We start from the raw sequence: 56,487 nt of genomic DNA, 5'->3' as shown, positions 1-56,487 counted from the left end.
CCTGCTGGCCAGGGACATGATGGTTCCGCGCAAGCGCGGCGGCGAGGCGAGGGGACTGCGGGCGTAGGGAGCCGTCGACATAATCTTCAATTTGTCTGGCAGCCTTTGCCGACATCCTCATCAGAGTGGTGGTCCGGCAAGGTTACGCAGCGCGTTAGCGATGGCATGTGCTAAGTACTTGAGGTCTCTGGTACGCCCAAGGGGAATCGAACCCCTGTTACCGCCGTGAAAGGGCGGTGTCCTGACCGCTAGACGATGGGCGCGCTCAGATGTGAGCGCTTATAGTTGCGTCGCGACAAACCGGCAACCCGTCTGCTGCCGGCTGCGACAACTTTTTTCCTTTGGCTCCAAACCGCGTCTTTCCGACAGCCAAGCTGGTTTTTGCGGCATGATGCAACGCCGCCGAAGGGCCTTCAGTGGCGGAAGAACCTCGCCCTAGCCGCGCCTGCGGCAGCGCCAGTTCCAGTCGCGCTCCGGTCCGACATCGACGTGGACGGATTCGGTGTGGCAGTAGGTGCCGACGCCGCCGCGGCCCGGCATGGTGCGGATATAGCTCGCCAGTTCCCATTTTGAGACGCCGGGAACCTGGATGTCGGCGGCGGCGCAGTACATGTGCAGCGAGTTCTTGGCACCGTTGGCGCGACGGTTGCGGGCCGGATCGCGATAGCCGGAGGTAACCGTCATCTTGCGGCCGTAGTGGCCTTCGATCGTCTTCAGCACGCGAACCAGCGACGGCTTCAAGCAGGCGACATCGACGCTTTCGTTCTGTTTCAGGAGACCGTTGGGTGCCAGCCGGGCGAGGCCGGCGGCGGAGGCGACCTGGTAGGCGCCACCCGAACCTTCGTCTTCGTTGAGGTCGACATCACTCTCGTCGTCGAGGCCGGATTTGCGCTTGATCTCGAACAGTGCCGTCTGGCGCACGCCGGGCAGCGCATCGGCCGTGAAGTGGCTGGTATCGCCGGCCGATGCCAACTGCACCGGCTTTTCAGCCGGGTTGGCCGAGGCCAGGGTGACGGTGGGCTTTGCCGCGGGCGTCGCCTTGGCCTGCAAGACCGCTGGCTGCCCGCCCGATCTGCTGTTGGCCGGCGATGCCGCCGAAGCAGGCGTAGCGCTGAACAGCGAGGCCAGGAAGTTTTTCTTCGGTGCATAGGCCTGTGGCTGCGGCATCTCGCCGGCGGTCACATAGACCGGGTTGTTCATCGCCGGCGCGGCGGCCTTGGCATCGGGCTTCGATGCGCCGGCATCGGCGGCGGCACTGTTCTGCGCAACAGCGTTGGCCTGTTCAGCCGCCTCGGCGTTTGGTTGCAGCGGTTGCGGCGAATGTCCCGCGATCGTCTCGGCCGCCGTGGGAACGGCGATCGGGAAGCCGGCATCGGACTTGGCCCCTGGCTTGGCCATTGGCACATAGGCGACCTGCTCGGGAAGGTTGGCGTCGCCCTCTGCATTCATCGTCATTTGTGCGGTTGTCATCTGCGACGATGAGGCGGCCGTGCTGGCCTGGGGCGCACCGGCGGCCGTGCTGATTTCGGTGGCCGAGGCATTATAGCCTGGCATGCCGACCGACATGGTCGGGTCGCCGGCAGAGGTGCAGGACGCCAGAAGCACCGAGAAAAGCGCCGCCACAATGGCGCGGCTTTCTCCCTTCGCGAGGCGCGATCCTGCTGATCTCAAAACAAAATTCCCCCTCGATATCCGACCGGTTCGTCATTGGCGCGGCGTCGAAACGTCTCGTCGAAATGACCCTTGTTCCCCGAACCGGAAACGAGACCTGTGTCAAATCTGCAAGCCTCAAAGTAATTTGGCGGCTAGAGGATGAATCAAGGCTGCTCAGGGTTGACGACACCATTTCGCCCGCTTTTGGCGGCGCGTCAACTCACCACACATTACAGATGGTTACACACGCACCTTGACATAGGTGCCGGGGGCTTCGCCTAGAACTTGCATATGCTCGCCCGGTTTGCGGGCCGGTACGCGGGTATTGTCCCTGGCTTCGATCCAGCGCTGCCAGTGCGGCCACCAGGAGCCGGGATGGTCAGTGGCCCCGGCGAACCACTGGTCGAAGTCCCCAGCCGGCTTGCCGCCGGTCCAGTAGTGGTATTTCTGCGCCGCCGGCGGATTGACGACGCCGGCGATGTGGCCGGAGCCGGCCACGACGTAGTCGACCTCGCCGCCGAAATATTTCGAGCCGAGGAACACCGACAGCGCCGGCGCGATGTGATCCTCCTTCGAGGCGAGGTTGTAGACAGGGATGGTGACATCCTTCAGCGAAACCGTGCGGCCCGCCAACTCCATCATGCCTTGCGAAAGCCTGTTCTCGAGATAGCAATTGCGCAGGTAGAAGGAATGGTTGGCAGCGCCCATGCGGGTCGAATCGGCGTTCCAGTAGAGCAGGTCGAAGGGCAGGGGATCCTTGCCGCGCATGTAATTGTTGACGACATAGGGCCAGATCAGGTCGCCCGAGCGCAGCATGTTGAAAGCAGTCGCCATCTTGGTGCCGTCGAGATAGCCTTTTTCGCTCATTGCCTTTTCAACGGCCGCGACTTGCTCCTCGTCGACGAACACTTTCAAGTCGCCGGCATAGGTGAAATCGACCTGCGTGGTGAAGAAGGTCGCCGATTTGATGCGGTGGTCGCCTTCCTGCGCCATCAAGGCCAGCGCTGCCGCCAACAGCGTGCCGCCGACGCAATATCCGATGGCGTTGACTTGCCTTTCGCCGGTGGCCTTTTCAATCGTGTCGAGGCCGTATTGCAGGCCCTCCCTGATATAGGCCTCCCAGCTCTTGGCGCCGTGCCGCTCGTCCGGATTGATCCAGGAGATGACGAAGACCGTGTGGCCTTGCTCGACCGCCCAGCGGATGAAGGATTTTTGCGGGTTGAGGTCGAGGATGTAGTATTTATTGATCCATGGCGGGCAGATCAGCAGCGGCCGCTTGAGCACGGTCTCGGTCGCCGGCTCGTATTGCAGGATTTCGGCGACGTCGCTGCGGCCGACCACCTTGCCGGGCGTGGTGGCGAGATTCTTGCCGATCTCGAAGGGTGAATAATCCGCCTGCCGCAGCTTCAGGTCACCCTTGCCTGCGGCAATGTCCTCGGCCAGCATTTTCATGCCGCGCACCAGGTTTTCGCCGTTCGAGGCGACGGTCTCGCGAAACAATTCCGGATTGGTCAGGATGAAATTCGACGGCGAGATGGCGTTGGACACCTGCCTGACATAAAAGCTGGCCTTGTGGCGGGTGTGCTCGTCCAGACCGTCGGCGTGCTCGACCAGTTCGGCCGCCCAGCGCGAGGTGACGAGATACGCCTGTTTGAGGAAATCGAAAAAGGCGTTGCGGCCCCATTCCGGGTCCTGGAAACGCTTGTCGCCGCGCTCGGGCTTGACCGCATCCTCGGTCTCCTCGGCACCGGCGCCGATGCGCTGAACGGCATTGGCCCAGACGGCCATATAGCCGGAAAACAATCGTGTCTGTGCCTCCAGCGCGCGCTGCGGGTCGGAGAGCCAGTATTCGGTGAGTTTGGAGAACGTCTTCACCATGTCGACGACCGGCTCGGCGACATGATCGCGCACCTCGCCCTTTTCCCGCGGCTCGGCCCATGCCGAGGCGGCCTTGCCGGCCTGCTCGATCATGCGGGCCATGTTCAGAGCAAAGCGTTCCGGGTCCTTAACCAGATATTGCTCGACGGTCGAAGGTTGGTCATCTTCCGCTTTGCCCGAATCGGGTGTTTTGGACATGGTTCGCGGGGTTCCTCCCGAAGCGTTTTGTTGACATATTACCATGGGATATCTGACAGGGTCCAACGTGCTCTAACCCGGCCGCCAGGAAAACAATATGACGATTAATATTGGCAAGAACGTTTTTTCCGGCACTGGTCGTTTTTGCCGCATGGCGCTCGTCCTGCTGGCGATGGCCGGTTGCACGAGCAGCAACATAGAAGGTGCAGCGCCCGCCACCGGCCTTGTCGGGGCGAAGGACACCGGTTCCTACCCGAACCTGAACATCCCGCCGCAGGTGGCGGCCGAGCAATTCACCGACGAGGAAAAGAACGCCAAGCTCGCCCAGCTGAAGGCCGAGGAGCAGGGCCAGGCCGCGAAGGGCGGCGGCGTCAAGGTCGCGGACCAGGCTGCGCTGGACCAGCTGGCAAAAAAACACGGCGCCGAGGCGCTGAAGCAGATCGAAGGCAAATGCGACCCCGCTCTCGACCCTAATTGCAAATAAGCTTATACGCGCGACCGCAACCTCACTGTCTGGAACTGCCATGGAAGAATTTCACAAGGTCCGCCGGCTTCCGCCCTATGTCTTCGAACAGGTCAACCGGCTGAAGGCCAGTGCCCGCTCGCGTGGCGCCGACATCATCGACCTTGGCATGGGCAATCCGGACCTGCCGACGCCCAAGGCCATCGTCGACAAACTCTGCGAGGTCGTGCGTGATCCGCGCACGCACCGCTATTCGTCGTCGCGCGGCATTCCGGGCCTGCGCCGTGCCCAGGCCAATTATTATGCCCGCCGTTTCGGCGTGAAGCTCGACCCGGACAGCCAGGTGGTGGCGACGCTCGGCTCGAAGGAGGGCTTTGCCAATATGGCGCAGGCGATCACCGCCCCCGGCGATGTGATCCTGTGCCCCAATCCGACCTATCCGATCCACGCCTTCGGCTTCATCATGTCGGGCGGCGTCATCCGCTCGCTGCAGGCCGAACCGGACGACGGTTTCATCCCGGCGCTGGAGCGCGGCATCCGCCATTCGATCCCGAAGCCGCTGGCGCTGATTCTCAATTATCCGTCCAACCCGACGGCACTGGTCGCCTCGCTCGATTTCTACAAGGAGGTGGTGGCTTTCGCCCGGAAGAACGACATCATCATCCTGTCGGACCTTGCCTATTCCGAGATCTATTTCGACGGCAATCCGCCGCCTTCGGTGCTGCAGGTGCCGGGCGCCATCGACGTCGCAGTCGAGTTCACCTCGATGTCGAAGACCTTTTCGATGCCGGGCTGGCGCATGGGTTTTGCCGTCGGCAATGAAAGGCTGATCTCGGCGCTGACGCGGGTGAAATCCTATCTCGACTACGGCGCCTTCACGCCGATCCAGGTGGCGGCCGCGCATGCACTCAACGGCGACGGAGCCGATATCGCCGAAGTGCGCGACGTCTACCGCAAACGCCGCGACGTCATGGTCGACGCCTTCAGCCGTGCCGGCTGGACCATTCCCGCACCGGCGGCATCGATGTTCGCCTGGGCGCCGATCCCCGAGCCGTTCAAGCACCTCGGCTCGCTTGAATTCTCCAAGCTCCTGATCGAGCACGCCGACGTCGCGGTGGCGCCGGGCGTCGGCTTCGGCGAGCATGGCGACGATCACGTGCGCATCGCGCTGGTCGAAAACGAGCACCGGATCCGTCAGGCAGCGCGCAACATCAAGCGCTTCCTCGCATCCAGCGCCAAGCAGCCGAATAACGTCGTACCGCTCGCCGCGCATCGCTGAGTTTTCTACACATCAATCGACCGAATGGGGCGTCGCCGGACATGGCTGAAGCGTTGCGTGTTGGAATTGCCGGCCTCGGCACCGTCGGTGCGTCGGTGGCTCGCGTGCTGCGCGACAAGGCGGCGGAACTGACGCGGCAGTGCGGCCGCGACATCGTCGTGTCAGCCGTCTCGGCCCGCGATCCCAAACGCGACCGCGGCGTTGATTTTGGCACAGCACAGTGGTTCGACGACGCCGTCAAGATGGCCCAGACCGCCGAGATCGATGTATTCGTCGAACTGATCGGCGGCGACGAGGGCGCGGCACGATCCTCGGTGAAGGCGGCGCTCGAGGCCGGCCGCCATGTCGTCACCGCCAACAAGGCACTGCTTGCCAAGCACGGCGTGTCACTGGCCGAGATCGCGGAAAAGAGGGGCGTGCTGCTCAACTACGAAGCGGCGGTGGCCGGCGGCATTCCGGTCATCAAGACGATGCGCGAGGCGATGGCCGGCAATTCGGTGACCCGCGTCTTCGGCATCCTCAACGGCACCTGCAATTATATTTTGACGCGCATGGAAGCCGAGGGCCTATCCTTTGATGCCTGCCTGAAGGACGCCCAGCGGCTGGGCTATGCCGAAGCCGACCCGACCTTCGACATCGAGGGCCACGACACCGCGCACAAGCTGTCGATCCTGACCAGCCTTGCCTTCGGCACGAGGATTGCGGCCAATGACATCTACATGGAGGGCATCTCCAACATCAGCCAGGCCGATATCCGCGCGGCCGGCGATCTCGGCTACCGGATCAAGCTGCTTGGCGTCGCCCAACGCACCGAAAGCGGTATCGAGCAGCGCGTTCACCCGACCATGGTGCCGACGGCCTCGGTCATCGCGCAGGTGCACGGTGTCACCAATGCGGTCGCGATCGAAACCGACATCCTCGGCGAATTGCTGCTTTCCGGCCCCGGTGCCGGCGGCAACGCCACCGCTTCGGCGGTGATCGGCGACATTGCCGACATTGCCAAGAGCCGGCCTGGCTTCCAGCATGGCCCGGTCTTCGGCCGGCCGGCGAAGGAATTGAAGCCCTACAAAAAGGCGCAGATGCGCAGCCATGCCGGCGGTTATTTCATCCGGCTGACCGTGCACGACCGCCTCGGCGTTTTCGCCGCGATCGCCAAACGCATGGCCGACAACGACATTTCGCTGGAATCGATCGTGCAACATGCCGCAGGGCCGGAAACCGAGGCACAGAAGACAGTCATCCTGGTCACCCACGAGACGACCGAGGCGGCGGTGCGCAAGGCCGTCGACGGCATCACCAGGGACAGCCTTCTGACCGACAAGCCGCAAGTCATCCGCATCGAGCGGGCCGGATAGCAGTCTCAAGTTTTGCCTTTAATCGATTGATATTGCTGCGCTTTCAAAAAGGTCCAGCGCAGGTCTTGCTGTTGTCACGAGGCTTTGACACAAGAAGCGCGTCTCTGGCGGGAGGCTAATGCATGTCGCCCAAAAGTGTGCGGCGGTTTTGGGACAACGACATGCATAGAAACAAAGTGCCAACGAGGATTATCCATCGATGAATGTGGCCCAGAACATTGTCGCCGGCCTCGACCGGATACTGACCATGGAATTGGTGCGCGTCACCGAACGCGCCGCGGTCGCGGCCGCCAGATTGCGCGGACGCGGCGACGAGAAAGCCGCCGATCAGGTCGCGGTCGACGCCATGCGCCAGGAGCTTAATCGTCTCGCCATCAACGGCACGGTGGTGATCGGCGAGGGCGAGCGCGACGAGGCGCCGATGCTCTATATCGGCGAGGAGGTCGGTACAGGCAAAGGCCCGGCTGTCGACATCGCGCTCGATCCGCTCGAAGGCACGACGATCTGCGCCAAGAACCTGCCCAATGCGTTGGCCGTCATCGCCATTGCCGAAAAAGGCAGCCTTCTGTTCGCGCCGGACGTCTATATGGACAAGATCGCCATCGGCCCGGGCTATGCCGATGGCATCATCGACATCGATGCCTCGCCGGCCGAAAATATTGCCAGCCTGGCCAGGGCCAAGGGCGTTCCGGTGGCAGAGATCACCGCCTGTATCCTCGACCGGCCGCGCCATGGCGCCTTGATCGAAGCCGTGCGGGCGACAGGCGCCGCGATCCGGCTGATCGGCGACGGTGATGTCGCCGGCGTCATCCACACCACCGACCCGGACGAAACCGGCATCGACATCTATCTCGGCACCGGCGGTGCGCCGGAGGGCGTGCTGGCGGCGGCGGCCTTGCGCTGCACCGGCGGCCAGATGCAGGGCAGGCTGATCCTTGACACGCCGGAAAAGCTGGCGCGCGCGGCGAAGATGGGGATCTCCAACCCGAAACGGATCTACCACACGCAAGACATGGCACGCGGCGACGTGCTGTTTGCCGCGACCGGCGTCACCGACGGCAATATGCTGGCCGGCGTCAAGTTCGGCCGCAATTTCATCACCACGCACACGATCGTGCTGCGCTCGTCGTCGCGAACCGTGCGCGAAATCAAGGCCAGGCACCAGGATCTGGAAAAGTTTTGATTTCGACTCAGTTAGCCGTTGCATATTGTGCGCAATGACAAATTGCAGACGGCGCGTCACGTGACGGGGGAAAGACGCTTTTTCCTAGATGTCAGGCAGTCGGCCACCGGCGTTTCCTGGGAACACCGGCTGACCGAGCGTCAGGACATGGCTGCGCTCGCCATCGCGCAAGGTTATGGCGTGCCCGACATCGTGGCACGCGTGCTGGCCGGGCGCGGCGTCACCGCCGAGCAGACCGAGCGGTTCCTGGATCCGACCATCCGCAACCTGCTGCCCGACCCGGCATCGCTGACCGACATGGACAAGGCGGCCTCTCGCATCGCCCAGGCGGTGATGGCCAGGGAAAAGGTGGCGATCTTTGGCGACTACGATGTCGACGGCGCCGCCTCATCGGCGCTGCTCAAGCGCTTTCTCGCACATTTCTCGGTGCCGTCGGAGATCTACATACCGGACCGCATCTTCGAGGGTTACGGCCCCAATCCGGAAGCGATGCGCGAACTCGTCTCGCGCGGCGCGACGCTGATCGTCACCGTCGATTGCGGCACCAACAGTGCTGCTTCCATCGACGCGGCGAAGGCCGCCGGCGCCGACGTCGTGGTGCTCGATCACCATCAGGTCGGCGGGCCGTTGCCGGCGGCGGCTGCGGTCGTCAATCCTAATCGCGAGGACGATCTTTCCGGACAAGGCCATCTTTGCGCCGCCGGCGTCGTCTTCCTGTGCCTGGTACAGACGGCGAAGATCCTGCGCAGCCGGCTGCCGGACGCCGCAGCGCCGGATCTGCTTGGCCTGCTCGATCTGGTGGCGCTGGGCACCGTCTGCGACGTGGTGCCGCTCACCGGCATCAACCGGGCCTTCGTGGTCAAGGGGCTACAGGTGGCGCGGCAGCAGAGGAACGAAGGGCTGGCGGCACTGGCGCGGGTCTCGCGTATCGGCGAGCCGATCAGCACTTTCCATCTGGCCTTTCTGATCGGTCCGCGCATCAACGCCGGCGGGCGCATCGGCGACGCAGCACTTGGCAGCCGCCTGCTTGCAACCGACGACCCGGTCGAGGCCCGCACCATCGCCGAGACGCTCGACCGGCTCAACCAGGAGCGGCAGTCGATGGAGCAGGAGATGCTGGCCGCGGCGCGCTCAGAGGCCGACGCCGAGCTTGCCGGCGGCAATGGTCCGGCCATCGTGGTCACAGCCAGCAGCAACTGGCATCCGGGCATTGTCGGCCTGCTTGCCTCGCGGCTCAAGGACCATGCAAGACGGCCGGCTTTTGCCATCGCCTTCAACGCCAATGGCGTCGGTACGGGGTCAGGCCGTTCGGTGTCGGGCTTCGACCTCGGCCGGCTGGTGCGCGAGGCTGCCGATGCCGGGCTGATCGTCAAGGGCGGCGGCCACGGAATGGCGGCGGGCATCACCGTCGAGCGGGCGAAGCTCGGCGCGCTCCGGGCTTTTTTCGAAGAGCGCGCTGCGGTGGATGTGTTCCGGCTGCAAGGCGAGGAGAGCCTGGCGATCGACGGCGCGCTTGCCGCCGAGGGCGCGACGCTTGCGCTGCTCGATGCGCTTGAGCGGGCAGGGCCGTTCGGCGCCGGGCATGTCGCGCCGGTGTTCGCGCTGCCGCGTCACCGGCTGGTTGATGCGCGGGCGGTCGGCACCAACCATATCCGCGCCGACCTGCAGTCGGAAAGCGGCGGCCGCATCCAGGCGATCGCCTTTCGCGCCGTCGATACTGCGCTTGGCGAATTCCTGTTCAAGAACAGGGGCAAACCGGTGCACGTCGCCGGCTCATTGTCGGGCAATCACTGGAACGGCAACCGCACGGTGCAGTTTCGTATCGTCGACGCGGCGCTTGCCTGAGAGTTCGCTGACCGCTCGGCCTAAGCGAGGACGGTCTGCAGCCGGGTCAGTTCGCCGATTTGCGCCATCGTTGCCTGGTAGCCGATACGGATCGCTTCGTCGGCGCGGTGGAATTCGGTCAGGCCGATATGGCTGAGCTTCGGCTGCAGCGACATGTCCGGCGGGTCGCCGGCCAGCCTGGCGCGCGAAATGCGGTCCTGGATGATGTTGAAGGCTTCGACCATGACGCCGGTGATGCCGAGCCGCGTCTCGCGCGACTGACGTTCGGGATCGGCGTGGCCACCCCTTGGCGCGTCTCTCTCGACGATCAGCTCGCCTGCGCTGTGCTTGATCACTGCGGCGCGGCCGAACAGATCGTAGTGAAGGTTCACTGCAACCACGAGCGGCTGCTCGTAGGCACGGCAGACCGAGACCGGCACCGGATTGACCAGTGCGCCGTCGACCAGCACGCGCCCGTTGCAGGCGACCGGCTCGAACACGCCGGGCAGCGCGTAGGAGGCGCGCATGGCGGTACTCAACGAGCCGCTCGACAGCCAGATTTCATGGCCGGTGCGGATTTCGGCAGCGACGCAGACGAACGGTTTTGGCAGGTCCTCGAAGCGGATGCCGGCTATGTGCTCGCGCAGCCGTGCATCGAGCTTCATGCCACCGAACAGGCCGCTGCCGCGTAGATTGAGGTCGAGAAGGCCAAAAATGCGCCGCCTGGTCAGGCTGCGCGCGAATTCTTCCAGCTCGTCAAGTTTGCCGGCAACATAGCAGCCGCCGACCAGCGCGCCGATCGAGGTGCCGGCGATCATCGACACTTCGATGCCGGCTTCGTCAAGCGCGCGCAGCACGCCGATATGCGCCCAGCCGCGCGCACAGCCGCCGCCCAATGCCAGCGAGATCCCTGTTTTACCTGGAGATTTGGTTTCGGATGCGCCTGCGGCCGAGGAGAGGCCATTGGCCTCCCGAACGTCAGGTCTGTTGCGCAATGACGCCCAGTCGAGCATCACAATCTCCCTTGTCCCACGGTCATCCTACAGGCGGGCCGTATCGAAATCATGAATATACGTGGCTGAAGTGCTGCGAATGGTTCATACTGATGGTGTTTTGGGCTTTCGATACGTTTTTTCCGCATCGAACAGCGGCTTGCTGCCGTCGTTGGCAAGCGTCCCTTTGCCATCGCTCAGCCCCACCGTCCGATAAAAGCATGAACGTCGGCCGGTGTGACAAGTTGCTTCGTGACCCAGCACTTTGACGCGCAACCATATCGCGTCCTGGTCACAATCTGTGAGCATCTCGACGACCTGCTGGACATTGCCCGAGGTTTCGCCCTTCTTCCACAGCGCGTTGCGCGAACGCGACCAGTAGTGCGCGATGCCGGTCTCGAGTGTCAGCGCCAGCGCCTCGGCATTCATATGCGCGACCATCAGCAGCATGCCGTTTTCGGCATCGGTGACGACGACAGTGACGAGGCCGCCGGCATCGAAGCGCGGTGAAAGGACGGTGCCTTCCTCGAGTGCCTTCTTGTCAGATGGAGCTTTCGGGAATTCCAATGCCGACATTCGCCGGTCCCTATTTAGCGAGGGCGGCGCGGGTCTGATCAGTTCCGCCGCCGCGCACCATGGTGACGAAGCGGACCTGCTCTTCAGGTGTATCCTCGAAGACGCCGGTGAAGGTCGAGGTCAGCGTGGTGGAGCCCTGTTTGCGGATGCCGCGCATGGCCATGCACATATGCTCGGCCTCGAGCATGACGGCGACGCCGCGCGGATTGAGCACGTCCTGGATGACGCCGGCAATCTGCGCGGTCATCGCTTCCTGGGTCTGCAGGCGGTGGGCAAAGATGTCGACGACGCGGGCGATCTTGGACAGGCCGACAACCTTGCCGTCAGGCAGATAGCCGACATGCGCCTTGCCGATGATCGGCACCATGTGATGCTCGCAATGCGAGTGGAACGTGATGTCCTTGACTATGACGAGGTCGTCATAGCCGGCGACTTCCTCGAACGTGCGGCCAAGCTCCTCGGCCGGGCACATATCGTAGCCGTTGAACATTTCGCGGAACGCCTTGGTGACGCGCTTCGGCGTGTCGATCAGGCCCTCGCGCTCAGGATTGTCGCCGGTCCAGCGCAACAAGGTGCGCACCGCGGCTTCGACTTCGGCCTCACTCGGCCGGTCGGTGACCGGCTTTTCCATATAGGCCGACTGCGGCATGAGTTTCTTGATAACGGCGTCCATAAAGGCGTCTCCCGTAGTTCCTCTCTCAGGAGGAACGAGTTGAACGGACCACGACCTTTCGGGTGTTAGAAACTCGCCCGGTTTCCAGCCCGTAAGTGGCGTGAACAGATTTGGGCAGGACGAGACTTGCGGTCGCCTTGTCGATACCCGACTACGACCATTATATATGTTCGTGCCGAGCGAAAGGAAGACGCCAGAGCGGCAATCGCTGTTCGCTGGGCGGCGACGGATTGGAAAAATATGATCGACGATGTCTACAATGCGAAAATTCTGGGTTTTGCCGGAAATATCGCACGGATCGGTCGGCTCGACCGGCCCGACGCAACCGCACGAGCACATTCCAAGCTGTGCGGCTCGACAGTGACCGTCGATCTGAAGATGGATGACGGCGTCGTCAGCGATTTCGCGCATGACGTGAAGGCCTGTGCGCTTGGCCAGGCGTCGTCTTCGATCATGGCGCAGCATGTCGTCGGCGCCAGCGCGGAAGAACTGCGCAGCGTGCGCGAGACGATGCTAAAAATGCTGAAGGAAAATGGCCCGCCGCCCGAAGGCCGCTTCGCCGACCTGAAATACCTGGAACCGGTGCGCGATTACAAGGCGCGCCACGCCTCGACCATGCTGACCTTCGACGCAGTGGTCGACGCGATCGGCCAAATCGAGAAGAAGCGGGCGGAACAGGCGGCCTAAACCTCGGCAAGAAAACGCCGGCTTTCGGCGAATTCCGCCCGGACCCAGTCGGCAAAAGCCCTGGCCGGCTCGGAAAGGTCGTTTAGTCTTCTGGCCACCAGCCAATAGGCGCCGGACGCAACGTCGATGTCGAAAGGCTTGACCAGCGCGCCGGACGCAAGTTCTTCGCCGATCTGCAAAAGATCGCCCAGTGCGACACCATGTCCAAGCAAGGCTGCCTGCTTCGAGAGCGAGGCATCCGCCAGCATCGGTCCACGGGCAGGCACGGCTTCAGGGGTCACGCCGGCCGCTTCGAACCAGCGCGTCCAAGCCTGACGGTTTTCTTCGTGCAGCAATGTATAGCGACCAAGGTCGATCGGTTTTTCCAGAGCTGGCCCGGACGCAAGAAGCGCCGGCGACAGAACCGGTGAATCGACGACCGAGGCAAGCTGTTCGGCTTCGCTGCGTGGCCATGAAGTGGCGTGCGCACTGAAGCGTAGAGCAAGTTCAGGCTGATCGCTGCGGAACTCTATCAACCTCGGGTCGACCTCAAGGGAAACGTCGATATCGGGTCGCAACTGGCGAAATCGGTTGAGCCGCGGCACCAGCCATACGGATGCAAGCGACGGCTCGACGCTGACACGGACCACGGACTGCGTCGGGGCCGCCGTCAATTCCGAAAGCAGCCTGTCGATGCCCCCGAAACTTCTGACCAACTGGTCGAGCAGCCGCCGGCCGGTGTCGGTCAATTCGACGCGGCGATGATGGCGGAAGAACAAAGGTTGGCGCAGGAATGTTTCGAGCTCGCGGATCTGGCGGCTGATCGCCGCCTGCGAAACATAAAGCTCCTCGGCCGCACGGCTGAAGCTCAGGTGACGACCGGCTGCTTCGAAGCTTCTAAGAGCCGTCAGGGGGAGGCGTCCGCGCTTCATTCGCATAACTCAGAGTTATCTGACGTCGACGTTATACTCGTTTGAAGAGCAAGGCCAGCGGCGCTCTAATCGGTGCTCAAAGGAGTGCTGCCATGATCCAGTTTCTCAACATCCTGGGCGATGTCGTGCGGATCGCGACATTTCAAAGACATGACGAGAAACCGCATGGCGACTGGTGCGAGGGGAGGCCGCCGACCAGCGTCGCCGCATGTCGGAAGCCGACGCCCGACCGGTACCCGGTTCGCCGTTCGAGGCAGTGACGGGATTGCCGGAACGGCATTGCGTTCCCGGCCCGATGCGCACATCTATCCTGAAGGGAAACGCGACGCGGAGACTGTGGTGGTCGGCCAACATCGGCATGCGCACGGCGCCAGGCCGATTCGACAAGGACGCAACTGGCCCGGCCCGTGGCGCAAGACGCCGGGCCGCGTCTTCGGCACGTCGCTCGTCCGGCTCTACCAGCTGACGCTGTCCGGCTTTGTGGGCAATTCCTGCCGGCATCTGCCGACCTGTTCCGAATACGCGCACGAGGCGATCGCCCGGCATGGACTATGGGCCGGCGGCTGGATGGGATTCTTTCGCGTGCTGCGCTGCGGGCCGTTAGGGACGCATGGCATCGACCGCGTGCCCGAAACCCTGGCTGAGCGCTATGTCTGGTTTGCGCCGTGGCGGTACTGGCGGATCGGGAAAAAACGTGGCGACCTAGACAGTTGACCGCAACTGTTCGTTACACAACCGCACCGCTGTTTACGATCTGGTAGGGTTAACCGCAGCTTGCGCGGACATAGCGCATTTAAGACAAAATCGAGACAAGACGCCTCGCTAAGCCGCTCCTGATACCCTTCAGGAGAGATTGCCAAATGCGCCGGATAGATCGTCTTCCCTTCGTTTTCGCCGTGGTTCTCTATGTCCTGGCGTGGCTGTTGGGTTTTCCGATCCGTGCGCAATCGGCCCCGCTCGGGGACGTCGAATGCACGCTGATCGTCGACGCCGCGAGCGGCGAGACGCTGTACCGGCAAGGGGTTTGCGACCAGCGCGTCAGTCCCGCCTCGACATTCAAGGTTCCGCTGGCGCTGATCGGCTATGACGCCGGAATCCTGAGCGACGAGCATACACCGAATTGGGAGTACAAAGCGGAGTTCAACGCGCCGAAACGGGACCGCAAGACCGTCGACCCGACGATCTGGGAAAGGGATTCGGTCCTTTGGTTCTCACGCGAGATCACGCGCCGGCTCGGCAGCAAACAGTTTGCCGGCTATCTGTCCAGATTGGACTATGGCAACACCGACGTCTCCGGCAATTCCGGCAAGAATGACGGCCTCACCCATTCCTGGGTGAATTCTTCGCTCGAGATATCGCCGGTCGAGCAGGTCGATTTCCTGCGCAAGCTGCTGGCGCGGAATCTGCCGGTCTCGGACAAGGCCCATGCGATGACCAATGCGATTGTCCCGACCTTCCGGGCGGGCGGCTGGACGGTGCAGGGCAAGACCGGGACGACCAGGCTTGGCGACGATGCCGACAAGCGCTCGCTTGGCTGGTTTGTTGGCTGGGCGCAGAAGCATGCTCGCAAGATCGTCTTTGCCTGGCTCGTAGTCGATACGAAACGTTCCGACACGCCGAAGGGGCTCAAGACGCGGGCGATGTTCCTGAAAGAGCTGTCGAATCTCCTCGGGTGACCTAAATCCGGCTTTACGGCGCCGAAAACTGCCCATAAAAGACCGCTCGCCGCCGGACGCATCCGGCTCTTACTTGATGTAAGTCGCAACCCCAAAATCGCTACGCAGTTTTGGGCGACGTGCATTTTACCACCCGCGCTCGTTTGCGGGACTGGATAGGAGAATTTAATGCTGAATTCCGTTTCCCTGACATTTCCCGATGGCTCCGTCCGCGACTACGACGCGGCGATGACCGGCGCCGGCCTGGCGGAATCGATCTCGAAGTCGCTGGCCAAGAAGGCCGTTGCCTACAGCATCGACGGCACGTTGCGCGACCTTTCCGACCCGATCGGCAAATCAGGCAAGCTCGAAATCATCACCCGCGAGGATCCGCGTGCGCTGGAGCTCATCCGCCATGATGCCGCGCACGTGCTCGCCGAAGCCGTGCAGGAACTTTGGCCGGGAACGCAGGTGACCATCGGGCCGGTGATCGAGAACGGATTCTACTACGACTTCGCCCGCAACGAGCCGTTCACGCCCGACGATTTCCCGGTGATCGAGAAGAAGATGCGCGAGATCATTGCGCGCAACAAGCCGTTCACCAAAGAGGTGTGGTCGCGTGAAAAGGCGAAAAGGATCTTTGCCGACAAGGGCGAGCGCTACAAGCTCGAGCTGATCGACGCCATCGCCGAGGATCAGGATCTCAAGATCTATGCGCAGGGCGACTGGTTCGACCTTTGCCGCGGTCCGCACATGGCCTCGACCGGCCAGATCGGCAACGCCTTCAAGCTGATGAAGGTCGCCGGCGCCTATTGGCGCGGCGATAGCAACAACCCGATGCTGACGCGCATCTACGGCACGGCCTGGGCCGACCAGGCGCAGCTCGAAGCCTATCAGACGATGCTGGAGGAAGCCGAGAAGCGCGACCACAGGAAGCTCGGCCGTGAGATGGACCTGTTCCATTTCCAGGAGGAGGGCCCCGGGGTCGTGTTCTGGCACGCCAAGGGCTGGAGGATGTTCCAGAACCTGGTCAATTACATGCGCCGCCGCCTGGACGAGCAGGGCTACCAGGAGGTCAACGCGCCGCAGGTGCTCGACAAGAGCCTGTGGGAGACCTCAGGCCACTGGGGCTGGTACCGGGACAACATGTTCAAGGTGACGGTCGCCGGCGACGACACCGACGACGACCGGGTGTTTGCGCTGAAGCCGATGAACTGCCCCGGCCACGTCCAAATCTTCAAACACGGGCTGAAGTCCTACCGCGATCTGCCGGTAAAACTTGCGGAATTCGGCAATGTGCATCGCTATGAGCCGTCCGGCGCACTGCACGGGCTGATGCGGGTGCGCGGCTTTACCCAGGACGATGCCCACATCTTCTGCACCGAGGAACAGCTCGCCGACGAGTGCATCAAGATCAACGACCTGATCCTGTCGACCTATGCCGATTTCGGCTTCGACGAAATCACGGTCAAGCTGGCGACCCGCCCCGAAAAACGGGTCGGCACCGACGCGATGTGGGATCACGCCGAGGGCGTGCTGCAGGACGTGCTCGACAAGATCGCGGCGCGGTCGGGCAACCGGATCAAGACGGGCGTAAATCCGGGCGAGGGCACGTTCTACGGGCCGAAGTTCGAATATGTGCTGAAGGACGCCATCGGCCGCGACTGGCAATGCGGCACCACGCAGGTCGACTTCAACCTGCCGGAACGGTTCGGCGCCTTCTACATCGGCTCCGATTCGGAAAAGAAGCAGCCGGTGATGGTGCATCGCGCCATCTGCGGTTCGATGGAGCGTTTTCTCGGCATCCTGATCGAGAATTATTCCGGCCATTTCCCGCTCTGGTTCGCGCCGCTGCAGGTGGTGGTGGCGACGATCACTTCCGATGCCGACGATTACGCGCGAAAAGTCGTTGCGCAGCTGAAGGCGGCCGGGCTGATCGCCGAAACCGACCTGCGCAACGAGAAGATCAACTACAAGGTCCGCGAGCACAGCCTTGCCAAGGTGCCGGTCATCGTCGTTTGCGGCAAGCGTGAGGCTGAGGAAGAAACGGTCAATGTCCGCCGTCTCGGGTCGCGCGACCAGGAATCGCTTGGCCTCGCGGCCGCCGTGAAACTGCTTTCCGACGAGGCGGTGACACCCGACCGCAAGCGCCGCGCGGCCTGAGCCGGCCAATTAGCAACGAAATGGCGGTGGATCGCTCCACCGCCATTTTCATATGCTTGTCACGCCAATTGTGTAGCGAGCCCCATGCTCAAGCTGAAGATTGCGCGAAAGACCGTTTCCCGAGCTCTCCTATGCCGGTCCGCATCAGCCGGCGCTGACGCGCTGGTTCATCCACTCGGTCGAAGGCCTGTCGGGACGTGATCGCTTCGCCGCACTCTATGATTTCTGGCGCCGGCAAGTGGTGCCGAACGGCGAGCGCGTGTTCGGCCGCATGCTGGAGCTGATCGACGTCCGGGTGCGGACCGCCGGTCAATGGCCGCCGGCAAACCTGCCCGACACGCCGCTGGTGATTGTTGCCAACCATCCGTTCGGCATCGGCGACGGTATTGCCGTGCTGTCGCTGGCGGAGCAGCTCGGCCGACCGTTCCGCGTCATGATCCACAGGGATCTGCTCAAGATCCGCGAGATGGAGCCCTATTCGCTGCCGATCGACTTTTCCGAGACCAAGGACGCGCTGAAGAACAACATGGCGGTCCGCCATGAAGCGGTGCGGCTGCTCAAGGAGGGCGTCACCATCGTCGTCTTTCCGGCGGGAGGTGTCGCCACCGCGCCGAAGGGGTTTGGCCGGGCACGCGATCTGCCGTGGAAGGTGTTTCCGGCCCGTCTCGTTCAGGACGCAAAGGCGTCGGTCATCCCATTGCATTTTTCGGGCCAGAACGGCCGGCGGTTCCATCTGGTCAGCGGACCGATGAACATGGCCGAACGCGACGGGCGTGTGGCGAAATTCGTCGGCAAGGCCTCGCTGACACTGCGCACATCGCTGCTCATCCGTGAATTTGCGCGGCTCTCCGGCAAATCGATCGACGTGCGCGTCGGCGACGTGCTGGGGTGGGACGAACTGGAGCCGCTGCGAGACCGCAAGGCCTTGCTCGACCGCCTTCAGCGCGGCGCCTTCGATCTGGCGCCGGCCGAGACGACTGGCCGCGTGCCGTTGCTGGCGCGACGCATGCGCAAAGCAGCCTAGAGGGGGCGCGGCTTAGTCGGCGCCTTCCTCGGAATCGATGGCCGAAGCTTCGGTTGCCAGGACTTCGATGTCCTGATTGTGTCCGGCCACCACCGTAAAATCCTTCTGGTAGATGCGGTCGCGGTTTTTGGCGATGATGGTGTAGTCGCCCTCGGCCAGCACCATCGAGGCAAAGGCGCCGACGGTCTCCTTGATCGGGTCGCCGGACTCGTTCAGCAGCGACCAGGAGGTGTCGGCGATCGCCTCGCCGCCCGGTTCGCGCACCAGCTTCATGGTCATCTCGGCGGCACGATGCTCGACCGTCGCTTCGGTCAGCTTGCCGGCCTCGACGCGGATGTCGGAGCGGATGACCGCGTTCACAGCGCCATAGGTCGAAACAACGTGGTAGGTGCCGGCATTGAGCCGCACGACGCTGTTCGGCTCGACATCGGGTATGATCAGCGCGCGATCGCCATCGGCCGCGGCGTGGCTCTCATAAATCGAGAAGCGCAGCTTCTTCGGCGGTATGCGCACCCCTCCCGACAGCACGGCATCAAGCTTGAGGCCGCCGGCATCGAGCACGAGGCTCTCACGCTTGGCTTCCTTGCCGACGGTGATGCGCTTGGTGGCGCCGGCCCGCCCGTAGGAGGCATGGACCAGATAGGAACCCGGCTCGAGCTGGAATACGGCGGTGCCGCCATGAGCGGAGGCGACCATCGGCAGCTTGCCGTCGCTGGCCGATTCGGGCTTGAAGACGCGCCAGACGATGCCGCGCGTGATGTCGGCACCCTTGTCGGTCAATTGCGCCGACAGCGTGATCGCCCCGCTGCTGCCCAATGCCAGCGATGTCTCGCTTTTCGGAGGCGCATAGCCCGAAATTCCGGGAAGTTTCAGATCACTGAGGCCATCTACATTCTGGGCGGCGGCAAGCGAAACCGGCACCATCAACAGTGCGGCAGCGAGCCATATCAGGAAAAGACGCAATGTCCCCTCAAACATGCCTTGCGTTGAAGCCCAATGCGGTGGCAATTTCAAGGCTTAAGAGTCCGGTCGGCTTCCTGCTAGAGGGCTCTTTGTCCGGCGCGTCGCGCCAATGCCCCGAGCCGCCCGATATCCCGATGGCGCGCTTCAGCTCAAATTCCAGGAGACTTGCGCCCATGGCGTCGCCGATCATCGATTTTCTGCTGACCCGAAATTCCGCGCCGATCCCGGATTTGAAAGAGCCGGCACCGGGCGATGCGGAGATCGCGACCATGATCGCCGCCGCCTCGCGGGTGCCGGATCATGGCCGGCTGGAGCCCTGGCGTTTCATCCTCTATCGCGGCGAGGCTCGCGTCGAGATCGGCAAGGAGTTGGCAGCACTTGCCGAACAGCGCGAAGGGCCGTTGCCGGAAGGCCGCCGCAACCAGGAATTGGCACGCTTTTCGCGGGCGCCTCTGGTCATCGGCGTGATCTCGATCCCCAGGGAAAATCCAAAGATCCCGCAATGGGAGATGTTCTTGTCCGGCGGCATGGCTGCGATGAACCTGCTGCTTGCCGCCAATGCGCTGGGCTACGGTACCAACATGATCAGCAACTGGTATTCCGACGTGCCAGAGGGCAGAGCGATCCTCGGTCTGGCGCCGCATGAGCGGGTCGTCGGTTTTGTCCATATCGGCTCCTATCAGGGGCCGGCGCCGGAGCGGCCACGGCCCGATCCGGCAAAGCTCTACGCCGACTATTCGGGGCCGTGGGTGGGATAATTTTCGACCCGGAACCAGACCCTAAGCGTCAAGCCCCGCTGCCCTGGCTCGCGCCAGGAGCCGCTCGGCGAGCTTGAGATGCGGCCGGTCGTACATCTTGCCGTCGATGCCGACGACGCCGGGGTTTCCCGCCGCCTTGAATGCCTCGACGATCGCCAGCGAATTTTTCACCGCTTGCGCCGAAGGCGTGAAGGCGGCGTTGATGACCGGCACCTGCGCCGGATGGATCGCCATCTTGCCGGTGAAGCCGTCGCGCTCGGCCTGGGCGCATTCGGCCTCGAAGCCGGCCATGTCGCGAAAATCCGGAAAGACTGTGTCGATCGCCGCGACTTCCGCGGCACTCGCGGCAAGCAGGGTCATGGTGCGGGCGAAGCGGAATACATCCGTGTAGCGGCCATTCGCGTCGCGCGTCGAGCGCGCGCCGATTGCCGCCGACAGATCTTCCGCGCCCCAGGTGACGCCGACAAGCCGCGCGCTTGCCTTGGCGTAGGTCGCGGCGGCCAGAACGCCGGCGGCCGTTTCTGTGATGATCGGCAGGATTTTTATCGCGCCATCCGGCAGGCCGCTTTCAGCTTCGTGCACCCTGAGCTTGGCCGAGAGATGCTGGACATCCAGTCCGCTGTTCGACTTAGGCAGCATGATGCCGTCGGGCTTCACTGGCACGAGCGCCGCCAGATCGTCGTCGGTCAGTCCGGTCGAAAGGTCATTGACGCGCACATAGATCGCGGAGTTGGTTCGGTGCCTGTGCCCGGCGAGGAAACGCGCCGCTGTGTCGCGCGCCAGCCCCTTGTTTTGCGAGGCAATCGAATCCTCGAGATCGACGATGACCATGTCGGCGCCCACGCCAAAGCCCTTTTGCAGCTTCTTTTCCGAATCGCCGGGAACGAAGAGCAGGGAACGCATCGGCTATGCCTTTTTCATCATCATGGCTTGCCTCGTGCATCTGGCAACCAGCACGTCGCTCTGGTTATAGGCGCGGTGCTCGAACTCGACGATACCGCGGTCCTGTTTCGACCTGGATTCGCGCACCGAGACGACAGTGGTCTCGACGCGAATCGTGTCGCCATGGAAGACGGGATGTGGAAACACCGTCTCCCTCATGCCGAGATTAGCGATGGTGGTGCCGACGGTGATATCGTTGACCGAGATGCCGATCATCAGGCCAAGCGTGAACAGCGAATTGACCAGCGGCTTGCCCCATTCGCTCTTGGCGGCGAAGTCGAAATCGATGTGCAGCGGTTGCGGGTTCAGCGTCATCACCGAAAACAGCATGTTGTCGCTTTCGGTCACGGTCTTGCGCAGCGTGTGCTTGAACACATGGCCGACAACGAACTCCTCAAGGTAAAGGCCGGCCAAGGTCTGTCTCCTCCACTGCTTAAGGGTTGATAGGCGTTGCATACCGGGCTCGCAAGCCAGTTAACGAACATGGTGAACCGTTCGTAAACCATTTGTGCCTACGGTCCCGACAGGCGCCAGAAGCGTTCTGGCAAAGGGGCGTAAGCAGGCGACATGGTCGTTTCGCATTTCCTGAAATGGATCCACACGGCAAAGGTGTCGGAGCGTGCTGCGGCGGCAAGCGCGCTGGCTCGCGCCTATGTCGATTCGGACCTGCCTTTCGAGGACCGCTGCGCTGCCGAGGCGGCGCTGACGTTGCTGCTCGATGACGCATCGTCAAAGGTGCGGCTGGCGATCGCCGACGCGCTTTCCATGAGCCATCATGCGCCGCCGCAGATCGTCAGCGCGCTGGCTTCGGACCAGCCCGAGGTGGCCGCTTTGGTACTGGCGCGCTCGCCGCTGCTTACCGATTCCGACCTGATTGATCGGGTTGCCGGCGGCCAGAAAGCGACGCAGAAGGTGATCGCCGACCGGCCGCGCGTCTCGATGTCGGTTGCGGCAGCGATCGCCGAGGTCGGTGAGCCGGAAGCCTGCACCACGCTGCTCGCCAATAGCGGCGCCGACATCGCATCCGTCAGCTTTCGCCGCATGGCCGAGCGTCACGGCCATCTGCCTCTGGTGCGCGAGGCGCTGATCGCCGACACCCGGCTGCCCGCCGACTGCCGGCATATGCTGCTGGTCAAGCTAGGGGAGATGCTCAAGGGGTCGCCATTGGTGCTGGCGCTGATGGGCGCCGCCAGGGCCGAGCGCATCACGCGCGATGCTTGCGTCAAGGCTTCGGTGACACTGATCGAAGGCACGCGGGCGGAGGAACATACCGCACTTGTCGAACATCTGCGCCTGCGCGGCGACCTGACCGCAAGCTTCGTCATCCGCACCATCGCGCACGGCAAGGTCGACTTCTTTGGTTCGGCGCTGGTCGCGCTCAGCCAGCAGCCCGAGCAACGGGTGAGGGCGCTGCTGGCCAGCGGGCATGACATAGCGTTGCAGGCACTGTTCCGCAGCGCCGGGCTTGCCGCCGCCACCCACGCCATCATCCTGCGCGCGCTGAAGGTCTGGCGTGAGGTCGCCAATGGCAAGCGCCTCGCCGGCGTCCAGGAAGTCAGCTGGCTGATGCTGAAGGAATTGGGCGGACAGTCCGCTGAAGGCGATCTCGCCGGGCTGGTCAAATCGATCCATCTCGATGCGCTGCGCGAGAACGCACGCGGGCACGCGCTGGCGATCGCGGCTGCTTAAAGCAATTCCAGGAAAAGCGTGAAACGGTTTTCCGACTTGCGTCAAAATAAAAAACTGAGCGGTTCGGCGTTTCCGTGAAACGCTGAACCGTTCCAGGCCTCATCCTTCGCGAAAAATCCGGAAAAGTCTTGCGCACAGTGACAGCCGCCGTCCGCGGCTCGCCTAGCAGAAGACGCTCAGATATCCAGCACTTCCGTCGCGGCGAATTCCGCGCGTTCCTGGATGAAGCGGAAGCGGGCCTCGGGCTTGGTGCCCATCAATGCGTCGACCGCATCCTTGGTCGCCGCCTCGGCGTCGATGACGTCCACCCTGAGCAGCGTGCGCTTTCTCGGGTCCATTGTGGTTTCTTTGAGCTGGGCGGCCATCATTTCGCCCAGCCCCTTGAAGCGGCCGATTTCGACTTTGCCGCGCCCGGTGAATTCGGTGCGCAGAAGTTCGTCCTTGTGCGCATCGTCGCGGGCATAGGCGACCTTGCCGCCTTGCCGGATCGAGTAGAGCGGCGGCACCGCCAGATAGAGATGGCCGCCGCGGACCAGGCTCGGCATCTCCTGGTAGAAGAAGGTGATCAGCAGCGAAGCGATATGGGCACCATCGACGTCGGCGTCGGTCATGATGATGACCCGGTCGTAACGCAGGTCCTCGTCGCGGTATCTCGAGCGCGTGCCGCAGCCCAAGGCCTGGATCAGGTCGGATATCTGCTGGTTGCCGGCCAGCTTGTCGTTGCCGGCGCTGGCGACGTTGAGGATCTTGCCGCGCAGGGGCAGCACCGCCTGGCTGGCGCGGTCGCGCGCCTGCTTCGCCGAGCCACCGGCCGAATCGCCCTCGACGATGAAAAGTTCGGCACCGGCGGCGGCATTCTGCGTGCAGTCGGCGAGCTTGCCGGGCAGGCGCAGCTTGCGCACCGCGCTCTTGCGCGACACTTCCTTTTCCTGGCGGCGGCGCACCCGCTCGTCGGCACGCGCGATCACCCATTCGAGCAGTTTCGAAGCTTCCTGCGGATTGTCGGCCAGCCAATGGTCGAACGGGTCGCGGATGGCGCTTTCGACGATGCGGATCGCCTCGATCGTCGCCAGCCTGTCCTTGGTCTGGCCGACGAATTCCGGTTCGCGGATGAACACCGACAGCATGCCCGCCGCCGAGATCATCACATCCTCGGATGTGACGATCGAAGCGCGCTTGTTGCCGACCAGGTCGGCATAAGCGCGCAAGCCGCGCGTCAGAACGTTGCGGAAGCCGGCCTCGTGCGTGCCGCCTTCAGCTGTCGGAATGGTGTTGCAATAGGAATTCATAAAACCGTCGCCGCCGAACCAGGTCACCGCCCATTCGAGCGAGCCGTGACCGCCCTGCTTCTCACTCTTGCCGGCGAACATTTCACGGGTCACCTGGAATTCGTCGCCGAGCGAGGCTTTCAGATAGTCCTTGAGGCCGCCCGGAAAATGGAATTCTGCCTTGGCCGGCGTCGTGTCCTTTTCCTTGATCAGCGAGGGATCGCAGGTCCAGCGGATTTCGACACCGCCGAACAGATAGGCTTTTGACCGCGCCATGCGGTAGAGCCGCGCCGGCTCGAACGCAGCACCCTTGCCGAAAATCTGCTCGTCTGGATGGAAGCGGATCTTCGTGCCGCGCCGGTTGTGCACCTCGCCGAGCTGCTCCAGGCCGGTCACCGGAACGCCTCGCGAGAAGCGCTGGCGATAGAGCTTGCGCCCAATCGCAACCTCGACCTCGAGATGGTCGGACAGCGCGTTGACCACGGAAACGCCGACACCGTGCAGGCCTCCCGAGGTCTCGTAGACCTTGCTGTCGAACTTGCCGCCTGAATGCAGCGTGGTCATGATGAGTTCGAGCGCCGGCTTCTTGAATTTCGGGTGCGGATCGACCGGAATGCCGCGGCCGTTGTCGGTTACAGACAGGTATCCGTCGGCGGAAAGCTCGACATCGATGAAGGTAGCATGGCCGGCGACCGCCTCGTCCATCGAATTGTCGATGACCTCGGCGAACAGATGGTGCATCGCCTTGTCGTCGGTGCCGCCAATGTACATGCCCGGGCGGCGGCGCACCGGCTCCAGCCCCTCCAGCACCTCGATATCGGCGGCACTATAGCTCTCGCTGGCGTCACGGGGCGCCGGCCGCTTCGTCGCCTGCACCAGCGGGTCGGCCGGGCGCGCGGCGGCGCGAGCCGGTTGCGGCTGCTTGCCCAAATTGCCGAAAAGATCGTTGCTGTCGTCCATGCTGGTCCTGGATTCCGATGCTGCGAATCACCACCCGATACTGCCACGCTTTTTGCGGGCAGGCGACGGAGGTTCCTGTTACGTTCGAGGATAGAGCCTCTTACTGCAAAACCATTCGACAACCAAGCGGCGGAAATGGGGTCGAAGCTTGGAGCATCGACGCTTTGTAAACCTTGTCCGAAGGTTACGCCGCAAGGTTGGCTGAAAAACGATATCCGCGGACTGTCGCTGACCTAGGATGCAGCGAAACCCTCAAGAGGCTGTCGCTTAAGCATGTTGGATTACAGTTCGCTCCTGCTCGCAGCGGCGCTGTCGGGCACGTGCCTCAGCATCACCATGTTTGCGATCTGGTTCACCGCGCCACAGGCACGCTTTGTGCTGACGGTGGCGTGCGGCATTCTCGTGCTCGTCGCACATGTGGTCTTGTTTTGGCATTACACAAGAGATCCAAGCCCCTGGCTTTGCCAGATCGTGCTTGCTCTTCTCAGCCTCGGCTTCCTGATTATCTGCCTGTCGGCCATGCAATATCTCAGCATGCGCGACTATAGGCGCGTCATCTTGCCGACCTTGGCTGCGATGGCTGTTTGCGCGGGCGCGACGTATCTCGGGTTTGATGGTGTCGGCTTCATTGTCACCTATGCGACGGTAACGGCGCTACTCTCGCTTATCGGGGCGATGTTCTGGATCCAGGGTGGTCACGATCGCCGGATATTGCTGGTCGTATCGTTCCTGAGCGGCGTCTGTGCGCTGTCGTTCGGACTTTGCGGCGCGGTCCTGCTGGTCAAGGGCCAGTGGGTGCTCGGCGTAGCACCGGACAATTGGGCCGAGCGGGTGAATTCCGTCGTAGCCGTCGCCTGCATGACCGGGCTTGGCGCATTAACGCTCTCCCTGCACCATTTGCAGGCGCAGATCGAATTGAAGGCCGAGACGATGACCGATCCATTGACCGGGCTGATGAACCGGCGGGCGTTAACGGCACTCTACGGCGAGCGGGTCTTCGGTCCGTTCATGTCCGTCACCATGTTCGACCTCGACCATTTCAAAAGGACGAACGACGTATTCGGTCATCCGGTCGGCGACCAGGTCCTGCGCCGCTTTGCCGCCGTCATCAGGAAATACGCCAGAACCGGCGTCGACGCCTTCCGGCTGGGCGGCGAGGAATTCGTGCTCGTCATGTCGCGGATGACGGAAGAAAAAGCCTATGACATTGCGAGCAAGATCAGCGTCGCCTTCGGTACGGAAGTCGTGGCCACCCAGCTTGGTCCGTTGCGAAGCACAGTCAGCGGCGGCATCGGCTTTGGTGGGACGAGCGGCACCGGTCTCGATGATGTGCTGGCCGAAGCCGACGCCGCGCTCTATGCGGCAAAGCGCGCCGGGCGAAATCGCGTCATCGCCCGGGACAGGGCGAGCAAGGCCGACGGGCCGGCCTTGCGTTCTGCCTGATTGAGGCTTCTATCTTCTTGTTAGACCATGATCTTGTCCGAAAACCGGATTCCACTCTTCGGGATCATGGTCTACTCCGCCGCACCCAGATATTCCGACAGCGGCGGGCAGGAGCAAACCAGGTTGCGGTCGCCGGCGACGTTGTCGATGCGTGACACCGGTGGCCAGTATTTTGCCGCCGTATCGGCATCGCCGGCGGGGTAGGCCGCTTCCAGGCGCGAATAGGGATGGGTCCACTGGCCGGCCAACGCCTCGGCGGCGGTATGTGGCGCATTGACCAGAGGATTGTCGGCCAAGGGCCATTCGCCCTTCGCCACCTTGGCTGCCTCGCCGGCTATGGCGATCATGGCTTCGCAGAAACGATCCAGCTCGCGCTTGGGCTCGGATTCGGTCGGCTCGACCATCAGCGTGCCGGCCACCGGGAACGACATGGTCGGCGCGTGGAAGCCATAGTCGATCAGCCGCTTGGCGATATCGTCGACGCTGATGCCGGCGCTGTCCTTGAGCACGCGGGTGTCGAGGATGCATTCATGCGCAACGCGTCCGTTGCGCCCCTTGTAAAGCAGGGGGAAATGCTCGCCAAGCCGCGTCGCCACGTAGTTGGCGGAGATGATCGCCGTCTCGGTCGCCTGCTTCAGGCCGGAAGCGCCCATCATGCGGATGTACATCCAGGTGATCGGCAGGATCGAGGCGCTGCCGAACGGTGCCGCCGCCACGGCATGGGCCGAGCCTTCGGTGACGTGGCCGGGCAGATATGGCTTCAGATGCGCCTTGACGCCGATCGGGCCGACGCCGGGGCCGCCGCCGCCATGTGGAATGCAGAAGGTCTTGTGCAGGTTCATGTGGCAGACATCGGCACCGATATCGCCAGGACGGGTGAGGCCGACCAGAGCGTTGAGATTGGCGCCGTCGAAATAGACCTGGCCGCCATGGCTGTGGACGAGCGCACAGAGGTCGCGCGCGCCTTCCTCGAAAACACCATGCGTCGAAGGATAGGTGAACATCAGCGCCGCGAGGTCTTTTGCATGCTCGGCCGCCTTGGCCTGCAAGTCTTCCATGTCGATATTGCCGTCCTCGGTGCAGCGCACGACGACGACACTCATGCCGGCCATGGCCGCACTTGCCGGATTGGTGCCATGCGCCGAGGACGGGATCAGGCAGACGGTGCGATGGCCTTCGCCACGCGACAAATGATAGCCGCGAATGGCGAGCAGCCCTGCATATTCGCCCTGGCTGCCGGCATTGGGCTGCAGGGTCACCGCGTCGAAGCCGGTGATCTCCGCCAGCCAGCCTTCCAGCTCGTCGATCATGGCGCGATAGCCTACCGAATGGCTCGCCGGGGCAAAGGGATGCAGGTTGGCGACATCGGGCCAGCTTACCGGCATCATTTCGGCGGCGGCGTTGAGCTTCATGGTGCAGGAGCCGAGCGGGATCATGGCGCGGTCGAGCGCCAGGTCCTTGTCGGACAGCCGGCGCAAGAAGCGCATCATGTCGGTTTCCGAGTGGTTTTCGCGGAAGACGGGTTGGGTGAGGAACTCCTTGCCGCGCGCTTTTCCTGGCATGGAACTGCCGGCGGCAACGCCGGCCTTGGCGCCGAAAAGTGCTGCGATCGCCTCCAGATCGGCCTCGGTGGAGGTCTCGTCAAAGCTGATGCCGACATGGTCGGCGTCGATGACGCGCAGCAGCCGGCCGGTCTTCTCGGCGGCGGCGGCAAGTGCGGCGGCTCTGCCCTTCACTTCCACGGTCACCGTGTCGAAGCGGCTTCCGCCGAGCACCGAAACGCCCGCTGCCTTGAGGCCGGCAGCCAGGCGGTTGGCCAGCGTGTGGACGCGGCCGGCAATCGCCTGCAGCCCGGCAGGGCCATGCCAGATCGCATAGGCCGTCGCCATGTTGGCGAGCAGCGCCTGTGCGGTGCAGATGTTGGAGGTCGCCTTGTCGCGGCGGATATGCTGCTCGCGTGTCTGCAAGGCCAGGCGATATCCGGGACGGCCCTTGCTGTCCGTCGACTGGCCAACGAGCCGGCCGGGCATCAGCCGCGTCAGCCTGTCGGACACGGCGCAATAGGCGGCGTGCGGCCCGCCAAAGCCCATCGGCACGCCAAAACGCTGCATCGGGCCGACGGCGATGTCGGCGCCAAGCCTGGCCGGCGCGTCGGTCAGCGTCAGGCCCAACGGATCGGCAATGAAGACGACCAGCGCGCCGGCAGCGCGGGCCTTGTCGATCGCTGCCTTGTGATTGCCATAGACGCCGAATGTATCGGGCCAGGAGACCAGCAGGGCGGCGGTGTTGTCGTCGATCACCTCACCGTCGACCTCGATGCCGAGCGGCTCGGCGCGGGTGCGCACGACGTCCAGCGTCTGCGGGTGCGGCGTGCCGGCCAGTGCCACCTTGGTGCGCTTGTCGCGATGATGGCGCAGCGCAATGCCGACCGCTTCGGCCACCGCCGTCGCCTCGTCGAGCAGCGAGGCCGACGCCACCGGCAAGCCGGTCAGCTCGGTGACCAGCGTCTGGAAGTTGAACAGCATTTCCAGCCGGCCCTGGCTGATCTCGGCTTGGTAAGGCGTGTAAGCCGTATACCAGGCCGGGTTCTCGAACAGGTTGCGCTGGATCACCGGCGGCACGTGGACGCCATGATAGCCGGTACCGATGAAGCTCTTCAGCACCGTGTTCTTTGCCATCGTCGCCGCGAGCTCGGTCAGCGCTTCCGCTTCACTTGCAGCGGCGGGCAAGGCCAATGGACGGTCGAGCCGGATCGACTTCGGCACTGCCTGGCTGATCAGCGTCTCGACCGAGGGAACGCCGATCGTGGCCAGCATGGCTCTGACGTCTTGGAGGCCCGGGCCGATATGGCGAGCCGAGAAGGGGTAGGGTGCTGCGGTCATCTTGCTGGTCCTGCTATCAACCAATATGGGCTTTGTAAGCGGCTTCATCGAGGAGGCCGTCGAGCTGGCTCTCATTGGCCAGCTTCATCTTCCACAGCCAGCCGTCGCCGGTTGCCGCCGAATTGACGAGCGAAGGATCGGCCGACAGCGCGGTGTTGGCTTCGGTGATCTCGCCGTCGACCGGTGCGTAGACGTCCGATGCCGCCTTGACCGATTCGACCACCACGGCCGTATCGCCCTTGGCCAGCTTTTTCCCTGGCTCAGGCAGTTCGACGAAGACGAGGTCACCGAGCTGCTGCTGCGCGTAATCGGTGATGCCGACGGTGGCGATGCCGCCCTCGACGCGAAGCCATTCGTGATCTTCGGTGAAATAGGTCTTTGCCATTGAAATCATCCTTTGCGGTAGCGATGGGGCGTGAAGGGCAGGGGGTGGATGTCGACCGGGATTTTCGTCCCGCGGACATCGGCGAACAGTCTTGTGCCGGGCTTGGCAAGCGGCGTCCGGACGTAGCCCATTGCCACCGGATGACCGGCCGAGGGGCCGAAGCCGCCTGAGGTGACATGGCCGGCAGGGTTGCCGTCGGCGTCGAAAAGGGCAGCACCGGCGCGCACCGGCTGGCGGCCGTCCGGCTTCAGGCCGACGCGTTTTTGCGCCGGGCCGCGCTCCAGGATGGCGCGCAATGCATCGGCGCCGATGAACTTGCCAGAGGCGCGAACCTCCTTGGGGATGGCCCACATCAGCCCGGCGCTGGCCGGATCGATCTCCGGCGTGATGTCCAGCCCGTGCAGGCACAGTCCTGCTTCGAGCCGCAGGCTGTCGCGGGCGGCAAGGCCGATCCACATCACTCGCTCGTCCTCGAGCAACCTGGTGACGAGGGTTCGCGCGTCCGCTTCCGGCAGGCCGATCTCGAAACCGTCTTCGCCGGTATAGCCCGACCGGCTCATGAACCAGTTTTCGCGCGGCTCGATGCCGTGCATGAACACCAGCGAACCGGTCTCGATGCCGGCGCGGGAAAGGGCAGCCCATGCCTCGGGGCCCTGGATGGCCAGGAAGACGCGGTCGAGCGCGTCCACCTTCACGTCGAAATCCTCGGCAAGTTCACGCAGATGCTTTTCGTCGGCGGCGGCGTTGCCGGCATTGGCGACCATCATGAAGCGCTCGACGCCGAGCCTGGTGACGATCAGATCGTCGAGTATTCCGGCGGCCTCATTGAGGAAGAACGTGTATTTGGAGTGGGAAACCTGAAGCGCGCCGGCATCGAACGGGCAGGCGCGGTTCAGAAGCGCTGCTGCGCCCGGGCCGCTGATTTCGAACAGCTTCATGTGCGAGATGTCGAACAGGCCGGCATGCTCGCGGCTGTGAAGATGCTCCTTCATCACGCCGGCCGGATAGGTCAGCGGCATCGACCAGCCGGCGAAGGCGCCGAAGCGCGCACCGGCTGCCATGTGCAGATCTTCGAGGGGAAGGTGTTTGGTGTCGTCGCCCGTCATGTCATCTCCAGAGTCGCACGCAAGCGGTCGCGAATGGCGACCAGTCCGTGCCCCTCTGTCTGAAGCCTGAGAGACTCGCGCCCCGTAACTCTGTCGGCAGCGCTTACACCTTCGGCGCGGGGGCAAGCCCCGACTTTCCAGAGTGTCTTTCCCGTCTACGGTTCTTTTGCCTGAGAGATTTCGGGCGATTTCCCCTTCGGCGGCAGCTCTCGCTGCTCTCTCCCGCAAACAGGTAGGACTCGGTTAAGAGCCCTCGACTCGTCATCCATAGCCCGTGGACGACACCTTGTCACCTGCCAGCGACATTTTTACTGGCAGTCTTCTGCTGGCCTTCTTTACAGGCAAGCCTTCGCTAACCACGCCGCTTGCCGGTTTCTCAAGACCTTGCTGATATGCCGGATAAGGGCCGGCAATTGCCGGCGGCGGGCGGGGAACAAAATGGGCGAATTGATCATGAGCGCGCCAGTGGCCGGGCTGACCTCGAAAAATCGGATCACGGCGGAAGACGTGGTCATGCTGCGCGGCGAAGTGTTCGGCGACGGCGTGGTAACGCGCGGCGAGGCCGAGGCGCTGTTTGCGCTCGACGCGACGGCGAGGGACAAATGCGCGGAATGGCTCGAGTTTTTCGTCGAGGCCGTCACCGACTTCATCGTCCACCAGGAACAGCCGGCCGGCTATGTTTCCCAGGACAATGCCGACTGGCTGATCCGGGCGATTTCGCGCGACGGCATGGTTGACAGCCGAACCGAACTCGAGCTGCTAGTGCACGTGCTGGAAGTTGCCAAATCATCGCCGAGCACGCTTTCCGGCTATGCGCTGGAGCAGGTCGCTCATGCGGTCGTGGATGGCAAGGGGCCGCTGACGACCGGCGGCAGGCTTATCCCTGGGTCGATAGCCAAGGCTGAGGTCGAGCTGTTGCGCCGCATCCTTTACGCCTATGGCGGCGATGGCAACATCGCCATCAGCCGCGCCGAGGCCGAGGTGCTGTTCAAGATCAACGAGCGGACAGTGGCGGGCGACAATGATCCGTCGTGGAACGATCTGTTCGTCAAGGCGATCGCCAATTTCGTCATGTGTTCGGCCGGCTACGAAGCGCCGGTGCGCGATGTGGCGCTGCGCCGGGATGCTTTTTTCGAGCAGGCCGATCCGGAGATCGGCGGTTTCTTCAGCCGCATGGTGTCGGGTGGCCTGTCCGGCATTATGGAGGCCTATCGTTCACCGGGCGACGTCGAGGCCGAATGGGAATCGAGGAACAACGCAGCCGAGGCTCTGGCCCGCCGCGCCGAGACGGTCGATGCCGGCGAGGCGAAATGGCTAGCTGAACACATCGGCGACCGGCCGCTGCAGGAGAACGAGCGTGCGTTGCTGACGCTGATCAAGCACGCCTCGCCGGAAATCCACCCGGCGCTCAAGCCGCTGATCGACAAGGTCGCATAACAGGTCGCCAACCTATTGCTTGGCAGGTTCCGGCTTGGCGCCGGTGTCGAACCGCGACATCCATTTGAAGCTGCCGAACCAGTAGCGGCGCACGCCGCCTATGGTGCCGTCAGCGGTACGCGCGCCGATCCAGTTGTTGACGTATTGGATGAGGCGGACATCGTCCGGCCGCATGGCAAACGCCTCCGGCGTCCGCAACAGCGGACCGCCCACCATTTTCAATTTCGCGTCATAGAGCCTGGCGGCCATTTGCGGCGTTGGCGATGTGGCGACCATCGCCTGTGCGTCGCCGCCGATGATCGCGGCGAAAACATCTGAGGTATTGTTGAAAGACAGGATGGTCGCCTTGGGAAAAGCTTCCTTCGCGGCGGCTTCATCGGTGGAATTGGACAACACGGCGATCTTGTATCCCGGCGCCGCTACTGCCTTTCCCGGCCTTTTCCCAAGGCTGGCGATCGTCGCAACCATGCGGATATCGGCGGTACCGGTCTGGTTGGAGAACACCACCTCGCGTGCGCGTTCCGGCGTGCTGGCGTAGCCCGCCGCGATCAAGTCGAAATCACCCTTGAGCAGTCGTGTCTTGAGGTCGTTCCAGGGCACCTCGACCAGCTTCAGGTCGACGCCGAGATCAGACGCCAGCGCACTGGTAAGGTCGACATCATAGCCGGCGAACTTCCCGTCGGCCTTCTTGAGGATCCATGGCGGGTTGAGCGCCACGCCGACCGTCAGTGTCTTCTGGTCGATGATGCGTTTGAGGCTGTCGTCCGCCCGGGCTGGCAGCAGCGACAAAGCCAACCAGGCAGAAAGGGCAAGTATAGTTGGGCGATCATCAAAGCTTGTTACCCCTGACGACAATCCTGACCTGAATCCGGCACTGCGCAGCGACGGCGACGACAGCGACGACGACAGTTAGCTGAGGCTTAGGTCAGGTTTCGGTCAGATGCCGCCGTACCAGTCGTAGCCATTGTCCTCCCAATAGCCGCCTCTGCCGCCGCCGAGATTGGCAAAGCCGTCGACCAGCTCGATCTTGGTGAGATATTTCGGCATTTTGTAGCCGAGCTGGCGCTCGACGCGGACGCGTAGCGGCGCGCCGTTCTCGACCGGCAACGGCTTGCCGTTGACCCCATAGGCAAGGATCGTTTGCGGATGACGGGCATCGATCAGGTCGATCGAGCCGTAATATTTGATATCGCCGGCAAGGCTGCGGTCGATCGTATCGAGGCAGTGGAACATGACGTAGCGCGCCTGCGGCTTGACCACCGCCTGGTCGAGCACCAGCGACAGTGGCGTGCCGGTCCATTTGGCAATGCAGCTCCAGCCCTCGACGCAGTCGTGGCGGGTGATCTGGGTGCGGCTCGGCATGTTCATCAGCTGCTCGCGGCTCAGCGACAGCGGTTTTTCGACGAGGCCGGAAACCTCCAGCCGCCAGTCGGCGAAATCGTTGGCGAGCAGGCCCTTGTAGAAATCGTCGTCGGGCGCGGTGACGCCGTTCGGCCGCTGCGGCTGGCGAATGTCGGCCTCGGTGAACTCCGGCGCCAGCGCGTCACGGCCGGCAAGCAGCCGCTGCGCCCGCCAGGTCAGCCCATTGGCGCTTTCGAGGAAGCTGCGCAGGCCGTCGCCGACGCCAAGCTGGCTGTCGAAGGCGTCGCAGCCCGAAAGCATGATGCCGGAAAGGCCGAGGCTGGCCGAGGTCAGGAACTTTCTTCGGCTTATCTGTAGCTTGGGGCTGATCTCGAATTTCGCCATGTCAGGCGCTCCTCTCGGGTGCTTTGTCGCCATTCGCCGGCGGGTCGGTTCGATACCAGCCGGTGATAATCGAACGCAGCTCGTTGATCGGGCCGGCGGCCAGGATCATCAGGATGTGGATGACGAAGAAGGCGACGAGCAGCAGCATCACCGTGAAGTGAATGGTGCGCGCCGTCTGCCGGCCGCCGAGCAGGTCGTTCAGGAATGGCAGCACCGAGTTCATGCTCGGCGACATGGCCAGGCCGGTGATGATCATCAGCGGCAGCAGCACGAACAGCACGCCGCCATAGGCCATCTTCTGCAAGGTGTTGTATTCGCGCCTGTGGTGGAACCTGAACCTGGCATGGTCGACAATGTCTCGCGGCAGCCGCCTGAAATCATCGAGGCGCGGGGCAAGATCGCGCCGCAAATGGCCGTTGATCAGACTGGCGACCAGCCAGACCAGCAGCGTGGTGGTCAGCACCCAGGCGAAGAAGAAATGAACGACGCGCGCGGTGCCGAGATCGTAGTAGGAAGGGATCGTCGCCCAGGACGGGAAGGCGCGGGAGGTCTCCTGGCCGGCCGGACCCGACCAGCCGAGCACGCCGGTGGTGTCGAAGCGCTTGCCGAAGATCTCGGTATAGCCGCGCGGGCCAGTCACCGTGTTCTCGGCGCCGATGGCGAAGATGGTGTTGTTGTAGCCAAAGCCCGACTCCTTGCCGATGTAGAGCTGTGGGCGGGCGTTAAATATTTGCAGACCGGAAAGCAGCATGAAGAACAGCGCGATCGCCCATAGCCAATGCGTCAGCCGCGTCCAGCGCGACTGCCGATAGATCAGCGTCGCATCGCTCGGCGCGGCGGTATCTGCTCCGGCGGCTTGGTTTCTGGCAAGCGATTCCATCTGTTGTTCCCTCCGGCCGCGTGTTCGCCGCGGCCTGTCAGATCTCTTCTCCTCCCAATACGTCGCCAGCTTAAGCGATGTTTCACCCGATCACGGATTTATTACGGACTGCCGAGGCTGACTGCGAGGTTGACCGCGGCTGCCACGATCACCGTGTTGAAGAAGAACGACAGGATCGAATGCACAAGCACGACACGGCGCATTTGCGAGGTTGTGATGTTGGTGTCGGCAGTTTGCGCCGTCATGCCGATCACTGTCGCAAAATAGAGGAAATCCGAGCCTTCCGGCCGTTTGCCGCCCGGGAAGTCGAGGCCGCCGACCGGAATTTTCTTTTTGGTGTCGCCATCCATCGCGTCGCCGTCCAACCAATAGAGATGTGCGTAGTGAAGTGCCGCCATCGCATGGATGGTCAACCAGCCAAGCGGGATAGACAACAACGCCACCGTAAGCTCGACGGGATCCGCGCTCTTCTCCCTGTTGATCAATTGAAACAACGAGATGATGGCAATTGCGACCACAACCAGCGTGACCGCGAAGATGGCCAGCACCGGCAGGTCCGTGTCGCCTGCATTCTTGCGCAGATAGCTGCCAGTAAGCCGCGGCATGTGAGCGACGACAAGACAGAGATAGGCGGCAAAGAACACATTGGCGCCGATCGAATAGGCAAGCGGCGCACGCCAGATCAGCGCTGCGGCGAAGGCTGCCACGCCGATGCAGGCCGACAGCGCGAACGGCGTGTGGCGTTGCATGGGCATCTTGGTGGGGGTACCGGTCGTCATGGTTTCAGTCCGCTGAGGCGGATTTCAGCGCTCGCCGCAAGATGCGGTCAAGTTCGCCGAGAAACCGCGAGCGATCCTGCGGCGCGAAGCTCGAATTGTAGCCCTTGCTTTCGCCGGTCTCGCGCAGGTGCTGCTTGAGGTCGCGCATCGCCACCGCCATGCCGATCGTCTCAGGCGTAAACGGGCGTCCCGTCGGGCCGAGTACATGGGCGCCAAGCGCCACCGCGCGGGCAGCAAGCGGGATGTCGGCGGTCACCACGATGTCGTTGGGCCGGGCATTTTCGACAATCCAGTCGTCGGCGGCGTCCGCACCCTTGGAGACGACGACATTGCGGATCATCGGATCGCGCGATGGACGCAAGCCGCCATTGGAGACGAAGGTGACGACGATGCCGTGCCGCTCGGCGACCTTTTCGACCTCGGCCTTCACTGGGCAGGCATCGGCATCGACGAGAATAGCGGGTGCGGGCATCGTTGTTCCAAATGTGAAAGAGCCGGGCGACGTCGCCCGGCTCGATCGATGATAGTCGAGCGGCTACTAGGCCGGCAACGCGCCGGATCTCTTTGCCGTCCAGGTGGCGATATAGTCCATCAAGCCAGGATTGAGGCAGTCATAAGGCTCGAGCCCGATCGACTTCAGCTGTGACCTTATGCCGTCCATACGGCTCGGATCGACACCGGATTCGATGATCGACGAGACGAAGGCGGTGAAGCCCGGAGGCGACCAGCCGTCCTCCTGGAAGCGCTCCGGATGGATGAAGGACAGCCCCTTGAAAGCGTGGTCGCGCTCGACCGGGCCGTGCATGTGGACGCCGCAGCCGGTGCAGGCATGGCGCAGGATCAGCGCGCCCGGATCGACGATCCTCAGCTTGTCGCCGTTTTCGGTGACCGTCACGTCGGTTGTACCGGCCACCGCCACGACCGAGAACAGTGCGCCTTCCGGCTTCCAGCATTTGGTGCAGCCGCAGGCATGGTTGTGGGCGATCTGGCCCTTGACCTTCACCTTGACCGGATTGCTGGTGCAGGCGCAGACCAGCGTCCCGCCGGCAAAGTCGGCCTTTTCCCTGGGCAGTCCATTGTCGATTTTCGGATGCAGTTTTTCCGGCATTTTTGTCTCCTCCCTTGTTGAACATGTGCATTTTCGGCCGCTGGCTGATTGGCCGGCGGCTTTCTCCTCCTCCTCAGTAAACTACCACGCTCCTGATCGACTTGCCTTCGTGCATGAGGTCGAACCCCTTGTTGATGTCCTCGAGCTTCAGCGTATGGGTGATCATCGGATCGATCTGGATCTTGCCGTCCATGTACCAGTCGACGATTTTTGGCACATCGGTGCGGCCGCGCGCGCCGCCGAAGGCGGTGCCCATCCAGGTGCGGCCGGTGACCAATTGGAAGGGTCTGGTCGAAATCTCCTGGCCGGCGCCGGCGACGCCGATGATGACCGACTTGCCCCAGCCGCGATGCGAGGCTTCCAGCGCCTGGCGCATCACCTTGGTGTTGCCGGTGCAGTCGAATGTGTAGTCGGCGCCGCCGATCTGGTCGGCACCGCGCTTGGTCATGTTGACGAGATGCGGGACGATGTCGCCGTCGATCTCCTTCGGATTGACGAAATGCGTCATGCCGAATTTCTCGCCCCAGGCCTTCTTGTCGTTGTTCAGGTCGACGCCGATGATCAGGTCGGCGCCGGCAAGGCGCAGGCCCTGGATGACGTTGAGGCCGATGCCGCCAAGGCCGAAGACGACAGCGGTCGCGCCTTGCTCGACCTTGGCCGTGTTGATCACCGCGCCGATGCCGGTGGTGACGCCGCAGCCGATGTAGCAGATCTTGTCGAAGGGGGCGTCGGCATTGACCTTGGCCACCGCGATCTCGGGCAGCACGGTGAAGTTGGAGAAGGTCGAGCAGCCCATGTAGTGGAACAGCTTGTCCTTGCCGATCGAGAAGCGCGACGTGCCGTCAGGCATCAAGCCTTGACCCTGCGTGGCACGGATGGCGGTGCAGAGGTTGGTCTTGCGCGACAGGCAGGACGGGCACTGCCGGCATTCCGGCGTATAAAGCGGGATGACATGGTCGCCCTTCTTGACCGAGGTGACGCCCTTGCCGACGTCGACGACGATGCCGGCGCCCTCATGGCCGAGGATCGCCGGAAACAGGCCTTCCGGGTCGGCGCCCGACAGTGTGAACTCGTCGGTGTGGCAGATGCCGGTTGCCTTGATCTCGACCAGCACCTCGCCATCACGGGGACCTTCGAGGTCGACCTCCATGATCTCCAGCGGCTTTCCGGCGGCGACGGCGACAGCGGCGCGCGTTTTCATCAGGCAATCCTCCCATGGCAGTCTGCAATCCAGGTTAGATTTAACTTACCACTCAGCCCTGCGCTATGCACGAAGCGACGTTCTGATCCCGGATTTTCGTCAGAGCTCGCCGATTTGCGTCCGGGATAGGCTCCGACTTTGCCTTGACCGGCCCCCTGAAGCCCATAAAACGGGAAGCCCGGAAAAGAAGGGCAGCCGAGGGACGAGGCCTGCATGTTCACAAAGATCCTGATCGCCAACCGTGGCGAGATCGCCTGCCGTGTGATCAAGACGGCGCGCAAGATGGGCATCGCCACCGTCGCGGTCTATTCCGACGCCGACCGCGATGCCGTGCATGCCGAAATGGCTGACGAGGCGGTGCATATCGGCCCTTCTCCCGCCGCGCAAAGCTATCTGGCCCCGGAAAAGATCATCGCCGCCTGCAAGGCGACAGGGGCCGAGGCCGTGCATCCCGGCTACGGTTTCCTGTCCGAGCGGGCATCCTTCTGCGAGGCGCTGGAGCAGGAAGGCATCGTCTTCATCGGCCCGAAGCCCAAGGCCATCAAGGCAATGGGCGACAAGATCGAATCGAAGAAGTTCGCCAACGCGGCCAAGGTTTCGACGGTGCCCGGCTGGCTTGGCGTCATCGAAAACGTCGCCCATGCCGAAAAGATCGCCGGCGAAATCGGCTATCCCGTGATGATCAAGGCCTCGGCCGGCGGCGGCGGCAAGGGCATGCGCATCGCCTGGAGCAAGGCCGAGGTGCGCGACGGCTTCGACCGGGCGCGCTCGGAAGCCAAAAGCTCGTTCGGCGATGACCGCGTCTTCATCGAGAAGTTCATCGTCGATCCGCGCCATATCGAAATCCAGGTGCTTGCCGACGCGCATGGCAACACGCTCTATCTCGGCGAGCGCGAATGCTCGATCCAGCGCCGCAACCAGAAGGTCGTAGAGGAGGCGCCGTCGCCGTTCCTCGATCCCAAGACCCGCAAAGCCATGGGCGAGCAGTCTGTGGCGCTGGCCAAGGCGGTCGACTACCAGAGCGCCGGCACGGTCGAATTCATCGTCGATAGCGACAAGAACTTCTATTTCCTGGAAATGAATACGCGCTTGCAGGTCGAGCATCCGGTGACGGAACTGGTCACCGGCATCGACCTGGTCGAGCAGATGATCCGCGTGGCGGCCGGCGAAAAGCTCGCCATCAAACAGGGCGACATCAAGCTGAACGGCTGGGCGGTGGAAAGCCGCCTCTATGCCGAAGACCCGTATCGCAACTTTCTGCCGTCGATTGGCCGGTTGACGAGATACCGGCCGCCGGAAGAGGGGCAATTTGGCGAAATAGTCATCCGCAACGATACTGGCGTCACCGAAGGCTCGGAAATCTCGATGTTCTATGATCCGATGGTCGCCAAGCTGTGCACCTGGGCGCCGACACGGCTTGCGGCAATAGATGCGATGTCGGAAGCGCTGGACAGGTTCGTTGTCGACGGCATCGAGCACAACATACCGTTCCTGGCGGCGCTGATGCAGCATCCGCGCTGGTGGGAAGGGCTGATATCGACCGCTTTCATCGCCGAGGAATACCCAGACGGCTTCGCGCCGATCGTGCCAGACGCCGAGGAGAAAGCGGTGCTGGCCGCGATCGCCACCGCGGTCGAACTGCTGCGCCGCGACCGGCTCGACCGGCTGGGCGGGCGGCTGGCGCCGCATTCCGGCGCCTTGAAACGCGATTGGGCGGTGAAGATCGGCCGGGATTATCTTTCGGTCGCCATCGTCGAAGGCATGATTTCCATTCCGATGGAGCTCGACCTCACAATCGACGGCGACAAGGCACTGAGGGTGACCTCCGACTGGCGGCCGGGCGATCTCATCTGGCGCGGCAAGGTCGGCGGCCGCAAAGTCGCGGCGCAGGTCAGGCCGGTGCTGAACGGGTTCCGCCTTGCCTGGAAAGGCATGTCTGTGACAGCCCGCGCCATGCTGCCGCGCACCGCCGAACTCGAAAGGCTGATGCCGGAAAAAGTGGCGCCGGACACGTCGAAGATGCTGCTCTGCCCGATGCCTGGCCTCGTCGTGTCGATCGCGGTTGCCGAGGGGCAGGAGGTCAAGGCCGGCGAGACGCTGGCTGTGGTCGAGGCGATGAAGATGGAAAACGTGCTGCGCGCCGAGCGCGATCTCATCGTATCGAAGCTCAACGCCAAGCCCGGCGACAGCCTTGCGGTCGATGCGGTAATCATGCAATTCGCGTGAGGCTGAAATCCGCCTCGGCGCCGGCCTGGGACGTTGGAGATTAGCGAAAGCCGAGGTGACGGCCAATCTCCCCCTCGTGGGGGAGATGTCCGGCAGGACAGAGAGGGGCGCGAAGAAACGCGACCTTGCAATGGGTTGGCACGCTCAGTGGAGGAGGGACAGGCGAGGCCGTGAGGAATTCGCTTTTTGCCGTCGTGGCGTATTTTGTTCTTGCTTTGTGCCGGCAGCTATGCTACTAATCTCGGTATGGTGCTAATTGGCTCCAACGACCCGCCCGCTGTGGCGGGTTTTTTGTTTCCGGCCTGAGGTCGGCGGGACAGCGCCCCTCTCTGTCCTGCCGGACATCTCCCCCACGAGGGGGGAGATTGGCAGCTTCAGCGGTTGCTCTAAACTTCCAAAGCTCCAATCGCTTCCGCTGGACTCGTGTTACCCGGTGCCGGACAATACATCTTCATCGACTGAGTCCTTGTGAGGCGGCGCGAAAAAACCATGGCGAATGAGAGACTTCCACGCGATCCCTTGCTGCGCGAGGCCTATGCAAAGGCGTCGCGGGCGGAGCAGGCGGCGCGTCGGTTCATTCATCTGCGCGTGCATTCGGCCTATTCGCTGCTCGAAGGTGCCTTGCAACTCGGCAAGATCGTCGGCCATGCGGTGCAGGATGAATGCCCGGCAATAGCCGTCACCGATACCAACAATCTGTTCGGCGCGCTGGAATTCGCCCAGAAAGCCGGGAAGGACGGCATCCAGCCGATCATCGGCTGCCAGATCGACCTCGCCTTTTCCGGCGAGGCGAGCGACAGCCAGCGCGACCGCAGGCGGCAAGGACCGGAGATGCGGCCCGTCGTACTGATCGCCGCAACCGAGGCCGGTTACAGCAATCTGGTCAGGCTGGTCAGCCGCGTCTACCTCGAGACACCGCCCGGCGAAGCGGTGCATCTGACGACCGAGATGCTGCAGGGCCACTCCGACGGTCTGATCTGCCTTACGGGCGGGCCGCGAGGCCCGATCGGCAATGCCTTGAAAGAGGACCGCCGCGAACTCGCCGAGACCCGGCTCCTGGCGCTCAAGGGCCTGTTCGGCGACCGGCTCTATGTCGAGCTGGAGCGCGTGTCCGGCTACGACCGCACGATCGAGCAGTCGTCGGTCGACCTCGCCTACCGCCACGATCTGCCGCTGGTTGCCACCAACGAGGCGTTTTTCTTTTCTCGTGAAGACTATGAGGCGCATGACGCGCTGATCGCCATCGCCGAAGGCTCCGTGGTTGCGGCCGACAATCGCCGCCGCCTTTCACCCGACCACTTCCTGCGAAGCCAGGCCGATATGGCGAGGCTGTTCGCCGACCTGCCGGAAGCAATCGACAACACCGTCGAGATCGCGCTGCGCTGCTCCTACTATCCGAAGACCCGCAACCCGATCCTGCCGCGCTTTGCCGGCCGCGATGTCGCCGACGCCGACGCAGCGGTTAAAGCGGAGGCGCAGGAGCTTGCCCGGCAGGCGCATGAAGGGCTGGACGCGCGGCTGGCGGCGCATGGGCTCACACCCGGCTACACGGCCGAGCAATATCGCGAGAGGCTGGATTTCGAGCTCGGGGTCATCGAGAAGATGAAATATCCCGGCTATTTCCTGATCGTTGCCGACTTCATCAAATGGGCCAAGGCGCAAGGCATTCCGGTCGGGCCGGGCCGCGGTTCGGGCGCCGGCTCGCTGGTTGCGTATTCGACGACTATCACCGACATCGATCCGCTGCGCTTTTCGCTGCTGTTCGAGCGCTTTCTCAATCCCGACCGCGTGTCGATGCCCGACTTCGACATCGACTTCTGCCAGGACAGGCGCGAGGAGGTCATCCGCTACGTCCAGCAGAAATACGGCCGCGACCAGGTCGGCCAGATCATCACCTTCGGCACGCTGCAGGCGCGCGCGGTGCTGCGCGACGTAGGCCGTGTGCTGCAGATGCCTTATGGTCAGGTCGATAAACTGAGCAAGATGGTGCCGTCGAACCCGGCCAATCCAGTCAAGCTCGCCGACGCCATCGCCAACGAGCCGCGCTTTGCCGAAGAGGCCGAGCGGGAGCCGATCGTGCAAACGCTGCTCGACACGGCGCAGAAACTGGAAGGTCTCTACCGCCACGCCTCGACGCACGCCGCCGGTATCGTCATCGGCGACCGGCCGCTGTGGGAACTGGTGCCGATGTACCGCGATCCGCGCTCGGACATGCCGGTCACACAGTTCAACATGAAGTATGTCGAGCAGGCCGGGCTGGTGAAATTCGACTTCCTTGGGCTGAAGACGCTGACCGTGCTGGACAGGGCGGTCAAGCTGATCCGCCGCCGCGGCATCGAGATCGATCTCGCCCACATTCCGCTCGACGACCCGGAAACCTACGCCATGCTGTCGCGCGGCGAGGTGGTCGGCGTGTTCCAAGTGGAAAGTGCCGGCATGCGCAAGGCGCTGATCGGCATGCGGCCCGACTGTATCGAGGACATCATCGCGCTGGTCGCGCTCTACCGGCCGGGGCCGATGGAGAACATCCCGACCTACAACGCCAGAAAGCACGGCGAGGAGGAGATGGCGTCGATCCACCCGAAGATCGACCATCTCGTCAAGGAGACGCAAGGCGTCATCGTCTACCAGGAACAGGTGATGCAGATCGCGCAGGAGCTTTCCGGCTATTCGCTAGGCGAAGCCGATCTGCTGCGCCGCGCCATGGGCAAGAAAATCCGCGCCGAGATGGACAAGCAGCGCGAGCGCTTTGTTTCCGGTGCGGTCGAGCGCGGCGTCGGCAAGCCGCAAGCCGACTTCATCTTCGACCTGCTGGCAAAGTTTGCCGACTACGGTTTCAACAAATCGCATGCGGCCGCTTATGCCGTCGTCTCCTACCAGACCGCTTATCTGAAGGCGCATGACCCGGTCGAATTCCTGGCGGCATCGATGACGCTCGACATGGGCAATACGGACAAGCTCGCCGATTTCCGCCAGGATGCGCTGCGTCTCGGCATCGAAGTGGTGGCGCCATCGGTGATGACGTCGTTCCGGGATTTCGAGGTCGGCGAGAACCGCATCTTCTATTCGCTGGCCGCGCTCAAGGGCGTCGGCGACGCGGCGGTCGAGCACATCGTCGCCACGCGCGGCGAAAAACCGTTCAAGAGCCTCGCCGATTTCTGCGAAAGGGTCGATCCGAAGATCGTCGGCAAGCGCGTCTTCGAAAGCCTGATTATGGCCGGCGCGCTCGACTGCTTCGGCCTCGACCGCGCGGCGATGATGGCCGGCGTCGAGCGGATGATGGGGCTGGCATCGCTGGCGCAGCAGAATGCCGTCACCGGCCAGCATGACATTTTTGGCGCCTCGCTTGGCGCACAGTCGCAGGCACTCAACCTGCCGGCGACCGACCCCTGGCTCGCCGCCGACCGCCTGCACCGCGAATTCCAGGTGGTTGGATTCTATCTCTCGGCGCATCCGCTCGACGAATACAAGGCGGCGCTGCAGAAAATGCGGGTGCAGACCTGGGGCGAGTTTTCGGCCGCCGTCAAACGCGGTGCTGCCGCCGGCCGGCTTGCCGGCACTGTGACCACAAAGCAGGAACGCAAGACGCGCACCGGCAACAAGATGGGCGTCGTGCAGTTTTCCGACACGTCGGGCCAGTATGAAGCGGTGCTGTTCTCGGAAGGGCTGGCACAATACCGCGACCTCCTCGAACCCGGCCGCTCGGTGGTGATCACCGTTTCGGCCGAGGACAGGCCGGAAGGCGTCAATCTGCGCATCCAGACCGTGCAGTCGCTGGAGGACGAGGCAAGCCGCATCCAGAAAGCGCTGCGCATCTTCGTCAGAAATGACGCACCGGCATCGACAATCCAATCGCAACTTGGGCAGCGTGGCGACAGTCAGGTGAGCATCATCGTCATCAAGGAAGGCGGCGAGGGCGAGGTCGAGATTGAGTTGCCCAACCGCTACCGCGTCTCGCCGCAGATCGCGTCGGCGATGCGCGCTGTGCCAGGCGTGGTGGAAGTGGAGCTGGTGTAGCCGGCTGCCCGGCTGGCAACACTGGACGGCTGGTGGCCCAAACGTTATCGCAGTCGCCATGAATGCAATAGACAAGAGTGGAGCGCAGGATTCTTCAGCCTTGGCGCGGCTCCGCGACATGCTGCGCAAGCTATATCACGGGCGCACAGCGGCGGCGTTCCGGTTTCAGCTTGCGGCTGTTGTCATCGACCTCGCCATCATTGCCTTTTTTATTGCCACGCCGGTGATCTAGAAGTCGTCCTCGTTCCTCTGGCTGGACTACTCCGTGGCAGCACTCGTCGCCGCCGACATGATTGCCCGGCTGCTTGCCTCCAACGACATGCTGCGCCTGATGAGACAGCCGGCGTCGTGGATCGATGCCTTCATCCTGCTGACTCTGCTGATGCCTACGGCGCTGGCCAATCTCGGTTTTTTGCGCATCCTGCGGCTGTGGTCGCTGTCGCGTAGCGGCGCGCTGTGGCGATTTCTCGAGATGCGCGGCTTCAGGCGATGGCGCGAGGCGAGCCGCGCGGTCATCAATTTCCTGACGTTCCTCTTTGTCATCACCGGCTTCGTCTACACCTTCTTCTTCCGCACCGTGGGCGGTCTCGAAGGCTATGTCGATGCGCTGTATTTCACCGTCGCCACAGTTACCACGACCGGTTTCGGTGACATCGTCCTGCCCGGCGTGGCCGGCAAGCTCACCGCGATCGCCACCATGATCATCGGCATATCGCTGTTCGTCAGGCTTGCGCAGGCGCTCTTCCGTCCCACCAAGGTGTTCTTTCCTTGCCCGCAATGCGGGCCGCAGCGGCACGAGCCCGACGCCGTCCATTGCAAGGCCTGTGGGCACGTTCTGAACATACCCGACGATGGCGATTGAATTGCAGGGCTACGATGCTGCCACCTCAGCCGGTTTGGCGGCTTTTTTCTGCAGATTGAGCAGATTGCCGAGCAGGATCAGCAGGGCGCCGCCGGCGGTGAAGGCGTCGATCTGCTCGTGATAAAGCAGCCATCCGATCACCGCCGACAGCGGTACGCGCAAAAAGTCCATTGGCGAGATGACCGTCGCATCGGCATAGACAAGTGCGCGGGCCATGCAGAAATGCGACGACATGCCGGTAAACGCGATCAGCAGGATCCACGGCCAGAGTTCGAGCGGCGGGTTGCGCCATTCGTAAAGCGCCGGGACGAGGCCAAGCACCGACTGGATGATCAGCATCCAGAAGATGATACGCACGACGCTGTCCGTCCGCGTCAGCGACTTGACGAGGACCACCGAGACGCCGAAGCAGACTGCGGCTCCCAGCACGATAACATGCCCCGGATTGACCGCGCCGACGCCCGGACGCACGATGATCATCACGCCGATCAGCCCCAGCACGATTGCCGCAAGCCGTGGCCGGGAAAGCCTTTCGCCGAGGAAAGCGACCGCCAGCAGGGCGGTCCAGATCGGCGTCGTGAATTCGATCGAGATCAGCACCGCAAGCGGGATCAGCGTCAAGGCGTAAAGCCAGGCAGCCTGGCCGGTATAGTGGACGACGTTGCGGGCGATATGGGCCAGCGGACGCCCGGTGCGCATCGCCGGAAAACCGCCTGACATCATGACCAGCGGCAGCAGCATGAAAAAGCCGATCACCGAGCGCAGCTCGAGCACCTGGAAGACGTTGAGCTCTGCCGTCGTGGCCCGGCCGGCGACCGACATCGCCAGGAACGAGGCGATCGACAGCGCCATCCAGAACGCCGCCTTGGGGATCGAGGGTGCGGGTACCATGCGCGCTATGTCGCAAGCCGGCGCTTTCATCGCAACCGCTAGCCGACGCATTCGACTGGGCCAGCCGTGAAGCGTTGCAAACAGTGATGTTGAAGCCGGAACCCGCCGCTGAGGGAAGCGTTGGTCCCTCAGTGTTTGCGTGCTGTGTTTTGGATACCAACGAGGAGCGGTCCGATGAAATCACTCGCACGATTTGTACTTGCCGGCTGCCTGGCGGCCGGGGCCGGCGCAGCGCATGCCGACGATCCGGATTTTCTTCGCTCATTCCAGGGGGATTTCGCCGGCAAGGGCATCGTCAAGGTCACCACCGATGCGCCGACGGTGAATGTCTCCTGTCACTTCAATTCCGACGCGACGTCGAACTCATTGTCGCTCGACGGCAGCTGCCGCGGTCTTATCTTGGTGACGCGCGACATCAGCGCGGACCTCAGGTCCAGCGGGACGAAATACAGCGGCACCTATGTCGGATCGCGCACCGGGCCGGCGCAATTGAGCGGCAGCCGAAAAGGCAACGCAATCAATCTCGGCATCCGCTGGGCCAAGGAGGTCAATGGCGATCGCAAGGCGCAAATGACGGTCGAGAAGAATGGCGAGGACGGCATGCGGCTGACCGTTATCGACGTCGACCCGAAAACCGGCGAGCGCGTGATTACCAGCCGGATCGATCTGCGGCGCACTTAGCACTATCACTCCTCGATCGGTTCGGGCGGGTGCGCATCACGGCCCTTGCCGAAGGTATAGCCGGTTTCCACCGCCCTGCGGCCGAACTTGCCGCGCAGCGTGTCGATGGCGCCTTCGGCCATGGCGCGCTTGCGTGACTTGACGTCGACCAGGTCGGGCGGGTCCGCCCGGTCATCGTCGGAGAGATCGCTGACGCCAATGCCGAGCAGCCGGTATTTCGTGCCATCCGCTTCCTTGTGTAGCAGCTCGAGCCCGGTCTGAAAGATGCGGTCGGCCAGCCGGGTCGGATCGCCGAGCTGGCGATTGCGCGTGCGGATCTTGAAATCCTGGGTCTTCAGCTTGAGGACGACGGTGCGTCCGGCAATGCCGGATTTTTTCAGCCGGGCCGAGACTTTCTCCGCCAGCGCCCTCAGCACCGAAACCAGTTCCTCGACGGAGGCGATGTCGGTGTCGAAAGTGGTTTCCGCCGAGACGCTTTTCGCGTCCTGGTCGGGAACGACGCGGCGGTCGTCCTCGCCGCGCGAAAGCCGGTAGAGCCGGTCGCCCATGACGCCATAGCGGCGCATCAGGTCGCCGCGTTCCATGCGCTGCAGCTGGCCGATGGTGCGGATGCCGTCGCGCTCGAGCGTGGCGGCAAAGGCCTTGCCGACGCCCCAGATCAGCGTCACCGGCTGCTCGGCCAGGAAGCCGATAGCCTCGGCCTCGCCGATCACCGAAAAGCCGCGCGGCTTGCGGAAGTCCGAGGCCACCTTGGCCAGGAACTTGCAATAGGACAGGCCTGCCGAAACGGTGATGCCGATCTCCTTTTCGACGCTGAGAGCGAAGCGCGCCAGCACCACCGCAGGCGGCAGGCCATGCAGGCGCTCGGTGCCGGCGAGGTCGAGGAAGGCCTCATCGATCGAGAGCGGCTCGACCAGCGGCGTCAGCGCCTGCATCATGGCGCGCACCTCGCGGCCGACGCGGACGTATTTTTCCATGTCCGGCGGGAGGACCACCGCGTCCGGGCAGGCTTCGAGCGCCTTGAACATCGGCATTGCCGAGCGCACGCCATGGATGCGGGCGATATAGCAGGCGGTGGAGACGACGCCGCGCTTGCCGCCGCCGATGATCAACGGCCGGTCCTTCAATGCCGGGTTGTCGCGCTTTTCGACCGCCGCGTAGAACGCGTCGCAATCGATATGGGCAAGGCGCAGCCGGTAAAGCTCGGGATGGCGCGCAAGCCGCGGACTGCCGCAGCGCTCGCAACGGCGTGCCTCGCTGCGCTGAAAATTCAGGCAGTCGCGGCAAAAACCGTGTTCGGGATTGTTGACAGGGGCCGCCATCGCTGCGAACATAAAGAGAACAAATGCAATGGTACGTCAGGACGGACGCCACGACAAGGCGGTGGGCCGGGAGAGAGCTCATGAATACGACCATAGCGCCGCTAGTGCCCGAGCTTTGGGCGGATTTCGAAGATCTTTTCGGTAAGCAAGGCGCCTGCTACGGCTGCTGGTGCACACATTTCCGGCTGTCGCCGGCAGCGCGCCGCGCGAGCGACCGGGAGCGCAACAAGGATCATATCAAGGCCCGGATCGAGGCCGGGCCGCCGCCCGGCCTGCTGGCCTTCGAGGGTGGTCAGGCGGTCGGCTGGATGCAGATCGGCCCGCGCGCCGACGTGCCCGAATGGAACAACCAGGGCAGGGGGTCGGCGCCGCTCGACCCCGCCGATGCCACCGATCCCGGCGTCTGGGCGATCTCCTGCTTTTTCATCCGCGCCAGGGCACGCGGCAGGGGCCTGTCGCACCGCCTGGTCACAGGCGGCATCGACTTCGCACGGGAAAATGGTGCCCGGCTGATCGAGGCCTGCCCGATCGATCTATCGAAGGATTCGCGCTCGATCGGGCTGTTCGTCGGCTCGTCGCGGGTCTTCGAAAAGGCCGGGTTCCAGCGATTGGTCGAGCGCAAGCCGGGCCGGCCGCTGGTGCGGCTGGTGCTTTAGGCAATGCCGCGGGCGACATCGATCCGTCCGGCTCGCCTTGCGGTTGTGATGGTAATTCCCTACCAGTGATAGAAACGGTTTGACGGCCGCGAATAAGTGAGGATCGACATGAAGCGCGTTTTGCCACTTGTTTTACTGCTTGCCTGCAGCGGACCGGCCTTCGGCCAAGCGGTCGACAGGCAAGGGGCGAAGCAGCTTTCCGACGATCTGGCGCGCTATATCGGAAAGAAGCTGTTCGATATCGGGTTCGTGAAAATTTCAGTCGACGGCGATGCCTACAAGCTCGCATTCGACTTCAAGCCAGTCACGGATTTGATGGCAAAGCAGCAAGCCTTCAAGTTCGACATCACGCCTTACTTCATCTTGGTCAAGCCGCGCAAAGATGGACACTGGGACGTTTCGGCGGACGTGTCCCCGAAGGGGTCTATCGATTTCGTTGGCCCTGAGGGGGCGCAGCACATCGACTTCTCCGTGTCGGACAACAAGTTCACCGGAGTTTATGACCCCGACCTGGCCGCTTTCGCGAGCGCAACCGGTTCGATGGCTGGCATGACGATGACCACCCGAGAGCCCAAGCAGCAGGCGGATGTCACGGTCGGTCCTGGCACTGCCGTAATAGTTTCGACCAAATCCGCAAACGGCGGCGTCGATTTCACGGTGACGGAAAAAATAACGAACTTCGCCGAAACGATCAAAGTCAACGATCCCAAAAGTGGGTTGAGTTTTCCGGCTGCTGTAAAAGCGCCTGAACTTTCCGTGGATGCGGCCGGCAAGGGTTTGCGGACAAAGCCGCTGCTCGACCTGCTTGCTTTCATCGTGGCGACTGATGATGCAGCCAAATTCAAGGCGGATGGGGCGGAGTTCAAATCGCTTCTGACGGCAGCACTGCCGTTGTGGGAGCGGATCGACGGCACCTACGGCTTCAAGGACCTTGTGGTGGAGAGTCCGGTCGGCAAGTTCGGTGCGACGCAACTGAATACCGCTGTCGGCATGGACGGCATCGCCAAGGAAGGCAAGATCAACTACGCGTTCAAGGTTTCCGGCCTAACAATACCGCAGCAGGTGCTGCCCAGCTGGAGCGTTGCGTTGCTGCCGACGGATATCGACCTCAACTTCGGCGGCGCCAACATCGATCTGGACAGCATGGTGAAGAAAACCATCGAAACCCTTGATTTCAGCAAGGATCCACCGCTGCCGGCAGATTTCGGCAACCAGATCTCCGCCGATTTCCTGGCCAAGACGCCAAAGGCCATTCTCGGACACAGCACGATCAAGAACGGCAACATCGAGATTGCGATGGAAGGCGAGATGACCTTCCCCGGCAAGAAGCCGCGTGCGGACGTGACAATCGACATCACCGGCTACGACAAGATCGTGGAGACCTTGCAGACGGCGGCGAAGACGGACCCGCAGGCCGCGCAGTATTTTACCGGCGCGCTGGCGATCAAAGGGTTCGGCAAGACGCTGCCGGACGGCCGGCTTGAATGGGTGATCAACACCAAAGCCGACGGTTCGGTGACGGTCAACGGCGCCATGCTGAAGCCGGCCGACCCCGTTGGGACGGACAACAGTGGGGAAGAGGCAACGCCATAAAGCACCAGCAGCGGCCCATCGTCGGCGGCAGGTTCTTCGATCTGCCCGCAGTCTCGGGATCGTCGCCTATATCGAATGCTCATGATTGTCGTCGCCGAGCGGCAGCGCCCGCAACGCCTTGCCCACTGCGGCCGGCGGAGTGCCGGTCTCCTCGGAAAAACGCATCAGCGTCGGCTCGTGGGCGAGGATGAACTGCAGCACGCCGGCCAGGAATCCCGGCTCGTCGGCCGCCCGGCGGATCGAATGCGCCTCGATGCCGGTGATCGCCAGGAAGCGGGGCAGAAGTTCCGGATCGGCGGCGACGAAGCCCAACGCCTTTACGGCAATGGTTTCGGCTTCCTCGCGCATTGACGCTGCGTTTGCCATCGCTACCTTCCTTCGTGGGCGGAATAGTTCTGTTTTCGCAGTAGTGGCAAGTGTTGCCGGCAGCAAGCTCGCCGACCTGGAATCCGAACGCTTTTCGGGCGGCCGGTTTCCGTTTCGTCAATCATATTGCCGTATAGTGGGAACAGGTTTGGTGCGTGCCGACAAGGGGCGCATGACGGCGCCCTTCGAGTGGAAGGCCAGCCGGGACGGGAAATCGATGCCTAAAAAGGTTATGATCGTCGAGGACAATGAGCTCAACATGAAGCTCTTTCGCGACCTGATCGAAGCGAGCGGCTACGAGACGGTGCGTACACGCAACGGCCTGGAAGCGCTGGATCTGGCGCGGCAGCACAGGCCGGACCTCATCCTGATGGACATCCAGCTGCCCGAAGTGTCCGGCCTCGAGGTGACCAAATGGTTGAAGGAGGACGATGATCTGCACGTCATCCCGGTCATCGCCGTCACCGCCTTCGCGATGAAGGGCGACGAGGAGCGCATTCGCCAGGGCGGCTGCGAGGCATATATCTCCAAGCCGATCTCGGTGCCGCGTTTCATCGAAACCATCAAATCCTACCTGGGCGATGCCTGATGTATCTTTCCAGCCGAGCCGGAGCTTTGTGAAATGACCGCGCGGATCCTCGTCGTCGACGACATCCCAGCAAACGTCAGGCTGCTGGAGGTTCGGCTGCTCGCCGAATATTTCGAGGTCCTGACCGCTACCAACGGGCCGGATGCGATCGAGATCTGCGAAAACGGCAAGGTCGACGTCGTGCTGCTCGACGTGATGATGCCTGACATGGACGGGTTCGAGGTCTGCCGGCGGCTGAAGGGCGACCCGGCGACATCGCACATCCCGGTCGTGATGATCACCGCGCTCGACCAGGTTTCGGACCGGGTGCGCGGCCTCGAGGCCGGCGCCGACGATTTTTTGACCAAGCCGGTCAACGATCTGCAGCTGATGACGCGCGTCAAGAGCCTGGTCAGGCTGAAGTCGCTGACCGACGAGCTGCGGCTGCGCGCCTCGACGACGCGCAATATCGGCATCGAGGAGCTTTTGAGCCGCAACTTCGCGGCCGACGACGCGGTGCCGAAGGTGCTGCTGGTCGATGAGCGCAAATCCTCCTTCGAGCGCATCCAGAAGATGCTGCGCGGCAGCGCCGATCTCGACATCGCCACCGATCCGCATGCCGGCTTCTTCCAGGCTGCCGAGTTGCCCTACGAATGCGTGATGATTTCGACGGCCTTCGCCGATTTCGACCCGCTGAGGCTCTGCTCGCAATTGCGCTCGCTCGATCGCACCCGTTTCCTGCCAATCATCCTTCTGGCGGACGAGGGCGAGGAGGGGCGCATCATCCGCGGCCTCGAACTCGGCATCAACGACTATCTGATGCGGCCGATCGACCAGCAGGAGCTGACCGCGCGGCTGCGCACGCAGGTGCGCCGCAAGCGCTACAACGACCAGCTTCGCGCCAGCGTCACCCAGACCATCGAGATGGCGGTGACCGATGCCCTGACCGGCCTGCACAACCGCCGCTATCTCGACAGCCATCTGCAGACGCTGTTCGACCGCGCCGTGGCACGGCGCCGGCCGCTGTCGGTGATGATCACCGATCTGGACCGCTTCAAGACCATCAACGATGCGCATGGCCATGACGGCGGCGATGACGTGCTGCGCGAATTCGCCCGGCGGCTGCGCAAGAATGTGCGCGGCATCGACCTTGCCTGCCGCTTCGGTGGCGAGGAGTTCGTCGTGGTGATGCCGGACACGGACGGTGCGGTAGCCGAAAAGGTCGCCGAGCGCATTCGCGCCGAAATCGCCCAACTGCCGTTTGCCGTCGGCGCAGAAGGAAAGGCCATCGAAGTCACCGTCAGTGTCGGCGTGTCGTCGGTGCTGAAAGGGGTGGACACGGTCGCGGCGCTAATGAAACGCGCCGACCTCGCGCTCTACGAGGCCAAGAGCGGCGGCCGCAATCGCGTCGTCGCCAAGGCGGCATAGCCCGGACACCAATTAGCCAGCCAACGCGACAAGGTTACGAATTTACCTTAATCCAAGCGATTTGCGAGGCTTGGTTAAGAAACTGTTGATTTTCATAAGTTGGTGCGCAAATGTGCAGCCCTTAGACGTAACCGGCACGAGGCTAGATCGCCGGTTCGACCCGAAGAATACCCCATGATGCTCAGGTCCGCCGCATCTCCTGGGTCCGTGGGGTCGGCCGGCCGGCGCTGGCACATAGGGGCCTCCTCGTACCGCTGCCAAACGCCGGCCGGCCCCCAATTTCAAAACACATCAGGACTCTGTGTCAGCATCCAGAAAATGCTGGCTTTTTGCCGTGACAGGTAGGCCGCCTTTTGATCAGCACGCTGGGGCGGTACGCATGTGCCTGCAGCCGATTGACAGAGCCTGTCTTCTATGCAGAAATTGGTTGGACCATTGAGCCATTTTTGGTGACCCGTTGGCATGACCGAATTCGGCCTTTCGCCCATACAGGCAACTGCTCGCGACGACGCGGTGCTCAAGGCCCTGGCCGGCTTTGTGATGCGGGAAGCCCTCGGGCCCGGCCAGAGACTGCCGACCGAACGCATCCTTGCCGAGCGCCTCAAGGTGAGCCGCAACACCGTGCGCGAGGCGCTGACGCGCTGGGAAGGGCTCGGCCTGGTCGAGCGGCGGCAAGGCAGCGGCACTTATCTCAAGGGAGTGGTGTCGCTGGACATGCTGCACATGCCGCTGACGCTGGCCGGCGGCAATGATTTCACCAGCCTGATGCAGACGCTGGAAATCCGCCGCGCGCTGGAGGCGGAAGCAGCCGCCCTTTGCGCCGTTCGCGCCGGCCAGGCAAATCTCGTCGAGATCGGGCGCAAGCTCGACATTATGGAGCAGGCCTTCCACACGCGCGCCGGCATGTCGGCGGAGGAGGACTGGGAATTCCACCAGTCGATCTACCGCGCTTCCGGCAATCCGCTGTTCGAGCAGATCATCGCCGCCATGCACGAGCTGTTCCACCGTTTCTGGGAACATCCGCTCGGCGTGCGCGACTTCGGCCACGCCAGCTTCCCTTATCACCGCACCATCTTCGAACGCATCGCCGCGCACGATCCGGAGGGAGCCCGGGCCGAGGCGCTGAAGCTGATCGCCACCGTCGAGGACGATCTGAAACGCGGTGCGGCCAAACTCAAACTCTCAGGCCAGAAATGAACGACCATCCCGCCGGTTTCGAAAACGACTATCTCGCCGAGGCTGCGACGCTTCTCGCCCATGACGAGCCTTTTCCCGGCGGTGCGGTGGTCCCGCCGATCTACCAGACTTCGCTCTTCACCTTCGCCAATTATGCCGAGATGGCCGACACATTCGCCGGCAGGCGACGCCAGCCGATCTATTCGCGCGGTGACAACCCGACGGTGATGGAGTTCGAGGCGCGTGTCGCCGCCCTCGAAGGCGCGCAAGCCGCGCGCGGCTTTTCCAGCGGCATGGCAGCGATCAGCGCCACGGTGCTTGCTTTCGTCGGTGCCGGCGAGCGCATGGTTGTCGTGCGCAACTGCTACGGCGATGCCTACCGGCTGTTCGAACGGCTGTTGCCTCGGCTCAACATCAAGGTCGACTATGTCGACGGTTCCGATCCGGACGCGGTCGCCGCAGCACTTCCCGGCGCCAAGCTGCTCTACCTGGAAAGCCCGACGTCGATGATGTTCGAGCTCCAGGACATAACGCATCTGGCACGGCTGGCCAAAGAGCAGGGCATCATCACCTCGATCGACAATTCCTGGGCGACGCCGGTGTTCCAGAAGCCGATTTCACACGGTGTCGACCTGGTGCTGCATTCTGCCTCGAAATATCTCGGCGGCCACAGCGACACAGTCGCCGGCGTGGTGGCCGGTTCGGCTGCCCATATCCGACACATCAACGAGCAGACCTATTCCTATCTCGGCGGCAAGCTTTCGCCTTTGGAGGCCTGGCTTTTGCTGCGCGGGCTGCGCACATTGCCGCTGCGGTTGCCGCACCACATGAAGAGCGGGCTGACCATCGCCGAGCGGCTGAAGGCGCATGGCCATGTCGAGCGGGTCAACCACCCGGCCTATTCCAACCATCCAGGCAAGGCGACGCTTGCCGGCTATGCCGGGCTGTTCTCATTCGAAGTGACGGAAGACGTCGACATCCCGGCTTTCGTCGATGCGCTGAAACTCTTTCGCATCGGCGTCAGCTGGGGCGGCCATGAGAGCCTGGTCGTTCCGGCAAAGGCCTCGCTCGAGCAGACGCCGGGCCTGAATTCGATGGCGCGCTTCGGCGTCAGCCCGCGAACCATCCGCTTCAGTGTCGGATTGGAAAGTGTCGAAGACCTGTGGGCGGATGTCGCCCAGGCCTTCGACAGAGCAAAAAGATAAAAGGAGCCGTTCAAAATGGGAGTGCTGAACATGAAAAAACTGAGCATCCTTCTTGGTGCCGTCGCGGGTCTCGCGATTTCCGCCGGCAGCGTGCTGGCCGATTCCACCATCAAGATGGTCGAGGTCATTACCAGCCCGCCGCGTACCGAATTCCTCAAGAAGCAAATCGCCGAGTTCGAGACGGCCAATCCGGGCGTCAAGGTCGAGCTCGTATCGCTGCCTTGGGGCCAGGCGTTCGAGAAGTTCCTCACCATGGTGCAGGCCGGCGACACGCCCGACATCGTCGAGATGCCGGAACGCTGGATGGGCCTCTACGCGACCAACGGCCAGCTCGAGGACCTCGGGCCATACATGGCCAAATGGGACGATGCCAAAACGCTGGGCGAGCGCGCCAAGCAGTTCGGCTCGACGGTCGACAACAAGCAGTACATGATCCCTTACGGCTATTATCTGAACGCGCTGTTCTGGAACAAGAAGCTGTTCAAGGAGGCCGGCCTGGACGGTCCGCCGTCGACGCTCGACGAATTCGTCGAGGACTCCAAGAAGATCTCGGCGATACCGGGCAAATACGGCTACTGCCTGCGCGGTGGCCCGGGCGCCTTCAACGGCATGCACATGTTCATGAACATTGCCGCTGGTAAGGGCGGCTATTTCAACGAGGACGGCACCTCGACCATCAACGAGGAAGGCTCGGTCAAGGGCCTGCAGATGCTCGCCGACATGTACAAGAATGGCCTGGCGCCGAAAGATGCGGTGAGCTGGGGTTTTAACGAGACCGTCACCGGCTTCTATAGTGGCACCTGCGCCATGCTGAACCAGGATCCCGACGCGCTGCTCGGCATCGCCGACAAGATGAGCGCCGACGACTTCGCCGTGGCGCCGATGCCGGTCGGGCCGAGCGGCAAATCCTATCCGACGCTCGGTTATGCCGGCTGGGCGATGTTCGCCAATTCCCAGCACAAGGACGATGCCTGGAAGCTGATGGCGACGCTGTTGTCGCCCAAGGACAATCTGGAATGGGCAAAGGAAGTCGGCGTCATTCCGATCCACAACGGCGCCGACCAGGACGCTCACTTCAGGACCGAGCAGTTCAAGGGCTGGTTCGAAGAACTGAACAACGGCGACAAATACGAGATGGTGACGCCGCCGACGCATCTGGAAAACCTCGGCAATTTCGTCGACCAGGTGGCGATCAAGAATTTTCAGGAAGTGCTGCTTGGCCAGAAGGCGGCCAAGGACGTGGCCGACGAATGGGCCAAGTTCCTGACCAAGGAACAGCAGGACTGGCTGGCCAAGAACAAGAAATAGCTTTTCTTCCTTCTCCCCGTTCACGGCAGGGCTATCGCATATGAGTGATGGCATTGATGAGATAGTCGTCGTTCCAGGCGCATTTCTTGATGCGATGGCTGATGGGAACTTTGGCAGCATCGGCGGC

General features: G+C 63.0%; 49 protein-coding genes, 1 tRNA gene, 2 pseudogenes and 1 riboswitch (1 of these 53 only partly in view). Of the genes and pseudogenes, 27 read left to right on the top strand and 25 right to left on the bottom strand.

Annotated elements, in window-relative coordinates; all coding sequences use genetic code 11:
• On the top strand, positions 1–67 hold the final stretch of the coding sequence (locus NKH37_RS15350) for a DUF982 domain-containing protein (RefSeq protein WP_023678889.1). 230 nt of this gene lie to the left of the window's left edge; the window shows 67 of its 297 coding nt (coding positions 231–297); the start codon falls outside the window, past its left edge; its stop codon occupies positions 65–67.
• 121 nt (positions 68–188) lie between these two features.
• On the opposite strand, the gene NKH37_RS15345 is transcribed toward NKH37_RS15350, so the two are convergent.
• From NKH37_RS15345 to NKH37_RS15335, 3 genes are all read right to left on the bottom strand, one after another.
• A tRNA-Glu gene (locus tag NKH37_RS15345) sits at positions 189–263 on the bottom strand.
• Between the two features lie 172 nt (positions 264–435).
• The gene (locus NKH37_RS15340; protein WP_352482303.1) at positions 436–1,566 is read right to left on the bottom strand and encodes a YcbK family protein; all 1,131 of its coding nucleotides are present in this window, start codon (positions 1,564–1,566) and stop codon (positions 436–438) included.
• Between the two features lie 327 nt (positions 1,567–1,893).
• On the bottom strand, positions 1,894–3,729 hold the full coding sequence (locus NKH37_RS15335) for a PHA/PHB synthase family protein (protein ID WP_352586952.1): 1,836 nt from the start codon (positions 3,727–3,729) through the stop codon (positions 1,894–1,896).
• A gap of 151 nt (positions 3,730–3,880) precedes the next feature.
• On the opposite strand from NKH37_RS15335, the gene NKH37_RS15330 reads away from it, so the two are divergent.
• The 5 genes from NKH37_RS15330 to recJ all read left to right on the top strand — a co-directional run bounded on the left by NKH37_RS15330 (position 3,881) and on the right by recJ (position 9,854).
• Positions 3,881–4,213, top strand: coding sequence for a hypothetical protein (locus NKH37_RS15330; protein WP_352482154.1), 333 nt, complete (start codon positions 3,881–3,883; stop codon positions 4,211–4,213).
• Positions 4,214–4,253: 40 nt separating this feature from the next.
• Positions 4,254–5,471 carry an LL-diaminopimelate aminotransferase gene (locus NKH37_RS15325; protein WP_352466981.1) on the top strand — a complete coding sequence of 406 codons (1,218 nt, stop codon included), beginning with the start codon at positions 4,254–4,256 and terminating at the stop codon, positions 5,469–5,471.
• A 41-nt stretch (positions 5,472–5,512) separates the two neighbouring features.
• Positions 5,513–6,826: a homoserine dehydrogenase gene (locus NKH37_RS15320; RefSeq protein ID WP_023720151.1), complete on the top strand. Its 1,314-nt coding sequence runs from the start codon at positions 5,513–5,515 to the stop codon at positions 6,824–6,826.
• Between the two features lie 199 nt (positions 6,827–7,025).
• Positions 7,026–8,009: a class II fructose-bisphosphatase gene (glpX, locus tag NKH37_RS15315; protein WP_023720150.1), complete on the top strand. Its 984-nt coding sequence runs from the start codon at positions 7,026–7,028 to the stop codon at positions 8,007–8,009.
• A 60-nt stretch (positions 8,010–8,069) separates the two neighbouring features.
• A complete protein-coding gene (gene recJ, locus NKH37_RS15310; protein ID WP_353041140.1) occupies positions 8,070–9,854 on the top strand; it encodes a single-stranded-DNA-specific exonuclease RecJ in 1,785 nt (594 codons plus the stop codon).
• 20 nt (positions 9,855–9,874) lie between these two features.
• Here recJ and NKH37_RS15305 read toward each other — a convergent pair whose 3' ends face one another.
• The 3 genes from NKH37_RS15305 to folE form a co-directional block, all read right to left on the bottom strand.
• Positions 9,875–10,846, bottom strand: a complete 972-nt coding sequence (locus tag NKH37_RS15305) for a patatin family protein (protein ID WP_352482159.1) — start codon at positions 10,844–10,846, stop codon at positions 9,875–9,877.
• Between the two features lie 84 nt (positions 10,847–10,930).
• A complete protein-coding gene (gene hisI / locus NKH37_RS15300; protein WP_352482161.1) occupies positions 10,931–11,401 on the bottom strand; it encodes a phosphoribosyl-AMP cyclohydrolase in 471 nt (156 codons plus the stop codon).
• Between the two features lie 10 nt (positions 11,402–11,411).
• On the bottom strand, positions 11,412–12,074 hold the full coding sequence (folE, locus tag NKH37_RS15295) for a GTP cyclohydrolase I FolE (RefSeq protein ID WP_353005375.1): 663 nt from the start codon (positions 12,072–12,074) through the stop codon (positions 11,412–11,414).
• A 240-nt stretch (positions 12,075–12,314) separates the two neighbouring features.
• On the opposite strand from folE, the gene NKH37_RS15290 reads away from it, so the two are divergent.
• Positions 12,315–12,761, top strand: a complete 447-nt coding sequence (locus NKH37_RS15290) for an iron-sulfur cluster assembly scaffold protein (RefSeq protein ID WP_023720146.1) — start codon at positions 12,315–12,317, stop codon at positions 12,759–12,761.
• Here the strand turns inward: NKH37_RS15290 and NKH37_RS15285 are convergent.
• Entirely contained in the window at positions 12,758–13,672 is a 915-nt protein-coding gene (locus NKH37_RS15285; protein ID WP_023720145.1) for a LysR substrate-binding domain-containing protein, read from the bottom strand. The genes NKH37_RS15290 and NKH37_RS15285 overlap by 4 nt on opposite strands.
• 92 nt (positions 13,673–13,764) lie before the next feature.
• Here NKH37_RS15285 and NKH37_RS15280 point away from each other — a divergent pair, with 92 nt between their 5' ends.
• The 5 genes and pseudogenes from NKH37_RS15280 (at position 13,765) to NKH37_RS15260 (ending at position 18,514) form a co-directional block, all read left to right on the top strand.
• Positions 13,765–13,932 (top strand): hypothetical protein, encoded by a 168-nt coding sequence (locus NKH37_RS15280; RefSeq protein ID WP_352961603.1) that lies wholly within the window; start codon positions 13,765–13,767, stop codon positions 13,930–13,932.
• A gap of 79 nt (positions 13,933–14,011) precedes the next feature.
• Positions 14,012–14,386, top strand: a complete 375-nt coding sequence (gene yidD, locus NKH37_RS15275; protein WP_031194332.1) for a membrane protein insertion efficiency factor YidD — start codon at positions 14,012–14,014, stop codon at positions 14,384–14,386.
• A 146-nt stretch (positions 14,387–14,532) separates the two neighbouring features.
• Entirely contained in the window at positions 14,533–15,348 is an 816-nt protein-coding gene (blaOXA, locus tag NKH37_RS15270) for a class D beta-lactamase (RefSeq protein WP_353005374.1), read from the top strand.
• Between the two features lie 168 nt (positions 15,349–15,516).
• Positions 15,517–17,490: a threonine--tRNA ligase gene (gene thrS, locus NKH37_RS15265; protein ID WP_023720142.1), complete on the top strand. Its 1,974-nt coding sequence runs from the start codon at positions 15,517–15,519 to the stop codon at positions 17,488–17,490.
• An 84-nt stretch (positions 17,491–17,574) separates the two neighbouring features.
• Positions 17,575–18,514: pseudogene (locus NKH37_RS15260) on the top strand (lysophospholipid acyltransferase family protein).
• Between the two features lie 12 nt (positions 18,515–18,526).
• Here NKH37_RS15260 and NKH37_RS15255 read toward each other — a convergent pair.
• Both NKH37_RS15255 and NKH37_RS15250 read right to left on the bottom strand, forming a co-directional pair.
• Positions 18,527–19,492 carry an RgsD C-terminal domain-containing protein gene (locus NKH37_RS15255; RefSeq protein WP_023720140.1) on the bottom strand — a complete coding sequence of 322 codons (966 nt, stop codon included), beginning with the start codon at positions 19,490–19,492 and terminating at the stop codon, positions 18,527–18,529.
• On the bottom strand, positions 19,485–19,667 hold the full coding sequence (locus NKH37_RS15250) for a hypothetical protein (protein ID WP_352495373.1): 183 nt from the start codon (positions 19,665–19,667) through the stop codon (positions 19,485–19,487). The genes NKH37_RS15255 and NKH37_RS15250 overlap by 8 nt, the downstream gene beginning before the upstream one ends.
• Between NKH37_RS15250 and NKH37_RS15245 the strand changes: the two genes are divergently transcribed.
• Positions 19,651–20,235, top strand: coding sequence for a nitroreductase family protein (locus tag NKH37_RS15245; RefSeq protein WP_352495372.1), 585 nt, complete (start codon positions 19,651–19,653; stop codon positions 20,233–20,235). The two genes, NKH37_RS15250 and NKH37_RS15245, sit on opposite strands and share 17 nt — an antisense overlap.
• 21 nt (positions 20,236–20,256) lie before the next feature.
• Here NKH37_RS15245 and NKH37_RS15240 read toward each other — a convergent pair whose 3' ends face one another.
• Positions 20,257–21,138 (bottom strand): HpcH/HpaI aldolase/citrate lyase family protein, encoded by an 882-nt coding sequence (locus NKH37_RS15240; protein WP_353005372.1) that lies wholly within the window; start codon positions 21,136–21,138, stop codon positions 20,257–20,259.
• Positions 21,139–21,141: 3 nt separating this feature from the next.
• Positions 21,142–21,591 (bottom strand): MaoC family dehydratase, encoded by a 450-nt coding sequence (locus tag NKH37_RS15235; protein WP_353005371.1) that lies wholly within the window; start codon positions 21,589–21,591, stop codon positions 21,142–21,144.
• Positions 21,592–21,744: 153 nt separating this feature from the next.
• Here NKH37_RS15235 and NKH37_RS15230 point away from each other — a divergent pair, with 153 nt between their 5' ends.
• Positions 21,745–22,866 carry a DUF2336 domain-containing protein gene (locus NKH37_RS15230; RefSeq protein ID WP_353005370.1) on the top strand — a complete coding sequence of 374 codons (1,122 nt, stop codon included), beginning with the start codon at positions 21,745–21,747 and terminating at the stop codon, positions 22,864–22,866.
• 176 nt (positions 22,867–23,042) lie between these two features.
• Here the strand turns inward: NKH37_RS15230 and parE are convergent, their stop codons facing one another.
• Complete coding sequence (parE, locus tag NKH37_RS15225; RefSeq protein ID WP_023720134.1) at positions 23,043–25,094, bottom strand: DNA topoisomerase IV subunit B; 2,052 nt, start codon at positions 25,092–25,094, stop codon at positions 23,043–23,045.
• A gap of 273 nt (positions 25,095–25,367) precedes the next feature.
• Here parE and NKH37_RS15220 point away from each other — a divergent pair, with 273 nt between their 5' ends.
• Complete coding sequence (locus tag NKH37_RS15220) at positions 25,368–26,537, top strand: GGDEF domain-containing protein (RefSeq protein WP_353005369.1); 1,170 nt, start codon at positions 25,368–25,370, stop codon at positions 26,535–26,537.
• A 71-nt stretch (positions 26,538–26,608) separates the two neighbouring features.
• Here NKH37_RS15220 and gcvP read toward each other — a convergent pair whose 3' ends face one another.
• From gcvP to gcvT, 3 genes are read right to left on the bottom strand one after another with little or no spacing between them, the layout of a single operon-like run.
• Positions 26,609–29,419: an aminomethyl-transferring glycine dehydrogenase gene (gene gcvP, locus NKH37_RS15215; protein WP_353041138.1), complete on the bottom strand. Its 2,811-nt coding sequence runs from the start codon at positions 29,417–29,419 to the stop codon at positions 26,609–26,611.
• 16 nt (positions 29,420–29,435) lie between these two features.
• Positions 29,436–29,804, bottom strand: coding sequence for a glycine cleavage system protein GcvH (gene gcvH, locus NKH37_RS15210; protein WP_352482176.1), 369 nt, complete (start codon positions 29,802–29,804; stop codon positions 29,436–29,438).
• A 5-nt stretch (positions 29,805–29,809) separates the two neighbouring features.
• The gene (gene gcvT / locus NKH37_RS15205; protein WP_352790497.1) at positions 29,810–30,910 is read right to left on the bottom strand and encodes a glycine cleavage system aminomethyltransferase GcvT; all 1,101 of its coding nucleotides are present in this window, start codon (positions 30,908–30,910) and stop codon (positions 29,810–29,812) included.
• A 148-nt stretch (positions 30,911–31,058) separates the two neighbouring features.
• A riboswitch (glycine riboswitch) is annotated at positions 31,059–31,145 on the bottom strand.
• 203 nt (positions 31,146–31,348) lie between these two features.
• On the opposite strand from gcvT, the gene NKH37_RS15200 reads away from it, so the two are divergent.
• Complete coding sequence (locus NKH37_RS15200; protein WP_352547341.1) at positions 31,349–32,347, top strand: hypothetical protein; 999 nt, start codon at positions 31,349–31,351, stop codon at positions 32,345–32,347.
• Between the two features lie 12 nt (positions 32,348–32,359).
• On the opposite strand, the gene NKH37_RS15195 is transcribed toward NKH37_RS15200, so the two are convergent.
• The 7 genes from NKH37_RS15195 to NKH37_RS15165 all read right to left on the bottom strand — a co-directional run bounded on the left by NKH37_RS15195 (position 32,360) and on the right by NKH37_RS15165 (position 38,061).
• Positions 32,360–33,136, bottom strand: a complete 777-nt coding sequence (locus NKH37_RS15195; RefSeq protein ID WP_353005366.1) for a transporter substrate-binding domain-containing protein — start codon at positions 33,134–33,136, stop codon at positions 32,360–32,362.
• Positions 33,137–33,283: 147 nt separating this feature from the next.
• Positions 33,284–34,093 carry a molybdopterin-binding protein gene (locus NKH37_RS15190; RefSeq protein WP_352482180.1) on the bottom strand — a complete coding sequence of 270 codons (810 nt, stop codon included), beginning with the start codon at positions 34,091–34,093 and terminating at the stop codon, positions 33,284–33,286.
• Between the two features lies 1 nt (position 34,094).
• On the bottom strand, positions 34,095–34,973 hold the full coding sequence (locus NKH37_RS15185) for a cytochrome b/b6 domain-containing protein (protein WP_352814563.1): 879 nt from the start codon (positions 34,971–34,973) through the stop codon (positions 34,095–34,097).
• 101 nt (positions 34,974–35,074) lie between these two features.
• A complete protein-coding gene (locus NKH37_RS15180; protein ID WP_352640646.1) occupies positions 35,075–35,752 on the bottom strand; it encodes a DUF1345 domain-containing protein in 678 nt (225 codons plus the stop codon).
• A gap of 4 nt (positions 35,753–35,756) precedes the next feature.
• Positions 35,757–36,224, bottom strand: coding sequence for a YaiI/YqxD family protein (locus tag NKH37_RS15175; RefSeq protein ID WP_352482183.1), 468 nt, complete (start codon positions 36,222–36,224; stop codon positions 35,757–35,759).
• Positions 36,225–36,290: 66 nt separating this feature from the next.
• Positions 36,291–36,860, bottom strand: coding sequence for an S-(hydroxymethyl)glutathione synthase (gfa, locus tag NKH37_RS15170; RefSeq protein WP_352482184.1), 570 nt, complete (start codon positions 36,858–36,860; stop codon positions 36,291–36,293).
• Positions 36,861–36,933: 73 nt separating this feature from the next.
• Positions 36,934–38,061 carry an S-(hydroxymethyl)glutathione dehydrogenase/class III alcohol dehydrogenase gene (locus NKH37_RS15165; protein ID WP_352495361.1) on the bottom strand — a complete coding sequence of 376 codons (1,128 nt, stop codon included), beginning with the start codon at positions 38,059–38,061 and terminating at the stop codon, positions 36,934–36,936.
• Between the two features lie 213 nt (positions 38,062–38,274).
• Here NKH37_RS15165 and NKH37_RS15160 point away from each other — a divergent pair, with 213 nt between their 5' ends.
• From NKH37_RS15160 to NKH37_RS15150, 3 genes and pseudogenes are all read left to right on the top strand, one after another.
• The gene (locus tag NKH37_RS15160; RefSeq protein ID WP_353005365.1) at positions 38,275–40,287 is read left to right on the top strand and encodes an acetyl-CoA carboxylase biotin carboxylase subunit; all 2,013 of its coding nucleotides are present in this window, start codon (positions 38,275–38,277) and stop codon (positions 40,285–40,287) included.
• Positions 40,288–40,776: 489 nt separating this feature from the next.
• Positions 40,777–44,304: a DNA polymerase III subunit alpha gene (gene dnaE / locus NKH37_RS15155; protein ID WP_353005364.1), complete on the top strand. Its 3,528-nt coding sequence runs from the start codon at positions 40,777–40,779 to the stop codon at positions 44,302–44,304.
• A gap of 58 nt (positions 44,305–44,362) precedes the next feature.
• Positions 44,363–45,166: pseudogene (locus NKH37_RS15150) on the top strand (ion channel).
• 9 nt (positions 45,167–45,175) lie between these two features.
• Here the strand turns inward: NKH37_RS15150 and NKH37_RS15145 are convergent.
• Positions 45,176–46,057 (bottom strand): DMT family transporter, encoded by an 882-nt coding sequence (locus NKH37_RS15145; RefSeq protein WP_353005363.1) that lies wholly within the window; start codon positions 46,055–46,057, stop codon positions 45,176–45,178.
• Between the two features lie 174 nt (positions 46,058–46,231).
• Between NKH37_RS15145 and NKH37_RS15140 the strand changes: the two genes are divergently transcribed.
• Entirely contained in the window at positions 46,232–46,738 is a 507-nt protein-coding gene (locus NKH37_RS15140; RefSeq protein ID WP_353005361.1) for a hypothetical protein, read from the top strand.
• A gap of 5 nt (positions 46,739–46,743) precedes the next feature.
• Here the strand turns inward: NKH37_RS15140 and NKH37_RS15135 are convergent, their stop codons facing one another.
• A complete protein-coding gene (locus tag NKH37_RS15135) occupies positions 46,744–48,072 on the bottom strand; it encodes a DNA polymerase IV (protein WP_352482192.1) in 1,329 nt (442 codons plus the stop codon).
• 68 nt (positions 48,073–48,140) lie between these two features.
• Between NKH37_RS15135 and NKH37_RS15130 the strand changes: the two genes are divergently transcribed.
• Together NKH37_RS15130 and NKH37_RS15125 are read left to right on the top strand one after the other, a co-directional pair.
• Positions 48,141–48,716 carry a GNAT family N-acetyltransferase gene (locus NKH37_RS15130; protein ID WP_023720117.1) on the top strand — a complete coding sequence of 192 codons (576 nt, stop codon included), beginning with the start codon at positions 48,141–48,143 and terminating at the stop codon, positions 48,714–48,716.
• A 108-nt stretch (positions 48,717–48,824) separates the two neighbouring features.
• Entirely contained in the window at positions 48,825–50,309 is a 1,485-nt protein-coding gene (locus NKH37_RS15125) for a hypothetical protein (protein WP_353005360.1), read from the top strand.
• A gap of 66 nt (positions 50,310–50,375) precedes the next feature.
• Here NKH37_RS15125 and NKH37_RS15120 read toward each other — a convergent pair whose 3' ends face one another.
• Positions 50,376–50,675: a DUF3572 domain-containing protein gene (locus tag NKH37_RS15120; RefSeq protein ID WP_352706585.1), complete on the bottom strand. Its 300-nt coding sequence runs from the start codon at positions 50,673–50,675 to the stop codon at positions 50,376–50,378.
• 172 nt (positions 50,676–50,847) lie between these two features.
• On the opposite strand from NKH37_RS15120, the gene NKH37_RS15115 reads away from it, so the two are divergent.
• The 5 genes from NKH37_RS15115 (at position 50,848) to NKH37_RS15095 (ending at position 56,360) form a co-directional block, all read left to right on the top strand.
• Entirely contained in the window at positions 50,848–51,264 is a 417-nt protein-coding gene (locus NKH37_RS15115; protein ID WP_348625950.1) for a response regulator, read from the top strand.
• Between the two features lie 33 nt (positions 51,265–51,297).
• Positions 51,298–52,671, top strand: a complete 1,374-nt coding sequence (locus tag NKH37_RS15110) for a PleD family two-component system response regulator (protein ID WP_353005359.1) — start codon at positions 51,298–51,300, stop codon at positions 52,669–52,671.
• A gap of 462 nt (positions 52,672–53,133) precedes the next feature.
• The gene (locus tag NKH37_RS15105; protein ID WP_352908349.1) at positions 53,134–53,868 is read left to right on the top strand and encodes a FadR/GntR family transcriptional regulator; all 735 of its coding nucleotides are present in this window, start codon (positions 53,134–53,136) and stop codon (positions 53,866–53,868) included.
• On the top strand, positions 53,865–55,052 hold the full coding sequence (locus tag NKH37_RS15100; RefSeq protein WP_353005358.1) for a PLP-dependent transferase: 1,188 nt from the start codon (positions 53,865–53,867) through the stop codon (positions 55,050–55,052). The genes NKH37_RS15105 and NKH37_RS15100 overlap by 4 nt, the downstream gene beginning before the upstream one ends.
• Positions 55,053–55,082: 30 nt before the next feature.
• On the top strand, positions 55,083–56,360 hold the full coding sequence (locus tag NKH37_RS15095; protein ID WP_023720111.1) for an ABC transporter substrate-binding protein: 1,278 nt from the start codon (positions 55,083–55,085) through the stop codon (positions 56,358–56,360).
• Positions 56,361–56,487 lie beyond the last annotated feature (127 nt).

The organism is Mesorhizobium sp. M1217 (assembly GCF_040318275.1).
Classification (GTDB): domain Bacteria; phylum Pseudomonadota; class Alphaproteobacteria; order Rhizobiales; family Rhizobiaceae; genus Mesorhizobium.
This window is presented reverse-complemented; position numbering and strand designations above follow the sequence as displayed.

Bases quoted from the DNA above. Each gene is read 5' to 3' on its own strand.
- NKH37_RS15340 (WP_352482303.1), bottom strand. From the start codon at position 1,566: ATGTCGGTCGGCATGCCAGGCTATAATGCCTCGGCCACCGAAATCAGC.
- NKH37_RS15335 (WP_352586952.1), bottom strand. From the start codon at position 3,729: ATGTCCAAAACACCCGATTCGGGCAAAGCGGAAGATGACCAACCTTCG.
- NKH37_RS15330 (WP_352482154.1), top strand. From the start codon at position 3,881: ATGGCGCTCGTCCTGCTGGCGATGGCCGGTTGCACGAGCAGCAACATA.
- NKH37_RS15325 (WP_352466981.1), top strand. From the start codon at position 4,254: ATGGAAGAATTTCACAAGGTCCGCCGGCTTCCGCCCTATGTCTTCGAA.
- NKH37_RS15320 (WP_023720151.1), top strand. From the start codon at position 5,513: ATGGCTGAAGCGTTGCGTGTTGGAATTGCCGGCCTCGGCACCGTCGGT.
- glpX (WP_023720150.1), top strand. From the start codon at position 7,026: ATGAATGTGGCCCAGAACATTGTCGCCGGCCTCGACCGGATACTGACC.
- NKH37_RS15305 (WP_352482159.1), bottom strand. From the start codon at position 10,846: ATGCTCGACTGGGCGTCATTGCGCAACAGACCTGACGTTCGGGAGGCC.
- hisI (WP_352482161.1), bottom strand. From the start codon at position 11,401: ATGTCGGCATTGGAATTCCCGAAAGCTCCATCTGACAAGAAGGCACTC.
- folE (WP_353005375.1), bottom strand. From the start codon at position 12,074: ATGGACGCCGTTATCAAGAAACTCATGCCGCAGTCGGCCTATATGGAA.
- NKH37_RS15290 (WP_023720146.1), top strand. From the start codon at position 12,315: ATGATCGACGATGTCTACAATGCGAAAATTCTGGGTTTTGCCGGAAAT.
- NKH37_RS15285 (WP_023720145.1), bottom strand. From the start codon at position 13,672: ATGAAGCGCGGACGCCTCCCCCTGACGGCTCTTAGAAGCTTCGAAGCA.
- NKH37_RS15280 (WP_352961603.1), top strand. From the start codon at position 13,765: ATGATCCAGTTTCTCAACATCCTGGGCGATGTCGTGCGGATCGCGACA.
- blaOXA (WP_353005374.1), top strand. From the start codon at position 14,533: ATGCGCCGGATAGATCGTCTTCCCTTCGTTTTCGCCGTGGTTCTCTAT.
- thrS (WP_023720142.1), top strand. From the start codon at position 15,517: ATGCTGAATTCCGTTTCCCTGACATTTCCCGATGGCTCCGTCCGCGAC.
- NKH37_RS15255 (WP_023720140.1), bottom strand. From the start codon at position 19,492: ATGTTTGAGGGGACATTGCGTCTTTTCCTGATATGGCTCGCTGCCGCA.
- NKH37_RS15245 (WP_352495372.1), top strand. From the start codon at position 19,651: ATGGCGTCGCCGATCATCGATTTTCTGCTGACCCGAAATTCCGCGCCG.
- NKH37_RS15250 (WP_352495373.1), bottom strand. From the start codon at position 19,667: ATGATCGGCGACGCCATGGGCGCAAGTCTCCTGGAATTTGAGCTGAAG.
- NKH37_RS15240 (WP_353005372.1), bottom strand. From the start codon at position 21,138: ATGCGTTCCCTGCTCTTCGTTCCCGGCGATTCGGAAAAGAAGCTGCAA.
- NKH37_RS15230 (WP_353005370.1), top strand. From the start codon at position 21,745: ATGGTCGTTTCGCATTTCCTGAAATGGATCCACACGGCAAAGGTGTCG.
- parE (WP_023720134.1), bottom strand. From the start codon at position 25,094: ATGGACGACAGCAACGATCTTTTCGGCAATTTGGGCAAGCAGCCGCAA.
- NKH37_RS15220 (WP_353005369.1), top strand. From the start codon at position 25,368: ATGTTGGATTACAGTTCGCTCCTGCTCGCAGCGGCGCTGTCGGGCACG.
- gcvP (WP_353041138.1), bottom strand. From the start codon at position 29,419: ATGACCGCAGCACCCTACCCCTTCTCGGCTCGCCATATCGGCCCGGGC.
- gcvH (WP_352482176.1), bottom strand. From the start codon at position 29,804: ATGGCAAAGACCTATTTCACCGAAGATCACGAATGGCTTCGCGTCGAG.
- gcvT (WP_352790497.1), bottom strand. From the start codon at position 30,910: ATGACGGGCGACGACACCAAACACCTTCCCCTCGAAGATCTGCACATG.
- NKH37_RS15200 (WP_352547341.1), top strand. From the start codon at position 31,349: ATGGGCGAATTGATCATGAGCGCGCCAGTGGCCGGGCTGACCTCGAAA.
- NKH37_RS15190 (WP_352482180.1), bottom strand. From the start codon at position 34,093: ATGGCGAAATTCGAGATCAGCCCCAAGCTACAGATAAGCCGAAGAAAG.
- NKH37_RS15185 (WP_352814563.1), bottom strand. From the start codon at position 34,973: ATGGAATCGCTTGCCAGAAACCAAGCCGCCGGAGCAGATACCGCCGCG.
- NKH37_RS15180 (WP_352640646.1), bottom strand. From the start codon at position 35,752: ATGACGACCGGTACCCCCACCAAGATGCCCATGCAACGCCACACGCCG.
- NKH37_RS15175 (WP_352482183.1), bottom strand. From the start codon at position 36,224: ATGCCCGCACCCGCTATTCTCGTCGATGCCGATGCCTGCCCAGTGAAG.
- gfa (WP_352482184.1), bottom strand. From the start codon at position 36,860: ATGCCGGAAAAACTGCATCCGAAAATCGACAATGGACTGCCCAGGGAA.
- NKH37_RS15165 (WP_352495361.1), bottom strand. From the start codon at position 38,061: ATGAAAACGCGCGCCGCTGTCGCCGTCGCCGCCGGAAAGCCGCTGGAG.
- NKH37_RS15160 (WP_353005365.1), top strand. From the start codon at position 38,275: ATGTTCACAAAGATCCTGATCGCCAACCGTGGCGAGATCGCCTGCCGT.
- dnaE (WP_353005364.1), top strand. From the start codon at position 40,777: ATGGCGAATGAGAGACTTCCACGCGATCCCTTGCTGCGCGAGGCCTAT.
- NKH37_RS15145 (WP_353005363.1), bottom strand. From the start codon at position 46,057: ATGGTACCCGCACCCTCGATCCCCAAGGCGGCGTTCTGGATGGCGCTG.
- NKH37_RS15140 (WP_353005361.1), top strand. From the start codon at position 46,232: ATGAAATCACTCGCACGATTTGTACTTGCCGGCTGCCTGGCGGCCGGG.
- NKH37_RS15135 (WP_352482192.1), bottom strand. From the start codon at position 48,072: ATGTTCGCAGCGATGGCGGCCCCTGTCAACAATCCCGAACACGGTTTT.
- NKH37_RS15130 (WP_023720117.1), top strand. From the start codon at position 48,141: ATGAATACGACCATAGCGCCGCTAGTGCCCGAGCTTTGGGCGGATTTC.
- NKH37_RS15125 (WP_353005360.1), top strand. From the start codon at position 48,825: ATGAAGCGCGTTTTGCCACTTGTTTTACTGCTTGCCTGCAGCGGACCG.
- NKH37_RS15120 (WP_352706585.1), bottom strand. From the start codon at position 50,675: ATGGCAAACGCAGCGTCAATGCGCGAGGAAGCCGAAACCATTGCCGTA.
- NKH37_RS15115 (WP_348625950.1), top strand. From the start codon at position 50,848: ATGACGGCGCCCTTCGAGTGGAAGGCCAGCCGGGACGGGAAATCGATG.
- NKH37_RS15110 (WP_353005359.1), top strand. From the start codon at position 51,298: ATGACCGCGCGGATCCTCGTCGTCGACGACATCCCAGCAAACGTCAGG.
- NKH37_RS15105 (WP_352908349.1), top strand. From the start codon at position 53,134: ATGACCGAATTCGGCCTTTCGCCCATACAGGCAACTGCTCGCGACGAC.
- NKH37_RS15100 (WP_353005358.1), top strand. From the start codon at position 53,865: ATGAACGACCATCCCGCCGGTTTCGAAAACGACTATCTCGCCGAGGCT.
- NKH37_RS15095 (WP_023720111.1), top strand. From the start codon at position 55,083: ATGAAAAAACTGAGCATCCTTCTTGGTGCCGTCGCGGGTCTCGCGATT.